General features: G+C 74.5%; 34 protein-coding genes. 20 read left to right on the plus strand and 14 right to left on the minus strand.

Annotation, left to right across the window (positions count from 1 at the left end):
* Positions 1-132: 132 nt before the first annotated feature.
* Both ACZ58X_RS27640 and ACZ58X_RS27645 read right to left on the minus strand, forming a co-directional pair.
* The gene (locus ACZ58X_RS27640; protein WP_470336287.1) at positions 133-1,977 is read right to left on the minus strand and encodes a peptidoglycan recognition protein family protein; all 1,845 of its coding nucleotides are present in this window, start codon (positions 1,975-1,977) and stop codon (positions 133-135) included.
* A gap of 71 nt (positions 1,978-2,048) precedes the next feature.
* A complete protein-coding gene (locus ACZ58X_RS27645; protein WP_470336288.1) occupies positions 2,049-4,001 on the minus strand; it encodes a PhoX family protein in 1,953 nt (650 codons plus the stop codon).
* Positions 4,002-4,328: 327 nt separating this feature from the next.
* Here ACZ58X_RS27645 and ACZ58X_RS27650 point away from each other — a divergent pair, with 327 nt between their 5' ends.
* A complete protein-coding gene (locus ACZ58X_RS27650; RefSeq protein ID WP_470336289.1) occupies positions 4,329-4,712 on the plus strand; it encodes a hypothetical protein in 384 nt (127 codons plus the stop codon).
* Positions 4,713-4,876: 164 nt separating this feature from the next.
* On the opposite strand, the gene ACZ58X_RS27655 is transcribed toward ACZ58X_RS27650, so the two are convergent.
* The 7 genes from ACZ58X_RS27655 to ACZ58X_RS27685 all read right to left on the minus strand — a co-directional run bounded on the left by ACZ58X_RS27655 (position 4,877) and on the right by ACZ58X_RS27685 (position 9,694).
* Complete coding sequence (locus ACZ58X_RS27655; RefSeq protein WP_470336290.1) at positions 4,877-5,245, minus strand: peptidoglycan-binding domain-containing protein; 369 nt, start codon at positions 5,243-5,245, stop codon at positions 4,877-4,879.
* A 46-nt stretch (positions 5,246-5,291) separates the two neighbouring features.
* On the minus strand, positions 5,292-5,663 hold the full coding sequence (locus ACZ58X_RS27660) for a peptidoglycan-binding domain-containing protein (protein WP_470336291.1): 372 nt from the start codon (positions 5,661-5,663) through the stop codon (positions 5,292-5,294).
* 146 nt (positions 5,664-5,809) lie between these two features.
* On the minus strand, positions 5,810-6,886 hold the full coding sequence (locus tag ACZ58X_RS27665) for a C40 family peptidase (protein WP_470336292.1): 1,077 nt from the start codon (positions 6,884-6,886) through the stop codon (positions 5,810-5,812).
* Between the two features lie 86 nt (positions 6,887-6,972).
* Positions 6,973-7,365: a peptidoglycan-binding domain-containing protein gene (locus ACZ58X_RS27670; RefSeq protein WP_470336293.1), complete on the minus strand. Its 393-nt coding sequence runs from the start codon at positions 7,363-7,365 to the stop codon at positions 6,973-6,975.
* Positions 7,366-7,390: 25 nt separating this feature from the next.
* Positions 7,391-7,807, minus strand: coding sequence for a peptidoglycan-binding domain-containing protein (locus ACZ58X_RS27675; protein WP_470336294.1), 417 nt, complete (start codon positions 7,805-7,807; stop codon positions 7,391-7,393).
* 504 nt (positions 7,808-8,311) lie between these two features.
* Positions 8,312-9,298 (minus strand): hypothetical protein, encoded by a 987-nt coding sequence (locus ACZ58X_RS27680; RefSeq protein WP_470336295.1) that lies wholly within the window; start codon positions 9,296-9,298, stop codon positions 8,312-8,314.
* A gap of 114 nt (positions 9,299-9,412) precedes the next feature.
* Entirely contained in the window at positions 9,413-9,694 is a 282-nt protein-coding gene (locus ACZ58X_RS27685) for a metal-sensitive transcriptional regulator (protein ID WP_470336296.1), read from the minus strand.
* Between the two features lie 243 nt (positions 9,695-9,937).
* Here ACZ58X_RS27685 and ACZ58X_RS27690 point away from each other — a divergent pair, with 243 nt between their 5' ends.
* From ACZ58X_RS27690 to ACZ58X_RS27705, 4 genes are all read left to right on the plus strand, one after another.
* Entirely contained in the window at positions 9,938-12,184 is a 2,247-nt protein-coding gene (locus tag ACZ58X_RS27690; protein WP_470336297.1) for a heavy metal translocating P-type ATPase, read from the plus strand.
* Between the two features lie 428 nt (positions 12,185-12,612).
* A complete protein-coding gene (locus tag ACZ58X_RS27695) occupies positions 12,613-13,665 on the plus strand; it encodes an iron ABC transporter substrate-binding protein (protein WP_470336298.1) in 1,053 nt (350 codons plus the stop codon).
* A complete protein-coding gene (locus tag ACZ58X_RS27700; RefSeq protein WP_470336299.1) occupies positions 13,662-15,200 on the plus strand; it encodes an ABC transporter permease in 1,539 nt (512 codons plus the stop codon). The genes ACZ58X_RS27695 and ACZ58X_RS27700 overlap by 4 nt, the downstream gene beginning before the upstream one ends.
* On the plus strand, positions 15,197-16,231 hold the full coding sequence (locus ACZ58X_RS27705) for an ABC transporter ATP-binding protein (protein ID WP_470336300.1): 1,035 nt from the start codon (positions 15,197-15,199) through the stop codon (positions 16,229-16,231). The genes ACZ58X_RS27700 and ACZ58X_RS27705 overlap by 4 nt, the downstream gene beginning before the upstream one ends.
* A gap of 39 nt (positions 16,232-16,270) precedes the next feature.
* Here the strand turns inward: ACZ58X_RS27705 and ACZ58X_RS27710 are convergent, their stop codons facing one another.
* Entirely contained in the window at positions 16,271-17,203 is a 933-nt protein-coding gene (locus tag ACZ58X_RS27710) for an alpha/beta hydrolase family protein (protein WP_470336301.1), read from the minus strand.
* A gap of 102 nt (positions 17,204-17,305) precedes the next feature.
* Between ACZ58X_RS27710 and ACZ58X_RS27715 the strand changes: the two genes are divergently transcribed.
* A complete protein-coding gene (locus ACZ58X_RS27715) occupies positions 17,306-17,875 on the plus strand; it encodes a TetR/AcrR family transcriptional regulator (RefSeq protein WP_470336302.1) in 570 nt (189 codons plus the stop codon).
* A gap of 25 nt (positions 17,876-17,900) precedes the next feature.
* On the opposite strand, the gene ACZ58X_RS27720 is transcribed toward ACZ58X_RS27715, so the two are convergent.
* Positions 17,901-19,691, minus strand: a complete 1,791-nt coding sequence (locus tag ACZ58X_RS27720; RefSeq protein WP_470336303.1) for a serine/threonine protein kinase — start codon at positions 19,689-19,691, stop codon at positions 17,901-17,903.
* A gap of 211 nt (positions 19,692-19,902) precedes the next feature.
* Here ACZ58X_RS27720 and ACZ58X_RS27725 point away from each other — a divergent pair, with 211 nt between their 5' ends.
* The 8 genes from ACZ58X_RS27725 to ACZ58X_RS27760 all read left to right on the plus strand — a co-directional run bounded on the left by ACZ58X_RS27725 (position 19,903) and on the right by ACZ58X_RS27760 (position 31,075).
* Positions 19,903-24,081, plus strand: coding sequence for a CHAT domain-containing protein (locus tag ACZ58X_RS27725; RefSeq protein WP_470336304.1), 4,179 nt, complete (start codon positions 19,903-19,905; stop codon positions 24,079-24,081).
* A gap of 173 nt (positions 24,082-24,254) precedes the next feature.
* Complete coding sequence (locus tag ACZ58X_RS27730) at positions 24,255-24,680, plus strand: hypothetical protein (RefSeq protein ID WP_470336305.1); 426 nt, start codon at positions 24,255-24,257, stop codon at positions 24,678-24,680.
* On the plus strand, positions 24,677-25,465 hold the full coding sequence (locus ACZ58X_RS27735; protein WP_470336306.1) for a nucleotide exchange factor GrpE: 789 nt from the start codon (positions 24,677-24,679) through the stop codon (positions 25,463-25,465). Before ACZ58X_RS27730 ends, ACZ58X_RS27735 begins: the two co-directional genes overlap by 4 nt.
* 31 nt (positions 25,466-25,496) lie before the next feature.
* Positions 25,497-28,097 carry an Hsp70 family protein gene (locus ACZ58X_RS27740; RefSeq protein WP_470336307.1) on the plus strand — a complete coding sequence of 867 codons (2,601 nt, stop codon included), beginning with the start codon at positions 25,497-25,499 and terminating at the stop codon, positions 28,095-28,097.
* Positions 28,094-28,504 (plus strand): hypothetical protein, encoded by a 411-nt coding sequence (locus ACZ58X_RS27745; protein WP_470336308.1) that lies wholly within the window; start codon positions 28,094-28,096, stop codon positions 28,502-28,504. The genes ACZ58X_RS27740 and ACZ58X_RS27745 overlap by 4 nt, the downstream gene beginning before the upstream one ends.
* A 92-nt stretch (positions 28,505-28,596) precedes the next feature.
* On the plus strand, positions 28,597-28,836 hold the full coding sequence (locus tag ACZ58X_RS27750) for a chaplin (protein ID WP_470336309.1): 240 nt from the start codon (positions 28,597-28,599) through the stop codon (positions 28,834-28,836).
* Between the two features lie 139 nt (positions 28,837-28,975).
* Positions 28,976-30,607: an AMP-binding protein gene (locus tag ACZ58X_RS27755; RefSeq protein WP_470336310.1), complete on the plus strand. Its 1,632-nt coding sequence runs from the start codon at positions 28,976-28,978 to the stop codon at positions 30,605-30,607.
* 228 nt (positions 30,608-30,835) lie between these two features.
* On the plus strand, positions 30,836-31,075 hold the full coding sequence (locus ACZ58X_RS27760; protein ID WP_470336311.1) for a DUF6059 family protein: 240 nt from the start codon (positions 30,836-30,838) through the stop codon (positions 31,073-31,075).
* A gap of 26 nt (positions 31,076-31,101) precedes the next feature.
* Here ACZ58X_RS27760 and ACZ58X_RS27765 read toward each other — a convergent pair whose 3' ends face one another.
* Together ACZ58X_RS27765 and ACZ58X_RS27770 are read right to left on the minus strand one after the other, a co-directional pair.
* The gene (locus tag ACZ58X_RS27765) at positions 31,102-32,442 is read right to left on the minus strand and encodes a cation:proton antiporter (RefSeq protein ID WP_470336312.1); all 1,341 of its coding nucleotides are present in this window, start codon (positions 32,440-32,442) and stop codon (positions 31,102-31,104) included.
* Between the two features lie 76 nt (positions 32,443-32,518).
* Positions 32,519-33,763 (minus strand): FAD-dependent oxidoreductase, encoded by a 1,245-nt coding sequence (locus tag ACZ58X_RS27770; protein WP_470336313.1) that lies wholly within the window; start codon positions 33,761-33,763, stop codon positions 32,519-32,521.
* Between the two features lie 255 nt (positions 33,764-34,018).
* On the opposite strand from ACZ58X_RS27770, the gene ACZ58X_RS27775 reads away from it, so the two are divergent.
* Genes ACZ58X_RS27775 through asnB form a run of 4 tightly spaced genes read left to right on the plus strand, consistent with a single transcriptional unit; the run spans position 34,019 to position 38,631 of the window.
* Positions 34,019-35,299 (plus strand): beta-ketoacyl-[acyl-carrier-protein] synthase family protein, encoded by a 1,281-nt coding sequence (locus ACZ58X_RS27775; protein ID WP_470336314.1) that lies wholly within the window; start codon positions 34,019-34,021, stop codon positions 35,297-35,299.
* A complete protein-coding gene (locus ACZ58X_RS27780) occupies positions 35,296-36,501 on the plus strand; it encodes a ketosynthase chain-length factor (RefSeq protein ID WP_470336315.1) in 1,206 nt (401 codons plus the stop codon). The genes ACZ58X_RS27775 and ACZ58X_RS27780 overlap by 4 nt, the downstream gene beginning before the upstream one ends.
* A gap of 43 nt (positions 36,502-36,544) precedes the next feature.
* The gene (locus tag ACZ58X_RS27785; RefSeq protein ID WP_470336316.1) at positions 36,545-36,799 is read left to right on the plus strand and encodes an acyl carrier protein; all 255 of its coding nucleotides are present in this window, start codon (positions 36,545-36,547) and stop codon (positions 36,797-36,799) included.
* 2 nt (positions 36,800-36,801) lie between these two features.
* Entirely contained in the window at positions 36,802-38,631 is a 1,830-nt protein-coding gene (gene asnB / locus ACZ58X_RS27790) for an asparagine synthase (glutamine-hydrolyzing) (RefSeq protein WP_470336317.1), read from the plus strand.
* Here asnB and ACZ58X_RS27795 read toward each other — a convergent pair.
* Entirely contained in the window at positions 38,615-39,112 is a 498-nt protein-coding gene (locus ACZ58X_RS27795) for a MarR family winged helix-turn-helix transcriptional regulator (protein ID WP_470336318.1), read from the minus strand. The genes asnB and ACZ58X_RS27795 overlap by 17 nt on opposite strands.
* Before the next feature lie 170 nt (positions 39,113-39,282).
* On the opposite strand from ACZ58X_RS27795, the gene tcr3 reads away from it, so the two are divergent.
* Both tcr3 and ctcQ read left to right on the plus strand, forming a co-directional pair.
* Positions 39,283-40,818: a tetracycline efflux MFS transporter Tcr3 gene (tcr3, locus tag ACZ58X_RS27800; RefSeq protein WP_470336319.1), complete on the plus strand. Its 1,536-nt coding sequence runs from the start codon at positions 39,283-39,285 to the stop codon at positions 40,816-40,818.
* Positions 40,819-41,008: 190 nt separating this feature from the next.
* Positions 41,009-41,584 carry a flavin reductase CtcQ gene (gene ctcQ, locus ACZ58X_RS27805; RefSeq protein WP_470336320.1) on the plus strand — a complete coding sequence of 192 codons (576 nt, stop codon included), beginning with the start codon at positions 41,009-41,011 and terminating at the stop codon, positions 41,582-41,584.
* Positions 41,585-41,693: the final 109 nt, after the last annotated feature.

Here is a 41,693-nt window from a genome sequence, read left to right on the forward strand (position 1 = left end):
CAGGCCGCCGACCCGGGCGCCGTGCCCTCGGCCCCCCCCCCCACCCCCCCCCCCCCCCCCTTCGCACACACCCCCCCCCCCCCCCCCCCCCCCCCCCCCCCCCCCCCCCCCCCCTCCGGTACGGGCCGAGGGTCAGAACCGTCCCTGGTTCAGGGCGTTCTGCAGGGCCGAGATGGTGGCCGGCCCGAACTGGCCGTCGACGGTGAGGCCGGCACCGCTGGCGTTGAGGAAGGTCTGCAGCGCCTTGTAGGTGGCGGGGCCGGGGTCGCCGTCCTCGACGAGTCCGGCGTTGCCCCACACGTTGAGGTGGTGCTGCAGCGACCGCTTGGAGTCGGGCCCCCACTGGCCGTCCGGGGTGGATCCGCACACCCGCTGGACGGCCATGATGGTCAGGGTGCCGAACTGGCCGTCGACGGTGAGGCCGGCGCCGTCGTCGATGTAGGCGAAGTACGCGGACTCGGTGGCCGGGCCCCACTGGCCGTCGGCGCTGGTGCCGACCTTGCCCTGCAGCCAGCGCACGCCGGCGGCGGTCTTCGGCCCCCAGGCGCCGTCGACGTCCAGTGCCGGGCTGTAGCCCAGGTCGTTGACCGCCTGCTGCTGGCGCGCTATCGACCGCACGGACGTCATGGGGCCGCCGGACGACGAGCCGCCGCCGAAGGCCTTGAACGCCGACTCGGTGCCGGGCCCCCACAGGCCGTCGGCCGTGACGCCGACCTTGCCCTGGAGCCAGCGCACACCGGCGGCGGTCTTCGGCCCCCAGGCGCCGTCGACGTCCAGCGCCGGGCTGTAGCCCAGGCTGTTGACCGCCTGCTGCTGGGCGGAGACCGACCGCACCTGGGTCATGCCGCCGCCGCTCGCGCCGCTGGAGTCGGAGGGCGGCGGGGTGTAGTCCGAGCCGGCCCAGTCGATCGGGCGGACCTGCGCCGGCATGCCGTTCTGGACCCAGGCGCGCAGCTGCGCCCCCGGGCAGTCGGTGGAGTTGCCGGGCAGCATGCCGTGATACGTCTTGGTGAGGACGTGGCCGGCCATGTCGCAGGCCTTCTCGTACATCGACCGGATCGCGGACAGCGCGATGTCGGTGGCGTCCCCGCTCTCCCCGATGAAGCAGACGCCGATGTGGGTGGTGTTGGCCCCGTAGGCGTGCGCGCCCTGGAGGTACCAGCCGCGGCCCTCGAAGATCCGGCCGCTGGTGTCGACCAGGAAGTTGTAGCCGATGTCGGACCACCCGTTGGAGTCCATGTGGTAGTTCTGGATCGACCGCAGCGTCTGCGTGGTCGGCCCGTCCGAGTAGTGCACGGTGAAGCCGGTGCGGGCGCCGATGGCCACCGGCGTGATGTCCTTCGCCGGGCGGGCACCCCACTGGGCGCGGGTGTAGATGTGCAGCGTGTCGGAGTCGGGGCCGCCGCCGGTGCCCGAGCCCCGCTGGATGAAGGAGCCGTCCTTGACGTACGGGTAGAGCTTCCCGGGGCAGTCCGTGTGGGTCACCGTGCGGACGTCCGTGTGCCCGAGGATCCGGAGGCCCGCGTCCTTCTCGTTCTGCAGGTAACCGCAGAGCGCCCTGATGCCCGCGACCATCTCCGGGGTCACGTCGTCGTCGGCGCCCATCAGGCCCATCACGGCGTAGTAGTTGGCGTTGGCCCCGGGCGACTCGGTGCCGTTCGCGCCGGACCGCTGGCCGACTCCCCGCCCTTCGTAGATGGCACCGTGCTTGCAGACCAGGAAGTTGTACGGGATGTCGTCGTACTCGGGCTCCCCGAAGCCGGTCCACTCCCTGACGTCCTGGCCGAGGTCGTGGTGCATCGACTCGTCCTGGATCTTCCTGACCAGTGCGGCGCACTGGCTGTGGGGATCGACGGACTTGTGCCCGCCGCCCTCGTGGTGGATGACGATGCCGCCGAGCCACGGGGAGAAGGGATCGGTGTCGGGCTTCTTGGGCGGCTGGGCGCCCCATTCACTGCGCGAGATGATGGTGACCATCTGGTTCTCCGGAAGTCGTGCTGAGCTTGCTGACGGACGGGTGGGGTCGGGCGGGTCGGGCGTCGGGCGCGCTACGCGGCTCCGATGACGCCCCCGTCCGTCCGCCGGATCACGAGCACGGCCGAGCGCGGCCGACCGGCGGGGTCGTGGTCGGGCCAGTTGCTGACCGCGCGGGGATCGTCCTGGGTGGGCGTGCCCCAGGCGAGGGTGTGCTCGCCGGGGTGCTGGACGTTGACGAACATGGTGCGGCGGTCGGGCGTGGTGACGACGCCGGTGATCTCGGCACCGCGCGGGCCGGTCAGGAAGCGGCGGATCTCGCCGGTGGCCGGGTCGGCGGCCAGCAGCGCGTTGTTGCCCAGGTGTTCGTGGCCGGTCTCGGCCCGGTTCTGGTCGTAGGCCGGGATGCCGGTCCCGATCCACAGCCGGCCGTCGGCGTCGGACCACAGGTTCTTCGGCGAGGCGAACATGCCGGCGGCGTCCAGGTGGACCTGGCTGTCGTGGGCCGGGTCGCCGGCGAGCACGAAGACGTCCCAGTGGAAGCCGGTCGCCCGGCCCTCGCCCTGGTCGGCGTGGTCGTCCTCCCGCCAGCGGACGATGTGGCCGTACGGGTTGTCGGCGCGGGGGCTGACCTTGGCCCGGTGGGAGTTCGGGCCGGCGGTGCAGTGGCCGAGGCCCGGGCTGTGCGCGAGCGCGCAGAAGGCCGTCCCGTCGGGGCGGACCGAGGTCTGCTGGGGCCGGTCCAGCGGGGTGGCCCCGAGCGAGTCCGCCGCCTGCCGGGCCCGCAGCAGCACGTCGGCCTGGTCGGCCCAGCCGTTGGCGACGGTCAGCGGGCCCTGGCCGTGGGTCAGCGGCAGCCAGCGGCCGGTGCCGTCGTCCTCGAACCGGGCGACGTACAGGGTGCCGTGGTCCAGCGGGCTGCGGCCCTGGGAGCGCAGCCGCCACCAGCTGTCCGAACCGACGAACTTGTAGAGGTAGCCGCCGTTCTCGTCGTCGCCGCTGTAGACGACGACCCGGCCGGCGGACTCGGTCACGCTCGCCCCGACGTGCTGGAAGCGGCCCAGCGCGGTGCGCTTCACGGGCGGCGCCTGCGGGTTGCCCGGGTCGATCTCCACCACCCAGCCGTACCGGTTGGCCTCGTTGCCGTTCGCCGCGAGGTCGAAGCGTGCGTCGGCGCGGTGCCAGCCGTAGCCGTCGCCGCGGGCGCTGATGCCGGCCCGCTTCTGGGCGCGGGTCGGCCGCCAGGTCTTGTCGTCGGTGCCGAAGTAGCCGGCGGTGTCGCGCTCGCCGGCCAGGAACGTCCCCCACGGGGTCACCCCGTGCGCGCCGGTGCCGAGCGTGCCCGTGGCGGGCGTGCCCGTGCGCAGGGCCGGGTGGTCGGCGTCCACCGGTCCGGAGAAGGCGACGGGCGTGGCACCGGTGACGCGCACGTTGCGCGGCGAGTCGACGAGCTGCCAGGTGCCGCCGGTACGGCGCACCTCCAGCACGCTGACGCCGTGCGCGGCGAGCGCCTTGGCGACCTGCTCCTTGCTCACCCGTCCGTTCGTGGCCGCCGGGCCGGTGCGGCCGTACAGCAGGGCGGCGTCGGTGGACTCGTGGGTGAGCACCAGGGTGCCGTGGGAGTCGTCGGTGCCCGGGAAGAAGCTCAGCCCGGCGTGGTGGGAACCGACCTGCTCGGCCTGCTCCGCCGCGGTGTTGCCGCCGTCGGCACGCCACTTCGGGCCGCTCTCGCGCACGGCCTGCCCCCACGGTGCGAGCACCTGCACGGAGTACCCGGCGGGCACGGCGACGGCGTCGGCACTGCTCGCCGGTACGGCGGTGAAGCTGAGCGGGTGCGCCGCGGCACCGGCCGCGCCCGGCTGCCCGGCGGAGGCGGCGGAGGCGGGGGACGCGGACAGGCCGAGGAACGCGGCGAGGGCGATGGTGCCGCCGGTCAGGGCCTGACGGCGCGACAGGCCGGCGGCCACCACGTCGTCGGACGTGCGTCGGGGTGCTGCCTCCGGTTGCGGAGTGTCGTGATCTGGCATGGTCGCCACCCAAGGGAAGTCGGCCCGCCGGAGCGGGGTGCAGAGCTGAGGAGGGCCGGCCCCGTGCGCCGCCTCGCGGCGGTCAGGAGGTGCGCGGCGACGGCCGGCCGCGCCGGAACGCAGGATCGCCGGCGGGATTCGCGGACCTGAACCTAGATCGATTCCGGCCCCGCAGTCATCCTCGGCCCGTCCCCAATGCGCCGTCCCCCGTCCCCGAGACACCTTGGGACGGCAGGGACGGGAACCGGCTCCGAGCCGACGGGCATCGTGGAACCGGAATCCGGGGATCTGCGTTCCCGGAAGGACAGAAGAGCACGTGGAGGCGGTATGCGGTCAGCGCGGGAGCGGCGGAGCGGCTGGGTAGGGGTGGCGGCCGCCCTGGTCCTGGCCACGGGCGGCACGCTGTTCGGGAACAGCCGCATCCTCGCGGCCTGGCGGTCCTGCCTGGGCGAGGACCACGAGCCGAACCCGAACCTGGGGACGGCCACGGTGTCCTGGTGGGCCGTCATGCTCGTCGCGCTCCTGGCGCTCGGCGCACTGCTGGGCCGAGGACCGCGGAGCCGCCGGTACCGCCTGCCCGCCATGCTCGTCGTCGCCGCCGTGCTGACCTGGCTCTACGTCACCGGGATGGGAACCCCCGCACCGCTGCGGCCCGGGCAGCCGCCGGAGTCCGTCTGCGGGATCCTGCCGCCCTTCCCCTTCACGGGCTGAGCACCCCGGGGGCCGCGTACCGGCCCCGGCCGTGGTCGCTGCCCGGCGGTGGGGTCGCTGCCCGGCGGTGGGTCGCCGCCGCCCGGCTCGACGGGCCGTACGCGAGAACGCCCGGCCGGGAGACTCCGGCCGAGCGTTCCGTCGGTCCCCTGCACGACGGGTCGTCAGCAGGTCGTCGTGTTCCACGGGGTGGCGTAGTGGTTCAGCTTGGACCAGGTCAGCGGGCCCACGATGCCGTCGGGGTCGAGACCGGTGCAGGACTGGAACTTCCGCACCGCGGCGAGGGTGTTCTTGCCGAACTGCCCGTCGATGTCCAGGTTGAAGGGGGTGGGATAGAGGTAGGAGGCGGCGTTCAGTTCGCACTGCATGGCCTTGACCTCGTTACCGGAGTCGCCGTAGCTCAGCTCCGGCTCGCTCCAGCTGTAAGAGCCGCAGTCCGAGGTCCCAGCAGCCGAGGCGCTGCCGGCGGTGGCCACCCCGAAACCGGCGGCCAGGAGGGTGGCGACCGCAACGGCCGCGAGCTTGTTGCGCATGGTTCTTCCTTCGGTACGGGTGATGGGCGGACCTGGTCGGGCCGGATCAGCAGAGGTAGTTCGCCGCGGTGTCGATGTCGCTCTGGTAGTCCAGCTTGGACCAGGTCAACGGGCCGACGATGCCGTCGGGGTCGAGACGGGCGCACCCCTGGAACTTCTTCACGACGGCGAGGGTGTTCTTGCCGAAGATCCCGTCCACCTGGAGACCGGCGCCGCGCACGCTGTAGTTGAGCTCGCACTGCAGCGCCTTGATCTCCGGGCCGCTGTCGCCGAGGCTCACCTCCGCCTCGTTGTCGCTGCTGTAGCCGTAGGACGAGCACACGGCGGGGGTGCTGGCGGATGCGGTGGTGGCGGTGCCGATGCCGAGGCCGGTCAGCAGCACGGCTCCGGCGGCGATGGCGACGAGCTTGGTACGCATGGTGGTTCTCCTTGCAAAAGGTCAAGTCGAGGGTCGGGGGCGGACGGTGAGGTCCCCGCCGGCACGGCTGGGCGAACGGCCCCGGGTGGGTGGTGTCGGGGGTCGCGCGGGTGGCGGCTGCCGTCACCCGCGCGGTGTCCGGGCGGTCAGGCCGTGACGTGGTACCAGTAGCCGCCGGTGCGCAGGCCGACGTAGTGCACGTCGGTGCCCGTCTCCTTGGCCTCGTACATCATGTCCGCTCCGGTGGCCGGGTCGGTGCCGGCGTAGAGCACCACGTGATGGGTGTTGTGGGCGTCGGTGCCGAAGTACTCGACGTCGCCCGGCTGCCGCTGGGCCTCGGTGATCGGGGTGAGGTGCTTGTCCAGGGTCTGCTCGGTGGTGTCGCCGCCGTTGGCGAGGTCGATGCCGGCGCCGAACCAGAAGGCGGCCCGGACCAGGCCCGAGCAGTCCAGGCCGGCCGTGGTGTTGGCCGGGCAGGGCTGGATCGAGCCGGTGTAGCCGTCGCAGGTGCCGAGCGACGGGCCGGGGCCCTCGCCGCGCAGCGAGTGGCCGCCGCCCCACACGTACGGGACGCCCAGGTAGGACTTGGCCGCGTCCAGGACCTTGGTGGAGTCGATCGGGCCGCTGGGCAGCGGGGCGGGGGTGCCGGTGTAGAGGGCGTCCTTGAGGCCGGTGCCGACGATCCCGTCGATGGCCAGGCCCTGTGCGGCCTGGAAGTTGCGCACCGCGGTGTCGGTGGCCGGCCCGAACTGCCCGTCCACGACGAGGCGGCCGGCGTTGAAGGTGTTCAGCATCGTCTGCAGGGTCGAGACGCACTGCCCGCTCGCCCCGGTCCGGAGGTCCCCGCACTGGGTGCGCAGGTCGACGGTGCCGGAGACGGCGGTGGCCGCCGTGTCGAGCGCCGACTTGGTGGCCGGGCCGACGATGCCGTCCGCGGTGAGGCTGTGCGCGCCCTGGAAGGTGCGCACGGCGGCGTCGGTGGCGGGCCCGAACTGGCCGTCCACGGTGAGGTGGGCGCCCGTCAGGTTGAGCTCCGCCTGGAGCTGGGTGACGCAGCCGTCGGCCTCGCCCTGCTGGAGGTTGGCCGGACAGGCCGGGGAGGTGATCGGGATCGGGGCCGGCGCGGTCGCGGCGGAGGCGGTGTAGGCGCCGAAGCCGGTCAGCGCGGCCGCGAGGGCCAGGCCCAGCGACAACCGGCGCCGGGTGGGGAGGGGGGTCTTCACAGCAGGTCTCCGGATCCGTGGTGGTGCGTCAAGAAGGGTGGGGGTGCTCCGCGCCCCTGACGCCCGATCGTCTCGACGGGCGGGTGCTACCCGAACAGCCCCGAGTCGCTGGGCACGTAGGCGAAGCAGGAGCCGTACCTCCCGCCGTACTTCTGGTCACCGCGGTAGAGGATGTTGTCGCCGGTGAAGGGGCCGACGATGCCGTCCGGCTGCACGTGGACGAAGCCCTGGAACCACACGACCTGGTCCTTGGTCTGCGGGCCCCAGATGCTGTCCTCGTCGATGGTCGCCCGGTTGTTGTTCTGGGCGACTTCGTTGATCAGGTGCTGGACGCACCACACCGCCTGGCTGTTGTTGGCGTAGCCGTCGCCGATGTACGGCGCGCTCTGGCTCGCCCCGGCGGTGCCGGACAGGCCCAGCAGCGCGGTTCCGGCCACGGCCACGGCCAGCACGGCGCGGCCGAAGGACTTCGCGGTCATGTGTCGCTCCTCGCGGTACGGGTGCTCAGGGGCCGTAGGTGGTGGGGATGTACTGCCAGCAGTAGGCGTCGTAGCTGCCGACGTAGTACGGGTCGCCGTCACTGATGATCGCGTTCCCGGTGAGCTGGCCCACGTAGCCGTCGGGCAGGAGCGACCGGCCGCCGAGGATGGTGTGGGACTGCAGCCACTGGACGGCGGACTTGGTCTGCGAGCCCCAGAGGCCGTCCTCCGCCAGCGGCGCGGGGCGGTCGCTCAGCGTGGTCTTGTTGATGAAGTAGTTGAGGTTGTGCTGGACGCACCACACGGCGTGGGTGTTGTTGGCGTAGCCGTCGCCGAGGGTCGGGGCGCTGGGGCTGGCACTGGCGGGTCCGGCCAGGGTGAGTAGGGCGGCACCGGCCAGGGCCAGTGCCGCCGCAGCGCGGCCGAAGGTCTTCCTGATCATGTGTCTCTCCTGGTGGGACGGTGATCGGGGGCGTTGTGCCGCCGGGACGTACGGCTCCCGGTGGTACGGGACGTGAGGCCCGATCGGGCTTCGCCGCGTCGGGCTCCGCAATGCGGGACCCGGTTCGGGCGACAGCCGGGAGGTGCCGCCGGTACGCGTCGGCCGGGTGGGCGCCGTTGGGCACGTGGCCGCCCTGGTGCGGCGGGGGCGCTGCCGTACTCTGCCGGACTCCGTGGTCCGTCCGGTAGGTCTTCCGACGTCCCATCAGTCCCAGGGACGTGTCCCACGGTGCGGACCCGCTCCATGGGACACGTTTCCCTCCGAGGGCGAGCGCGAGGGCGAGCGCGAGGTGGGGCGCGACGTGGGGCGCGAGGTGGGGCGCGGGCCAGGGTTCCGAGGAGACGCGGAGGTGGGGGGGGGGGGGGGGGGGGGGGGGGGGGGGAGAGGGGGAGTTGGAGGTCCCGCTGGGGGTGCGCCCCCCCCCCACCTCCGGACGCGGGCTGTTCAGTGCTGGTGGCCGGCGGTCGGCTCCGTAGTGCTGCCGCTCGTGCTGCTGTCCGCGGCGACGGTGAAGGCGGCGGTGCGCACGGTGCCCTGGTGCTGGAAGTCCAGGAAGAGCAGGTAGCTGCCGCTGCTCGGGGCGGTGGTGGTGAAGCCGATGCCGGGGCCCGGGGTGGTGGTGTCCGGGTGGACATGGAGGTAGGCGAGGTCGCCGGCGCGCAGGGCGACCAGGTGGCCGTAGGCGCCGAGGTAGGGCTGGAGGTCGGTGACCGGGGCGCCGTCCTTGCTGATGTTCAGGGTGAGGTGGCTGCTGCGGCCGGGGGTGAGGTCGCCGCCGAGGGTGACGGTGTAGCCGTCGACGGTGACGGTCCGGCCGGTGTCGGGCAGCGGGGCGGGGCGCAGGTCGCCGGCGGCGTGGAGGTCGGCGCCGAGGGTGAGGCCCTCGCTCGCCCCGGCCGGGGTGAAGTCGGCGAAGACCCGGTACTCGCCGGCGGCGGGGACGGCGGTGGGGGCGCTCCAGGTGCCGTCGGCGGCGCGGGTGGGGTGCAGGTGCTGGAAGGTGGAGAGGTCGCGCGGGGCGACGATCAGGTGGAGTTCCTTCTCGTGCTGCTGCTGGTAGGCGGTGACGGGCTTGCCGTCGGCGCCGAGGATGCGGAAGCGCAGGTCGGTGGGGGAGCCGGCGGTGACGAAGGGGTGGTCGACGCTGAGGGTGTAGCCGCGTTCGGAGATCTGGAGCCCGCCGGGGTGGAGTTCGGCAGCTGCCTCGCCGCCCCCTGAGCCGCCCCCTGGGCCGCCCCCTGAGCCGGGTCCGGCATCGGGTTCGGCGTGTCCGGCGGCGTGTCCGGCGGCGTGTCCGGCGTGGGCGGCGTGTTCGGCGGCGGGCCTGGGCTCGGCGGTGCCGGTGCCGGTCGCGTGGCCGACGCCGAGGGCGAGGCCGAAGGCGGCGGCGAGGCCGGCGGTGAAGGCGGTGATGCGCAGGGCGGTGTTCACGGCGGTCTCCTGGGATGTTCGGGGTGGACGGGGGCGACAGGGCGGACAGGGCGGACGGGGTGGACGGGGCGGACGGGGCGGACGGGGTGGACGGGGTGGACCGGCTGGAGGGGTTCAGGCCCGCATCAGCCGGGCGATGGCCTGGGAGGCCTCGGCGATCTTGGCGTCGGCCTCGGCGCCGCCGCCCGCGATGGCGTCCTGGACGCAGTGGGCGAGGTGGCCGTCGAGGAGGTGCAGGGCCACGGACTGGAGGGCCTTGGTGGCGGCCGAGACCTGGGTCAGGGTGTCGATGCAGTAGGTGTCGGTGTCGACCATCCGCTGGAGGCCGCGGACCTGGCCCTCGATGCGGCGCAGTCTGCGCAGGAGTTGGTCCTTCTCGGTGCTGTAGCCGGCCATGCGGCCCTCCTCTGGGTTCCGGCGGGGAGTGCCACGAGTGAATACCCCATGGGGGTATCAAGTCAAGCGGGTCGCCGCTCCGGAAAAGTACCTGCCGGGGGTATCGACCGCCCCTTGCGGACCGTACCCCCCAGGGGTATAAATGAACCCGGCACCGCCCGATACCCCCCAAGGGTATAAAGGCCCGGCCCGCACACGTACCTCGCCCGTACCTCGAAGCAGCGACAGTCACGAGGAGCAACGATGACCACCCAGGCACCCGCCTCCACGGAGGTGGAACTCTCGATCGGCGGAATGACGTGCGCCTCGTGCGCCGCCCGGATCGAGAAGAAGCTCAACCGGATGGACGGCGTCTCGGCCAGCGTCAACTACGCCACCGAGAAGGCGAAGGTCACCTTCGAGGGCGAGGTCGAGGTGGCCGACCTGATCTCCACCGTCGAGGCCACCGGCTACACCGCCGCGCTGCCCAGGCCCCCGGCCGCCGCCGGCGGCGAGGGCGCCGAGCCGGGCGAGCCCGCCGACGAACTGGCGCCGCTGCGCCAGCGGTTGTTCACCGCCGTCGCCCTGGCCGTGCCGGTGATCGCGATGGCGATGGTGCCGGCCCTGCAGTTCGACAACTGGCAGTGGCTCTCGCTCACCCTCACCGCCCCGGTCGTCACCTACGCCGCCTGGCCGTTCCACCGGGCGGCCTGGACCAACGCCCGGCACGGCGCCGCGACCATGGACACCCTGGTCTCGCTCGGTACGGGCGCCGCGTTCCTGTGGTCGCTGTGGGCGCTGTTCTTCGGCGACGCGGGGATGCCGGGCATGCGGCACGGCTTCGAGTTCACCATCGCCCGCAGCGACGGCGCCTCGAACATCTACCTGGAGGCGGCGGCCGGCGTCACCGCCTTCATCCTGGCCGGGCGCTACTTCGAGGCCCGCTCCAAGCGCACCGCCGGAGCGGCGCTCAAGGCGCTGCTGGAACTGGGCGCCAAGGACGTGACGGTGCTGCGCGGCGGCAACGAGGTGCGGATCCCGATCGCCGAACTCGCGGTGGCGGACCGGTTCGTGGTGCGCCCCGGCGAGAAGATCGCCACCGACGGCACCGTGGTCGAGGGCGCCTCCGCGGTGGACGCCTCGATGCTCACCGGCGAGTCCGTCCCGGTCGAGGTCGGGGTCGGGGACGCCGTCACGGGCGCCACCGTCAACGCGGGCGGCCGGCTGGTGGTCGAGGCCACCAGGGTCGGCGCGGACACCCAGCTCGCCCGGATGGCCAAGCTGGTCGAGGAGGCCCAGAACGGCAAGGCCGCCGCCCAGCGCCTGGCCGACCGGATCTCCGCGGTCTTCGTGCCGATCGTGATCACCCTGGCGGTGGCCACCCTCGGCTACTGGCTGGGGACCGGCGAGGGCTGGACCGCCGCCTTCACCGCCGCCGTGGCCGTGCTGATCATCGCCTGCCCGTGCGCCCTGGGCCTGGCCACCCCGACCGCCCTGCTGGTCGGCACCGGCCGCGGCGCCCAGCTGGGCGTACTGATCAAGGGCCCGGAGGTGCTGGAGTCCACCCGCAAGGTCGACACCATCGTCCTGGACAAGACCGGCACCGTCACCACCGGGCAGATGACCCTGCTCGCCGTGCACACCGCCGAGGGCGTCACCGAGGCCGAGGTGCTCCGCCTGGCGGGCGCCCTGGAGCACGCCTCCGAGCACCCGATCGCCCGGGCGATCGCCACCGCCGCCGCCAAGGCCGGCGAACTGCCCGCCGTCGAGGGCTTCGAGAACGTGCCCGGCCTGGGCGTCCAGGGCGTGGTGGACGGCCACGCGGTGCTGGCCGGCCGGGAGGCGCTGCTCAACGAGTGGTCGCAGTACCTGCCGCAGGCCCTCGCCGAGGCCAAGCGCACGGCCGAGTCGGCCGGCCGCACCGCGATCGCGGTCGGCTGGGACGGCGAGGCCCGGGCCGTCCTGGAGGTGGCGGACGCGGTCAAGCCGACCAGCGCCGAGGCCATCGCCGCACTGCGGGCCCTGGGCCTGACCCCGGTGCTGCTGACCGGCGACAACAGGCTGGTCGCCGAGGCGGTCGCCGCCGAGGTCGGCATCGCACCGGAGCACGTGATCGCCGAGGTCATGCCGCAGGACAAGGTCGACACCGTCAAGCGGCTGCAGGCCGAGGGCCGGGTCGTGGCGATGGTCGGGGACGGCGTCAACGACGCGGCCGCGCTCGCCCAGGCCGACCTCGGCCTGGCGATGGGCACCGGCACCGACGCCGCGATCGAGGCCGGCGACCTCACCCTGGTCCGCGGCGACCTGCTGGCCGCCGCCGACGCCATCCGGCTCAGCCGCCGCACCCTCGGCACCATCAAGAGCAACCTGTTCTGGGCCTTCGGCTACAACGTCGCCGCCCTGCCGCTCGCGGCCGCGGGCCTGCTCAACCCGATGATCGCGGGGGCCGCGATGGCCTTCTCCTCGGTCTTCGTGGTCGGCAACAGCCTCCGGCTGCGCCGCTTCCGCTGAGCTCCCGCCGTCGGCCCGAGGGCCCCGGAACCGCAGCCCGGTTCCGGGGCCCTCGCCCGTCCGGACCGCTCCGCCCGTCCGGACCGCTCCGCCCGTCCGGACCGCTCCGCCCGTCCGGACCGCTCCGCCCGTCCGGACCGCTCCGCCCTTCCGGACGGGCGCTACTCACCGTGATGGCGGGCCCGGGGGCGCCGGGGATCCGGTTCAGCCGTACGTGCCGGTGGTGACCAGTGCTTGGCGGTCGTTTTGCCCGTACTTGGGAGTCCGCTCACCGAAGTCCTACCCGGCCGCGACCGGGCCGAGATGTGACGCTCCGACACTTGTTAGGCAAGCCTTTCCTGCCTTAGGTTCTCGTGCCGTCAGGCCGCCGACCCTCGCATTCCGAGGGCTCCGGCGGCCGTTCCCTGCCCTTCCGGAGGACCCTCACCATGCCCGGTACCGTGCGGCCCCTGGCCGGCCTGTCCCTCGTCGCCGTCTGCGCCCTCGCCCTCACCGCCTGCGGCAGCTCCGGCGGGACGGGAGGCACGGACAGCGCCACCGCGGCGGCAGGCCAGACCATCACCGTCTACAGCGGCCAGCACGAACAGACCGTCAAGGCCCTCACCGAGGACTTCACCAAGCGCACCGGCATCAAGGTCGAACTGCGCTCCGGCGACGAGGCCGAACTCGCCAACCAGATCCTCCAGGAGGGCGACGCCTCCCCGGCCGACGTCTTCTACGCCGAGAACCCGCCCGCGCTCACCGTCCTCGACGACAAGGGCCTGCTCGCCAAGGTCGCCCCCGACACCCTCAAGTCCGTTCCCGCCGCCGACAGTTCCGGCAACGGCGACTGGGTCGGCGTCTCCGCCCGCAGCTCCGCCTTCCTGGCCGGCGCCGGCAAGGGCGCCGACATCGCGCCGCCCGCCTCCGTGCTCGACCTCGCCAAGCCCGAGTGGAAGGGCCGCCTCGGCATCGCCCCGAGCGAGACCGACTTCGCCCCGGTCGTCACCCAGGTCCTCAAGGCCGACGGCGAGGCCGCGACCAAGCAGTGGCTCAAGGGCCTCAAGGACAACGCCAAGGTCTACGACAGCAACGAGACCCTCTCCGCCGCCGTCAACAGCGGCGAGGTCGAGGGCGGCGTCATCGACCACTACTACTTCTACCGGATGCGCGACGAGAAGGGCGCGGCCGCGACCCACGCGACCCTGCACTACTTCCCCAAGGGCGACCCGGGCGCGCTGATCGACGTCTCCGGCGCCGGCGTCCTCCAGCACGGCAAGCACCAGGCCGCCGCCCAGGCCTTCCTCGGCTACCTCGCCTCCGCCCCCGCCCAGACCGTCATCGCCGACTCCGCCAGCTACGAGTACCCGCTGGTCCCCGGCGTCCAGGGCAAGCCCGAACTGCCCGCCCTGGCCGGCCTCGGCACCGTCGCCGACCCGGCCGCGCTCGGCGACGGCAAGCAGGCCCTGGCCCTGCTCCAGGACGCCGGACTGCTCCAGTGACGACCCCCCTGCCCGGGCGGCGGTGGCGGGCCGGCGGCCTGCTCGCCCCCGTCGCCGTCGCCGTCGTCGCGGTGGTCGCCTCGCCGCTCGGCTTCGTCACCGCCCAAGCCGCCCAGGCCGGTTGGGACCGGACCCGGCGGCTGCTCGGCCGCCCGCTGATCGCCACCCTGCTCTGGCACACCCTCGGCCTGGCCGCCGCCGTCACCCTCGCCACCGCCGTCCTCGGCTTCGGCGCTGCCTACCTGGTCGAGCGCACCACCCTGCCCGGCCGCCGGGCCTGGACCGTCGCACTCGCCCTGCCGCTCGCCGTACCGGAGTTCGTCCGCGGCTACTCCTGGGTCTCGCTGTTCCGCTCCGTCCACGGCTACTGGGGCGCCGTCCTGGTGATGACCTGCTCGCTCTACCCCCTGGTGTTCCTGCCGGTCGCGGCCGCGCTGCGGCACGGCGACGCCGCCGCCGAGGAGGTGTCCCGCTCGCTCGGCCGCGGCCGGCTCGCCACCCTGTGGCGGGTCACCCTGCCGCTCACCCGGCCCGCCCTGGCCGGCGGCGTCCTGCTGGTCTCGCTCTACCTGCTCGGCGAGTACGGCGCCTTCGCGATGCTGCGCTACACCACCTTCGCCACCGCCGTGTTCACCCAGTACAAGCTCGGCTTCGACGCGGCCTCCGCCTCGCTGCTCACCCTGGTGCTGGTCGGTCTCGCCCTGCTGCTGGTCGCCCTGGAGGCCTGGGCCGGCCGCCGGGCGCGCACCACCCGGCACGGCGCCCTGGCCCGCCCCGCCGTGCCGGTGCGGCTCGGCGGCTGGACCGCCCCCGCGCTCGGCGCGCTGGCCGCGCTGGTCGGCGTCTCGCTCGGGGTGCCGCTCTACGCGCTGGCGTACTGGCTGATCAAGGGCAGCTCCACCACCCTGCCCTCCGCCTCCGTGCTCGGCGCGACCCTGGCCACCCTCGGGTACGCGCTCGGCGCGGCCGTCGTCGCCACGGCCGCCGCGCTCCCCGTCGCCCTGTACGGCTGGCGGCGCGGCACCCGGCCCGCCCGCACCGTCGAGCGGATCGCCTACCTCACCCGGGCGCTGCCCGGCATCGCCGTCGCCCTCGCGGTGGTCTTCTTCGCCGTCCGCTGGGCCCGGCCCCTGTACCAGCAGCCGCCGATGCTGGTCCTCGGGTACGTCCTGCTGTTCTTCCCGCTGGCCCTCACCGCCGTCCGCGCCGCCCTCGCCCAGGTGCCGCCCGGCGTCGAGGAGGCCGCCCGCTCGCTCGGCACCCGGCCGCTCGCCGTCCTCGGCCGGGTCACCCTGCCGCTGGTGCTGCCCGGCCTCGGCGCCGCCGTCGCCATGGTCGGCCTCACCGCCTCCACCGAACTCACCGCCACCCTGCTGCTGCGCCCCACCGGCACCCAGACCCTGGCCACCCAGTTCTGGGTCTACACCAGCGGCCTCGCCTACGGGGCGGCGGCGCCGTACGCGGCCCTGATGGTGGCGCTGTCCGTCCCCTCCGTCCTGCTGCTCACCCGCCGTAGCCCAGGGAGCCCCCGATGACCGGACTCTCCGTCGTCGACCTGCACGCCGCCCACGGACGCAGCCCCGTCCTGCACGGCATCGACCTGACCGTGCCGGACGGCGCGCTCGCCTGCGTCCTCGGCCCCTCCGGCTGCGGCAAGTCCACCCTGCTGCGGGTGCTGGCCGGCTTCCACCCGGCCGCCGCCGGGCAGGTCGTGCTGCACGGCCGCGTCCTCGACGACGGCCGCAGCAGGCTCCCCGCCGAACGGCGGGGCGTCGGCCTCGTCCCGCAGGACGGCGCGCTCTTCCCGCACCTCAGCGTCGCCGCCAACATCGGCTTCGGACTGCCCCGTTCGCAGCGCCGGGCCCGGGTCGCGGAACTGCTCGACCTGGTCGGCCTGCCCGGCCTGGGGGAGCGCCGACCGCACCAGCTCTCCGGCGGCCAGCAGCAACGCGTGGCCCTGGCAAGGGCGTTGGCGCCCCGCCCGCGTCTGCTGCTGCTCGACGAACCGTTCGCCGCCCTGGACGCGGCCCTGCGGGCCGACCTGCGCCGTGAAGTCGCCGCCGCCCTGCGGCAGTCCGGCACCACGGCGGTGCTGGTCACCCACGACCAGGACGAGGCGCTCTCCTTCGCCGACACCGTCGCCGTCCTGCGCGACGGCCGGATCGCCCAGGCGGGCAGCCCCGAGGAGCTGTACCACCGCCCGGCCGACGCCGCCGTCGCGGGCGTGCTGGGCGAGGCGAACCTGATTCCCGCCGAGGCCAGGGGCGTCGAGGCGCTGACCGCCCTGGGCGCCCTCCCGCTGGCCGGCCCCGCGGTCGACTCGGGCGGTGCGCTCGCGCTGCTGCGGCCGGGCCAACTGCGGCTCACCGCCGGGCCGGTGGCGGGCGCCGTCCCGGCGAAGGTGCTCGGCAGCGACTTCCGGGGCCACGACCACCGGGTCGAACTCCGGCCCGGGGCGGCGGGGTTGCCCGAGGTGCTGATCGTCTCCGCCGACCGTCCGTGGCCGGTGGGCGGTGAGGCCTACCTGGCCGCCGCGGGGCCGGTGCACCTGCTGCCGGGGGCGTGAGCCCGGTTCGTACGGCGGGCGCCCGCGGTTCGTACGGGGTCACTTGCCGGTGAGCGTCCACGCGCCGTCGGCGGCCGGGGCGGCCTCGTTGAGCGCGGCCCAGGGGGCGTGGTCGCGCTCGAAGGCGTCGAGGAGGTAGGCCGAGACGGCGTCGGCGACCAGGGCGACGCGGGCCGGGTCCTCGTCGGTGGTCTCGGCGACCGCCTCACCGGCGACGCCGCCCAGGGTGTGCTCGCCCTCGGTGACGGTGAGCAGGCTCTTCGGGGACGGGCTGAGCCGATAGGCGTCGGTGAACCACTCCGGCCCCCGGGTGGAGAGCTGGGAGTGGTCCTTGCCGCCCGCGACGACCAGGGCGGGGGTGGTCATGGTGGCGTAGTCCGGCCGCATGAACGGGAGGTGCTCGGCGGCGAACGGGGTGAGGGAGTCGCCGGTTCCGGTCACGGCGATCAGTGCGCCGGCCGAGACCGCGGGGTGGGAGTGGTCCTCGCCGACGGCGCCGTCGGCGTCGAGCACGCGCGCGCCGAGGACGGCGCCCGCGGTCTGGGCGCCCCAGGAGTGGCCGACGACCGCGATGCGCCGCCGGTCGGCGCGGTCCGCCAGGTCGCCGGCCTGGCGGAGGGTGTCGTCGAGGTGGTCGAGGACGGCGTGGAGGTCGGCGATCCGGACGCGCCAGACGGTGGCGAAGCGCGGGTCGTCCCAGCCGATGCCGTTGCGGCGGGAGTCCAGGTGGGTGGGCTGCACCACGACGAACCCGGCGGCGGCCCACCGGTCGACGAGGGGCTCGTACCCGTCGAGGGACCACGCGTTGCCGTGGGAGAACACGATCACGGGCAGGCCCCGGCCCGACACCGGGGCGGTGACCTTCACCTGGAGGTCGATGCCGCGGCCGGGTGCGGGGACGGTGAGGGGCTTGACCGCGACGATCCGTCGGTCGAGAGGGCGAGTGGGCTGGTCGAGAGGGCGGGTGGGCATGGGAGACCTGCGCTTTCGCTCGCGGAGGGCTCTGCCATAATTTGGCGGAGCAGCGTTCCGCCAACTTAGCGGAACATTGTTCCGCGAGTAAAGGAGAAGCCCGTGCCGGAACCGGTCGGAGTGCGCCGAGCGCAGGCCCAGCGCACCCGCGAAGGCGTACTGGCCGCCGCGGCGGCGGTCTTCGTGGAGCAGGGTGTCCAGGCCCCCGTCCGGGACATCGCCGAACGGGCCGGCGTCGGCGTCGGCACGCTCTACCGGAACTTCCCGACCCGGGCGGACCTCGTCACCGCCGTCTACCGGCACCAGGTCGACACCTGCGCCGCCCTCGCGCCCCGGCTGCTGGAAGAGGAGGCCTGCCCGTTCGCCGCGCTGACCCGCTGGGCGGAGGCGTTCGTCGAGTTCCTCGTCACCAAGCACGGCCTCGGCGCCGCACTGGGATCCGGCGACCCGGGGCTGGAGAACCTCCACGCCCTGATGCTCGACACCCTGGTCCCCGCCTGCGCGGCGCTGCTGGAGGCGTGCGCGGCCGCCGGTGAACTCCGCCCCGGCATCACCGCCTACCCGCTCATGCGGGCCATCGGGAACCTCTGCATCACCGGCCCCGACTACGGCCGCGCCGAGGCCGGGCGCATGGTCGCCCTCCTGCTCGCGGGCTGCCGGGGCGAGGCGTAGCGCCGGACCGCGCGGCGCGCCGTCGCTACGCCCCCTCGGGCAGCTCCACCGCCTGCCAGCGGTAGGCCGCGTCCTCCTGCCAGACCTGCAACTCGCCCTCCACCACGGCCGCCAGGCACAGTCGCCAGTCGTCCCCCATGGCGAGGGCGACCCGGGTGGCGGGGCGCAGGGTCGGCCGCCACCAGCGCGGACGCCGGGAGGCCCCGCCGGCCGGCAGGCGCAGCCGTACGCCGCCCGCGCCGGCCAGGGCGACGGTCGGGCCGCCGCGGTGGCCGACCATGGCGATGCCGAGCGAGGGCTCCCCGTCGCCGATCTCGGTGGCGGCCGCCGACGCGCCCAGGGTGTGCAGCTGGGCGGAGCCGTCCGTCCGCAGGGTGGCGGCCTGCGGTCCGGCGGAGGCGCGGGCCAGCGCCCCGGCACGCAGGGTGCCGGGCGGGCCGAGCGGGACGGGCGGTTCGCCGGAGCCCGGCCGCCAGCTGAGCACGCGGTCGCGGTGCTCGACCAGGACCAGCCAGGCGCCGGGCCGTTCCTCCTCGGCGGCGAGCACCCGGTCGGCGGGGCAGCCGGGGTGTTCCTGTCCGGTGAGGGTGAGACCGGGGGCCCAGCGGTAGGAGCGCAGGGCGCCGGCCGCGGCGGTCCACACGGTCAGCTCCCCGGCCGCGCCCACCGCCCCGGCCAGGCCGCTGACGCCGCGGGCGGCCTCCCACCAGCCGGCCGCGGTGCCGACCCAGAGGGTGCCGGAGCGGTCCTCGGCGCAGACCACCAGCTCGCCCTGGCGCCCGGCCCAGCCTGCCGCCAACTCCCGCACCGCGCCGGGCCCCTGGCCGGCGGGCGGCCGCCGGCCGGTGCGTCCGGGGCCGGCCAGCGCGGTGCCGTCGGCGCCGGCCGTGACCACCAGTGGCCGGCCGGCCCGGTCCGGCAGTACGGCCAGGCCCGCGGTGCGTGCCACCGGGCGGTGGGCGCGCAGCAGTTCGCGGCCGCGGGCGGCCCAGGGGCCGAGCGGGGCGGGGCGCCGGTCGGGCTCGCGGGCGAGCGGTTCGCAGGCCCAGCGGGCCAGTTCCTCGCTGTAGCCGGCGGCGAGCAGTTCGGCGCGGGCCTGCTCGGCGGCGAGCCGGTGGTCGAGCCGGCCGTGGTCGGGCAGCAGCAGGGTGCGGGCGAGGGTGCCGACCGCGAAGAGGTCCTTGGCGGTGGTGGGGAAGCCGCCGACCTGCTCGGCCTCCGGAGGTACGTGCCCGGGGGTGAACACGGCGACGGTCAGGGTGTGGTCGAGCGGGGCGAGGAAGGTCAGGTCGATCAGCTTGACCAGGCCCTGGCCGTCCACGAGGACGTTGGCGGGGGAGATGTCGCGGTGCACCCAGCGCTTGCGGTGCAGCTCGTCGACGATCCGGCACAGCCGGGCCAGCACCTCGGCCACCGCGGCCGGGCCGCCGCGCTGGCCGCGGGCCCAGGTGTGCAGCGGCACGCCGTCCACCCAGGGCGAGATCTGGTAGCCGAGCAGCGAGCCGGAGGGCGCCGCGCCGGGCCGGTGCGGGGAGGGGCCGAGCAGGAAGCTGGGCACCACCAGGTCGGTGACGCCGAGCCGGTGGGCGTTGTGCGAGACGTCGTCCCAGCGGCCGAGCCAGCGCCGTACCTCGGACGGGTCGCGCTCCAGCATGATCTTCGCGGCGACGAGTTCCTTGATCCCGTTGTGCCCGGTGCGCACCGCCCGCCACACCTCGGCCTCGCCGCCCCGGTGGTGGAACTCCAGCAGCTCGTACTGTTCGGGGTCGAACTCGGGCCCGAAGCGGAGCCCGGGCACCCAACGAGACTCGGACACGCAACCCCCGACGCTTCCTCACCGCTGCGGACGCGCGACTGCCGTACGGCCTGCGCGCAGCCCAGGATAGTGCTCATTTCTGTTCGTCTGCCCGGAGGAGGGCCTATTCTGATGGGCACCCGAGCAACATCACGAAACAACGTCAACTCATGATCGTACGGGGAATGTTGATCATGAAGTGGGACGACCTCAAGGCACAGGGGGACGGTGCATGCTGCAGCTTGCGGTGCTGCTGATCGTGGTGGCACTGGCCGGGGCGGCCGCCGTCGTGCTCGCCCGTAGGCGAACCACCCTGGACCCGGCCGGAGTTGCCAAGGCCCTGGCCGCGGCCGCCGGACAGCTCGCCGCCGGGAAGGCCCCACAGGCCCGCCGCCGCTACGCCCGGCTGGCCCGCCGACTCGCCGCCGGACCCGCCGAGTTGAGCACTCAACGCGGCCTCGCCCTGCTCGGCCAGGCCGAGGCCACCATCCCCACCGGCGACCAGCAGGCCACCCTCGCCCTGCACCGCGAGGCCTTCCCGCTGCTCGCCGACCCGGCCCGGCAACTGCCCCGGTGGAGCCTGCGCCGGCTCGCCGAGGAGCGGACCCAGGCCCCGGACGGCGACCTCGGCCCCGTCCTCGCCTACCTCCGGGCCACCGCCACCGGCACCGAACCCGGCGAGGACACCGACACCGCCGCCCGCACCGTGCGGTGGCTCCAGCACCTCTGCCGCGAAGGCAGCCCCGAGCAGCGCGACCACGCCACCGACCGGGCCCTCGCCGCCCTGCCCGGCCAGGACTGGCCGGTCCTCGCCCGGGCCGCCCTGCTGAACGCCACCGGCCGCGCCGAGCAGGCCGAACCGCTGCTCGCCGCCACGGCCCCCGGCGGCGGCGCGGAACTCTGGTTCCGCTGGGGCGCCCAGCTGTTCACCGCGCACCGGGACGAACCCGCCGTCGCCGCCTTCGACGAGGCGCTGCGCCGAGGCCCCGGCGACCCCGGCCCCTGGGGCCGCGGCCCGCTCCTGCGCACCGACAGCCTGCTCTTCCGCGGCCTCGCCCGGCAGCGCCTCGGCACCACCGACGCCGCCTGGGCCGACCTCGCGGCCGCCGCCACCGAGACCCCCGGCGACCCGCGCCCGCGCTACGCCCTCGGCCGGCTCGCCCTGCTGCTCGGCGCCGACGACCAGGCCCGGGAGCAGTTCACCGCCGCACTCACCGTCCAACCCTCCTTCGCCCCGGCCCGGTTCGGCCTCGCCCTGGTCCACGAACGGGCCCAGCGGCACGCCGAGGCCGCCGCCGACTACCGCACCGGCCTCGACCAGGCCCCCGACTGGCGCCCCGCCAGGGTCCGGCTCGGCGCCGCCCTGACCGCCGCCGACCGGGCCGCCGAGGCCGAGCCGCTGCTGCGCGCCGAGGCCGACACCGAACCCGACTCCCGCTGGAGCCGGATCGCCGCCTACCACCACGGCCTCGCCCTCGCCCGCACCGGCGACCCGGCCGGGGCCCTCGCCCGCTGGGAACCCCTGGACGACCCCGAACTGCACGTCCGCCAGGCCCTGGCCCGCGACCGGCTCGCCCGCACCCGGCTGGCCACCGACCCGGCCGCCGCCCGCGAACTGTGGCAGCGGGCCGCCGCCGAACACCCCGGCGCCCCCGGCTACCGGTCCGCGCTGCGCGAGGCCGCCCTGCGCGAGGCCGCCCACCTGCTGGTCACCGGCCGCGACCACGCCGCGACGCGGGAGGCCGCCACCGCCGCCCTCGCCCTGGCCGACGCCCTGCCCGGCGCGCTCACCCACCGGCAGTCCCGGCTGCGCGCCGCGCTCGCCCTCGCCGAGGGCGCCACCGAGCCGGTCACCGCGCTGCTCGACCCCACCGCCGGGCTCCGCGACCGCTACCACCTGGCCGCCGCCGCCCTGCTGGCGGGCCGCCCGGTGCAGACCATCGCCCTGCTCGGCCCGCTCGACCCCGACCCGGCCGGCGACCCGGCGCTCGCCCGGCTGCGCGCCCTGCTCGCCGAACGGGCCGGCAACTGGGCCGCCGCACTGGACTGGTACCGGCACTTCCTCACCGCCCCCGCGGCCGGTTCCGACTCTGGCCCCGACCCCGCAGCCGGTCCCGGCGCCGGCCCGGTCGGCGACTGCGCGGCCTGCACCCGCCCCGCCACCGGCGCCTGCGGCGGCTGCGGCCGGGAGGCCTGCGCCGAGCACCTGCACGCCCCGGCCGGTTCCGGCTCGCCCCGCTGCACCCGCTGCACCGGCCCCGCCCTGCGCGCCGTCCTGGACTGCGCCCGCCGGGCCGGCACCCCCGACCAGGCCGAACCCGTCCTGGCCGCCTGGGCCGAGGCGCTCGGCGACGGCGCCGCCGCCGCACCCGTACGGCTCGACCTCGCCCTGCTGCGCGCCGAACTCGGCCGCCTCGACGAGGCCCTGGCCGACCTGCCGGAGGAGGCCGGCGCGGCCCGGGCGGCCGTCCTGGTCCGCCGGGCCGGCGCCGCGCTCGCCGCCGAACAGCCCGGCCGGGCGGCCGGCGACCTGCGCCGGGCCCTCGCACTCGCGCCCGGCCACCCGCAGGCGGCCGCCGCACTGGTGCTGCTCGGCGAGCACGAGGCCCACCAGCACGCCGTCGAGGGCCGCCACGGCGAGGCCTACCGGGCCTACCGCGCGCTGCTGCTCGACGACCCGGCCCACCCCCGGCTGCTGCACGCCCTCGGGCTGGCCGGCTACCGTTTCGCGGCCTCCACCGGGGCGGCGGCCACTGCCGAGGGCGGCACCGCAACCCCGGCCGAGGCCGCCGACGAGCAGGTGTGGGCCTGGACGCTCGGCTGCCTGGTCGCCGCCCTGCACCGCGAGGAGCTCTGGGCCGAGACCGCCCGGATCACCGGCCGCGAGGCCGACCCCCAGCGGACCACCGCCGCCCGCACCGCGCTCACCGACCGCCTCCGCGAGGACCTGCGCGCCCTCGACCGGGCCGCCGGCCGCAGCGGCGACGAGACCACCGCGTGGACGCTGCGCCTGGGCATGGAGTCCCACGCCGCGGACGCCTTCGCCCAGGAGGACGTCCGGATATCCCTGCCCGGCCGCCCCGCCCGCCGGCTGGTCCTCGGCCCGGGCCTGGACCGGCTGCTCCGCGCCGAACTGGCCGACTGGGGCGAGGCCTACCAGCAGGCCGTCGGCGCCTGGCGGCGCGGCCCCGGGGCCACCTCCGGGCCCGCGCTCGGCCGCGCCCTCAGCCTGTTCGGCGCGCTCGGCCCTCAGCAGTACCTGCACCTCCAGGGCCGTCAGGCGGCCGCCGTCGCCGCGCTGGACGCGGTCGCCGAGGGCGAGCGCGGCGCCGCCTGGCAGTCGCTGCTCGGCGCGGCCCTGGTCAGCCAGGCCCGGGAGCACCACCGCAACCAGGACTGGCGGGAGGCGCTGGACTGCCTCACCCGGGCCCGGACCGTCCCCGACCTGGTGCTGCCCGCCGACGTGGCCCGGGTCGCCGCCGAGTCCGGGGTCCGGGCCGCCCGCGCCCTGTTGAAGAGCAGCGTGGACGACCAGGAGGGCGCGGCCGTCCTGCTGGAGAAGGCCCTCGCGCTGGCCCCGGACGACCCGGAGGTGCGCGGCGACCTCGGCGCGACCTACGCCCAGTGGGCCCGCAAGATCAACAACGAGGAGAAGGACTACCTGCGCGCCCTCGAACTGCTGGCCAAGAGCGCCGAGCTCGCCCCCGGCGACCCGACCGCCCGGCACTTCCTGCGCGCCGCCCTCGGCAACCGGGCCGGCCAGCTGAGCCGGGCGGACGCCACCGACGCGGAACTCGAGGAGGCCGTCGGGACGTGGAAGCGGCTGATCGAACTCGACGACGACCCCGAGAACCGCCGGGGCCTCGCCTTCGTGCTGCGCCAACTGGCCCGCTCCGCCGCCTTCGCCGACGACAGCGCCCGCGCCCTCGCCCGGATGCTGGAGGCCCTGGTCTGGGACCCGGACTGGGAGGGCGACGCCGGGCGCGAGGCGGGCCGCCGGATCTCGGTGCTGCTCGCCAACCACGTCATCGACCACATGCAGAACAGCACCTTCCAGGCCCAGGCCGCGATGCTCCAGAAGGCCAGGTCCTACGACGACTCGCCCGACATCCGCGGCCTGATGGTCAGCGTCTGGCGCGGCCGGGCGATCTCGTTCTACGAGGAGCGTCTCTACGTCGAGTCGATCAACCTGCTGCGCGAGGCGCTCGAACTCGCCGTCTCGCGGGAGGACACCGCCAAGCTCAAGAGCGAACTCGGCATCGTCCTCAGCTCGTTCGCCGTCGCCCGGGCCAACGCCGGCAACCATCTGGAGGCCCAGGGGGCGATGGAACTGGCCCTCCAGCACAATCCCCACGACCTCGAACTGCGCGCCCTGGCGAACCGGATCGACAAGCTCGGCCGCCGCTACTGACCGGACCCGGCAACCGCCGGGCGGCTCGCGCCGTCGTAGCCCGTGCACCTGTTCGCCGCCGCCGTCCCGGCCACCGTCCGCACCGTCCGCACCGGCCCCCCGAGACCCACCGCCCAGCCCGCCACCCCCCAACCCCCCTTTCCCGTCCGGACCGTGAGGAGAGACCGCCCGCCATGCCACTGCACGAACCGTCGCCGTACGAGGTCCTGGGCATCCCGCCCACGGCCGGGGTGCGCGAGATCAACCTCTCGGTCGGGAAGGCGCTCAAGGCGGGCCGGTACAACCGCCAGCAGATCCAGGACGCCGCCGCCCTGCTGCGCAACCCGGACCGGCGCCTGGAGGTGGACCTCCAGCAGCCGCTCCCGCCCGAACCGGTCGACCAGGCCGCCGAGTTGCTCGCCCCCGCGCTGGCCGAACCGCTGCTGGTGATCGAGCGCCCCGGCCTCCCGCCGGCCTCGGACCTGCTCGCCCTGCACCGGGCCGAGGCCGTCGCCGACTTCGCCGAGCCCGCCCCCGGCGGCGCCGACCCCGAACCGCCCGTCCCCGCCCGCTACGCGGCCGACCTGTCCGTGCTGCCCCAGATCGAGGTCCCTGAATGACCGACGCACCGACCGCACCGACTGCACCGACCGTGCCGGCCGCACCGACCGCAGTCGCGCTCGACGGCCACCGGCCGCTGGAGGTCCCGCCGGGTGCGGAGGCCGTCGACCTGGAGGCGAAGTTCACCCAACTGCTGTTCCGGTCCTCCCTGTTGGGCAGCAAGCTGACCGAGCAGAAGCAGCAGGCCCGGGCCGAGCAGCGGGACCTGCTGGGCGTCCTGATCGAGGTGGACGACGCGCTGACCGCCCTCGGGCTGGACCGCGAGCTGGTGGCGCTCGGCCGCGGCGCCGGGCTGGAGGCGACCCGGCGGCGGTTGCTCGGCCGGCTCGCCAAGGCGGGCGTCCGGCCGATGCGGCTGGAGGGGCTGGCGGCCGACCCGGCGCTGACCGAGATCGTCGGCACCGAGGTGCGGCCGGGGGTGGCGCCGGAGACGGTGCTGCAGACGGTGGTGACCGGCTTCTTCTGGGAGCAGGAGGTGCTGCGCCGGGCCCAGGTGGTGGTCGCCGCAGCGGAGTCGGCGCCGACGTCACCGCCCGTTCCGGTGTCGGTACCGGTACCGACACCGGAACCGGCGCCGGTCGAGGATCCGCGGAGTGCGCAGATCCGGCCCGAGGAGCCCGGGACGCCGACGGACTCGCAGGTGCCGGAGGAGCCGGAGGAGCCGGAGGTCGTCGAGCCGACGGCCGCCGCGCCCGACCCCGCCGCCAGGCCGGTTCCGCCCCGGGCTCGTCGGCACGCCAAGGCGACGGGCCGGCCGGCCAAGCGCGCCAAGCGCAAGAAGTAGCCAGGACCACGAGGGGCAAGAGGGGAACGACATGTACCGCACACTCGGCATCGACCTGGGCACCACCAACTCCGTGGTGGCCCACCTGCGCCGGGGCGCGCCGGAGATCATCTTCAACCGGCAGAACCAGGAGGCCACGCCCTCCGTGGTCGGCAGCGGCCGCAAGGGCGAGCTGCTGGTCGGTTCGACCGCGCGCAGCCGGATCGCCATCGACGGCGCCAACGTGATCCGCTCGGTCAAGCGCTTCATGGGCCGCAAGTTCAAGGACCCGCAGGTCCAGGCGGCGCTCAAGGAGGTGGACTACAAGGTCACCGCGGGCACCGACGGCGACGTCAACGTCTGGTTCAACGGCCGCTCCTACACCCCGATCGAGATCTCCGCGATCATCCTGCACCGGCTCAAGCAGGACGCCGAGCAGCGCCTCGGGGAGCCCTTCCACCGGGCAGTGATCACCGTCCCCGCGTACTTCGGCGAGCGACAGGTGGCCGCCACCCAGGAGGCGGGCCGGATGGCCGGTCTGCACGTGCTGCGGATCATCAACGAGCCGACCGCCGCCGCGCTCGCGTACGGCCTGGCGAGCGACGCCGGGGACGAGGGCCGCACCGTCCTGGTGTACGACCTCGGCGGCGGCACCTTCGACATCTCCATCCTGCTGCTGGTGCCCGGTTCGGTCTCGGTGCTCGGCATCGAGGGCGACAACCTGCTCGGCGGGGACGACTTCGACCGGGCGATCACCACCGCGCTGCTGGAGGACATCCGCGAGGAGTACGGCTCGGACTACCAGCCGGACCTGCGGGACCGCCCGAAGATCGCCTCCACGGCCGAGACGGTCAAGATCGAGCTGTCCAACCAGCAGTCCTCCGAGGTGATCCTGCCCGGCCTGGGCGCCGGACAGCTGGTGCTGGAGACGGAGTTCGAGCGCGCCCGCTTCGAGGAGCTGATCGAGGCCCAGATCGAGCGGACCATCGAGCTGACCCACAAGGCGATCATGCAGGCCAACCTGACCGTCGGGGACATCGACGAGGTGGTGCTGGTCGGCGGTTCGACCGCGATCCCGCTGGTCGAGCGGCGCCTCGGCGAGGTGTTCGGCACCCGCCGGATCAAGCGCGGCGTCAACCCGATGCAGTGCGTGGCGCTCGGCGCGGCCGTCCAGTCCGCCCTGGTCGGCGAGGTGGAATGCCCGGAGTGCCGGGCCCCCGGGGACCTCTCGGCCTCCAACTGCGCCAACTGCGCGACCTCCCTGCTCGGCGGCGACCGGGTCTCCTGCCCGACCTGCCACGTCCCGGTCGGGACCGGGGCGTCGGCCTGCCCCAAGTGCGCTCAGGAGTTGGACGGTTCGGCCGTCGGCGGGTCGGCCGGGTCCGGTTCGGCCGGCTCCGGGGCGACGATCCCGCAGCAGTCCCAGGCCACCACCGTGCTGCGCGCCGACAACTGCCCGCAGTGCGGCACCCCGGCCGCCCCCGGCGTCACCGCCTGCGAACTGTGCGGTGAGCCGCTCAACTCGGCCGCCCCGGGCCACACCAGGGTGTCCTCCACGGCCGCCGAGGACGTCGGCCTGCGCTGCGCCTCCTGCGCCACCGTCAACCCACCGGGCAGTGAAGTATGTTCCGGCTGCGGCGAGTTGATGCAGGTCACCAACCCCTTCGACATCACCCCGAAGAACCTCGGCATCGAGCTCAACGACGGCCGGCTGGCCGTCATGATCCCCAAGAACACCAGCTACCCGACCAGTTCGCCGGTCGGCCGGGAGTTCGTGGTCTCCGGCAGCGGCCGCCAGCGGCTGGAGATCGCCGTCTACGAGGGCGAGCACGAGATCGCCCAGCAGAACGAGCTGATCGGCCACCTCACCCTCCGGCTGCCCGAGGGCCTCGGCGGACGCACCCCGGTGGAGGTCTCCTTCGGCCTGGACCGCGACCGCACCATCACCCTGTCGGTGCGGATCCAGGGCGGTGCCGAGAAGACCGTCAAGCTGGAGCGGGTCACCCTCGACCCCGAGTTGAAGGTGCAGGTCGAGGAGCAGCAGCGGCAGATCGAGTCCTTCACCGACCGCTGGGGCGGCGAGCTCACCGAGGCCGAGATGCGCGAGGCGCAGCGGCTGATGGACGCCCTGGACGACCTGGCGGCCGGGCAGACCCGGGGCCAGTCGGTGGACGAGGCGCTGGAGCGGGCGCAGCGCCAGCTCAAGGCGCAGCGCTGGGCGCGCGGCTCGGAGGCGTATCTGAGCCTGTTCATCCACTACTGCGAGAAGCACCTGGACCCGAGCGACCTGGACCGGCTGCGCTCGGTGGCCGCCGAGCTGCGGCTGCGCCGGGAGGCGGCCGACTGGGAGGGCGCGATGCGCGCGGCCCAGAAGGCGGACGAGCTGTGCGACTCGCTCGGCCACACCTTCCGGATGCTCACCATGTGCAACGTCTACGTCAACCAGAACATGGTCTCGCCGGCCCTCGGGCAGCGGATCATGGCGGAGCTGCGCGGCCTGGACGAGGCGGTGGAGGCGCCCAACATGGAGGCGGTCAACACCCACATGTCGAACCTGCTGGCGCTGTACGCGCAGGCGCAGCGCGAGCTGGGCAGCGAGCCGGCCGCCGAGTCGCTCGGCCCGGTGCGCCCGGAGGAGGCCGGTCCGCGATGACCACTCCTGACGTGCCCGATGCGGTGGACGTGCCCGGCGGGCCCGGCCCGGCCGACGTACCCGGCGCGCCCGACGCGCCCGGTGTGCCCGACGCGCCGGAGGTCCGCTGCCCGCTGTGCAAGGTCCCGGCGGACCGGCGGTCGCTGGGCTGCCCGTCCTGCCGGGAGGACCTGGGCGTGCTGTTCCGGCTGCGTTACGCCGGTCGGATCGACTACAACCGGGCGCTGGCGGCGCTGGGGGCGGGGGAGGAGGCGCTCGCGCTCGGCCTGCTGCACCGCGCCCTGGAGGCCGAGCCGGGGCTGGAACCGGCCCGGGAGCTGCTGGGATCACTGAGCGTGTCCGGGGCCGGCGGGCCGGGCGCGGAGCGGCGGGAGGGCCGGCGGGAGGGCGACACGCCCTCTGAGTGACCAATTCGGACGCTTCCGGCCTGCCGTCGAGTTCGATCGGTGCGAGTGTGATCGTCACACGGAGTTCCGCCACCCTCTCAAGGAGTGACGCAATGCGTATTCGCACCACCCTCGCCGCCACCGCGCTCGCCGCGGTGGCCGTCCTCGCCGGTGCCGGCACCGCCGCCGCCAGCGGCGCGACCGCGAACGGTGTCGCCTTCGGTTCGCCCGGTGTGCTCTCCGGCAACCAGATCCAGATCCCGATCAACCTCGAGGCCAACGTCTGCGGCAACTCGATCGGCGTCATCAGCATCCTCAACCCGGCCTTCGGCAACACCTGCATCAACGCCTGACCCGCGCACCGGGGCCGTCCGTCGAAGCCGACGGGCGGCCCCGACGCCGTGCCGGTACCCCCGTTCGGGGGTGGCGGCGCGGGGCCGGGACCGCGAGCATGGTCCCCTGTCCCGCACCGCCGCACCCAGGAGCCCGCCCGTGCCGACACCGCCCGCCCAGCGCAGCTACGCCTCCGGGACCTCGGACGTCCCGCTGCTCGGCGACACCATCGGGGAGAACCTCGACCGCGCGGTGCGCGCCTTCCCCGACCGCGACGCCCTGGTCGACCGCCCCACCGGCCGCCGCTGGACGTACGCCCAACTCGCCGCCGACGTCGACGCGCTGGCCCTCGGCCTGCTGGAGCTCGGCATCGCCAAGGGCGACCGGGTCGGCATCTGGGCCCCCAACTGCGCGGAGTGGATGCTCACCCAGTACGCCACCGCCAAGCTCGGCGCGGTCCTGGTCACCGTCAACCCCGCCTACCGGGCGCACGAGTTGGAGTACGTGCTGAACCAGGCCGGGATCCGGCTGCTGGTCGCCGCCGAGCGCTTCAAGTCCTCGGACTACGCCGGGATGATCGGTGAAGTCCGGCCCCGCTGCGCCGCGTTGGAGCGGGTGCTGCTGCTCGGCAGCCCCGCCTGGGACGAGGTGCTGGCCGCCGGCCGCGCCGCCGACCCGGCCGCGCTGGCCGCCCGCCAGGGCGAGCTGGCCCCCGACGACCCGATCAACATCCAGTACACCTCGGGCACCACCGGCTTCCCCAAGGGCGCCACCCTCTCGCACCACAACATCCTCAACAACGGTTACTTCGTGGGCGAGTTGCTCGACTACACCGAGCAGGACCGGATCTGCGTCCCGGTGCCCTTCTACCACTGCTTCGGCATGGTCATGGGCAACCTGGCCGCCACCTCGCACGGCGCCTGCGTGGTCATCCCGGCCCCCTCCTTCGAGCCCGGCGCCACCCTGGCCGCCGTCGCCGCCGAGCGCTGCACCTCGCTGTACGGCGTGCCGACCATGTTCATCGCCGAACTCGCCGACCCGGACTTCGCCCGCTACGACCTGGGCAGCCTGCGCACCGGCATCATGGCCGGCTCGCCCTGCCCGGCCGAGGTGATGAAGGAGGTCATCGAGCGGATGGGCATGGCGGAGGTGTCCATCTGCTACGGCATGACCGAGACCTCGCCGGTCTCCACCCAGACCCGCACTGACGACCCGGTGGAGCGCCGGGTCTCCACCGTCGGCCGGGTCGGCCCCCACCTGGAGGTCAAGGTCGTCGACCCGGCCACCGGCCGTACCGTTCCGCGCGGCGAGCCCGGCGAGCTGTGCACCCGTGGCTACTCCGTCATGCTCGGCTACTGGGACGAGCCCGAGCGCACCGCCGAGGCCGTGGACGCGGCCCGCTGGATGCACACCGGGGACCTCGCGGTGATGGACGCGGACGGCTACCTCGCCATCACCGGCCGGATCAAGGACATGGTCATCCGCGGCGGGGAGAACCTCTACCCGCGCGAGATCGAGGAGTTCCTCTACACCCACCCCGACGTCCTCGACGTCCAGGTGATCGGCGTCCCCGACCCCAAGTACGGCGAGGAGCTGATGGCCTGGATCCGGATGCGCGAGGGCGCCGAGCCGCTCACCGCCGAGGCCGTGGCCGGCTACTGCGCCGGCCGGCTGGCCCACTTCAAGGTCCCCCGCTACGTGCACGTGGTCGAGGAGTTCCCGATGACGGTCACCGGCAAGATCCGCAAGGTCGAGATGCGCGAACAGGCCGTCCGGATCCTCGGCCTCTGATCCCCTGATCCCCTGATCCCCTGATCCCCTGATCCCCGGAACGCCCGAGGCCCGCCCCGATCGGGGCGGGCCGTCCTGGTGCCGCCGTCAGTACCGCGCGCACCGCTCGCGGTCGGTGGAGACGATCCCGCGGCCCGACCGACCTCGGCGGTCGACCCGCCCGCCGACCGACCGGTCCGGGGCGGCCGGCTCGAACGGCGCTTCACGACCGGCCGCCATGCTCGGCGGATGCGTGAAGCGATCGGAGGGTGCCGTCGGCTGCTGGGCCTCCTCCTGCGGGGGCTGGCGGTGCTGGGCCGGACGGCGGGTTTCGTGGTGCCGGTGGTGGTGCCGGTGGTGGTGCCGCCCCGGCACGGGCCGGCACCGGGGCATCCGGAGCGGCTCCGGCCCGACGTGCCGCTCAGCCCGGTGGAGCGGGAGCTGCGGCGGCAGCTGCGCGGGGTCGGCGGGTGGACGGAAGCGCCCTGAGCGGGCACGCCCGGGCGCCGGGCCGTTCAGGACGGTGGGCGCGCCGCTCCGGTGGGCTGCGCCGACGGGGTTGGCAGCGCGGTGGACGGCAGGCCGGGTACGGCGGTGCGGGCCAGCAGCGGCCCGGTCATCAGGGTGGTGACCAGGGCCATCACCACCATCGCGCTGAACATCCGGGTGTCGATCACCCCGAGTCGGTGGCCCACGTTCAGGATGACCAGTTCGGTGAGGCCCCGGGCGTTGAGCAGGATGCCGAGCACGGCCGCCTCGCGCCGCGTCGAGCCGGTGAGCCGGGCTCCGGCGACGGCGCCGGCAAACTTGCCGGCGCAGGCCGTCAGCAGCACCGCCGCCACGATGACCAGGCCGCGCAGTCCGAGGCCGGTGAGGTCGACGGCCAGGCCGGTCACGGCGAAGAAGGCCGGCAGCAGCAGTAGGCCCGCGTGCTCGATGCGCTCCGGGACCTCGGGCGCGACCGCCTCGATCCGGCCCCGGGGCACCGCCGCACCGAACATGAACGCCCCGAAGACGGCGTCCAGCCCGATCCGGCTGGTGACCCAGGCGGTGATCAGAGTGCCGGTGACCAGCACCGCATGGATCCACGGTTCGCCGAGGGGGCGACGGCGCCCCGGGTCGAGCAGCCGGGCGAGCGCCGGGCGGACGACAACGGCGAGCGCCAGCACCACCACCGCCGTACTGAGCGCCAGCCGTCCGAGCGACCACAGGCTCCGCGCCTGCACCACGGCCACCACCACGGCCAGCGCGCACCAGGCGAGGAAGTCCTGGAAGGCGGCGCAGGCCAGCGACAGGCTGCCGAGCGGGTCGTGCTGCATCCGTCGCTCGGCGATGATCCGGGCGAGGACGGGGAAGGCGGTGATGGACATCGCCGCGCCCAGGAACAACGCCGGTCCGAGCCGGCCGTCCGTGGCCAACTGGGCGGTGTCGAACCACGGGTAGAGCACCAGCGCCAGCCCGACGCCGAGCGCGAACGGCAGCGCCACCGAGCTGAGCGACACCGCCGTCACCCGGCGCCCGACCCCGCGCAGATGGCCGACGTCGAACCGCAGGCCGACGGTGAACATGAAGAGGACCAGGCCCAGTTGGGAGAGCACCCGCAGGTACGACTGGACCTCGGCGGGGAACAGCTCGGCGTCCAACCGCCCCGGCAGCAGCCCGAGCAGGCTCGGCCCGAGGGCGACCCCGCCGACGATCTCGCCCATGACGACCGGCTGGCGCAGCCGTTGGGCGATCCGTCCGCAGACGAAGGCGGTGCCGAGGATGACGGCGAGGGCCAGAAGCACCCCGCCGGCCGTCGCCGAATCGCCCGAGGAGGCTGTCAACGCGGCTGAGTGGTGCCGGAGTTCGGTCATCGGTTGCACAGTGCTCGGGCCTTTCGCGAGGCGCGCCGACGCGCGCGGGGTCCGGTCGGGTACGGGGCGGTGCCGGTTACCGCTCGGCGGCGGTGAGCAGGTCGGTGCGCAGCCGGACGGGGGCGGTGCCGAAGGCGATCCGGCGCAGCAGGGCGCCGTAGAGCGGCGTCCTGGACATCAGCGCCGCCGCCCGCGGGCGCAGCGTCGAGGAGAACCGGCCGGTGGAGAGCATCATGCGGCTCTGGATCCGCTGGATGTTGGTGATCCGCTCCACCTCGGGCCGGCGCAGCTCGGCGTAGCGGCTCAGCCGGGCCGCGCCCGTGTCGCCGCTGCGGACCGCCTCGACCAGGACGGGGTGGGCCGCCACGGCGTCGCGGATGGCGAGGTTGATGCCCTGGGCGCCGATCGGGCTGTGGGTGTGGGCGGCGTCGCCGATCAGCAGCAGGCCGTCGCGCACCCACTGCTCGGCGCTGCCGGAGAAGACGTCCAGCAGGGACAGGTCGGCGAAGCCGGTGATCTCGGCCCGGATCCGCTCGGCGTACTCCGGTGCGGCGCGGCAGAGTTGCTCGACGATGTGGTGGATGCCGCGGTCGGCCAGCGGACGGAATCCGCCGTGCGGGAGGGTCCAGCCGAGCTGGAGCGCGTCCGGCACCGAGCGGTAGCTCAGCACCGGGTTGCCGCCGGCCCGGAAGACCCGGACGTCGCACGGGCGCCGGGTGTCCGGGCGCGGCGGTGCGGTCAGCCGGAACCAGAGGACGTCCTGGCTGAACAGCTCCTGGCGCCGGTAGCCGATCCCGGCGAGGGCGCGGACCTTGGAGAACCGGCCGTCCGCGGCGACCACGCAGCGCGCCCGGACCACCTGCGCGGGCGCGCCGGCGGCCCCGCCCGCGACGACGCCGTGGACGGTGCCGCCCTCCTCGACCAGGGCGGTCGCCTTGGTGCCCGCCAACTGGCGGAATCCGTCGTGGCGTTCGCAGGCGGCCAGCAGTTCGGTGAGCAGGTGTCGCTGCGGCAGGCTGAGCAGGCAGTTGTACGGCCCCCGCAGCCGGCGGTAGTCGCCGTCGATGAGGATCCGCCCGTGCTCCTCCAGCAGGAACCGGTCGTGTTCGACGGCGCCGCGCTCCCGCGCCGGTGCGAGTACGCCCAGTTCGTCCAGCAGTGCCTGGCCGCCGGGTTGGAGGATCTCGCCGCGGTACGTCCGGTCCAGCGAGCGGCTGCGCTCCAGCACGGTGACCCGCAGGCCGGAGCGCACCAGCAGCAGGGCGAGGGTCAGGCCGGCCGGCCCGCCGCCGACCACGCAGATGTCGGTGTCGATGTCCATGCGGCCAGACGCTAGGCGGCGCGCTTCGACCCCGGTTCGCGTCGTCTTCCCGCAACGGCGGGCGCGGTGACCGGTGCGGTGCCGGTCGTGCGGGGTGGACGGCGGCTCGAAGCCGCCGCGAACGCCTGCCAGGAAGATCTGATCCGGCTCAAGTCCCTGACCCGCCGCAGCGCGCAGGCAGGGCGCACGGACCGGACAGGAGGGCATCGGGCATGTCGTCGGAGACGAGCAGGGAGACGAACAGGGGGCGCGGCGGTGGCAGTTGACAACGGGCGGCGGCGCGTGGTGGTGACCGGAATCGGCGTGGTGGCCCCCGGCGAGGTGGGCACCAAGGCGTTCTGGGACCTCCTGACGGCGGGCCGGACCGCGACCCGGACGATCTCGACCTTCGACCCGGCGCCGTTCCGGTCCCGGGTCGCCGCCGAGTGCGACTTCGACCCGAAGGCCTGCGGTCTGACGCAGCGTCAGATCCGTCAGTGGGACCGCACCGCGCAGTTCGCGGTGGTGGCGGCCCGCGAGGCGCTGGCCGACTCGGGCGTGTCGGGGGTCAACGACCCGGTCCGGACCGGGGTGATGGCCGGCACGGCGTGCGGGATGACGATCAGCCTGGACCGCGAGTTCGCCGTGGTCAGCGACGAGGGCCGCAAGCGCCTGGTCGACGACGCGCACGGCGTGCCCTACCTCTACGACTACTTCGTGCCGTCGTCCATGGCCACCGAACTGGCCTGGCTGGCGGAGGCCGAGGGCCCGGTGGGCGTGGTCTCGACCGGGTGCACCTCCGGGATCGACGTGATCGCGCACGCCTGCGACCTGATCCTCGACGACACGGCCGACGTGATGCTGGCCGGCGCCTCGGACGCGGCGATCTCCCCGATCACGGTGGCCTGCTTCGACGCGATCAAGGCGACCACTCCCCGCAACGACGAACCGGAGAGCGCCTCGCGCCCGTTCGACCTGACCCGCAACGGCTTCGCCCTCGGCGAGGGCGCGGCGATGTTCGTCCTGGAGGAGCGGGAGCACGCGCGGCGGCGCGGTGCGCACATCTACGCCGAGGTCACCGGCTACGCCGGGCGCTGCAACTCCTACAGCATGACCGGGCTGCGAGTGGACGGGAACGAGATGGCGGAGGCGATCCGGGTCGCGCTCGACCGCAGCCGGATGAACCCCGAGGACATCGGCTACGTCAACGCGCACGGCTCGGCGACCAAGCAGAACGACCGGCACGAGACGGCCGCGTTCAAGAAGAGCCTCGGCGACCACGCCTACCGGGTGCCGGTCAGCTCGATCAAGTCGATGATCGGGCACTCGCTGGGCGCGGTGTGCGCGCTGGAGTTCGCCGCCAGCGTGCTGGCGATCGAGCACTCGGTGGTGCCGCCCACGGCCAACCTGCACGTGCCCGACCCCGAGTGCGATCTGGACTACGTGCCGTTGACGGCCCGGGAGCAGCGGGTGCCCACGGTGCTCAGCGTGGCCAGCGGATTCGGCGGTTTCCAGAGCGCGATCGTGCTCGCCGAGCCGGAGTGGAGCAGGGCATGACCGACGTGGTGGTGACCGGGATCGGCGTGGTGGCGCCGAACGGCTGGGGTGTGGCGGAGTACTGGGAGGCCACGCTGGCCGGCCGCTCCGGCCTCGGGCCGCTCACCCGCTTCGACTCCGGCGGGTACCGGGCGCACGTGGCCGGGGAGGTGAACTTCACGCCGGAGGACCACCTGCCGGGCCGGCTGCTGCCGCAGACCGACCACATGACCCGGCTGGCCCTGGTGGCCGCGCAGGAGGCACTCGCCGACGCCGGGGCGGATCCGGCCGCGATGCCGGACTTCTCCGCCGGAGTGGTCACGGCGGCCTCGGCGGGCGGCTTCGAGTTCGGCCAGAAGGAACTCCAGGCGCTGTGGAGCAAGGGCCCGGCCTACGTCAGCGCCTACCAGTCCTTCGCGTGGTTCTACCCGGTCAACACCGGGCAGATCTCGATCCGGCACGGCATGCGCGGCCCCGGTTCGGCGCTGGTGGCCGAGCAGGCGGGCGGCCTGGACGCACTGGCCAAGGCGCGCCGGCACGTCCGCGAGGGCACCGCGCTGATGCTGGCCGGCGCGGTGGACGGCTCGCTCTGCCCGTGGTCGTGGCTCTGCCTCACCCGCAGCGGCACGGTGAGCCCGCGCCGGGACCCGCACCGGGCCTTCCTGCCGTTCGACGCCGACGCCTCCGGCGGCGTGCCGGGCGAGGGCGGGGCGCTGCTCGTCCTGGAGACCCCGGAGCGGGCGGCCGAGCGCGGGCAGCACCGCCACTACGGGCGGATCGCCGGCTACGCGGCCACCTTCGATCCCCGGCCGGGCTCCGGCCGTCCGCCCGGCCTGCGGCGGGCGATCGAGACGGCGCTCGCGGACGCCGGGCTCGGCCCGTCCGACATCGACGTGGTCTTCGCCGACGCCAGCGGGGTGGCCGAGCGGGACCGGGCGGAGGCCGAGGTGCTGAGCTCGGTGTTCGGCCCTCGCGGGGTGCCGGTGACGGCCCCCAAGACGATGACGGGCCGACTGCTGGCCGGCGGCGCCCCGCTGGACGTGGCCGCGGCGCTGCTGGCCCTGCGCGACGCGGTGATCCCGCCGTCCGTCCACATCGGCCGGCCGGCCCACCCGGACCTCGACCTGGTGCGGGACCGCCCCCGGCCGGCCCGGCTGGCCACCGCGCTGGTCCTCGCCCGCGGCCACGGCGGCTTCAACAGCGCGCTTGTGCTGACCAGTTGATCGACCCTGTGCGCGCCCCAACCAACCGACGTGAGGAATTCCCATGGCAGAGTTCACCCTTGACGAGCTGGTCACCGTACTGAAGGAGGCCGCCGGCGCCGACGAGGGCATCGACCTCGACGACATCCTGGACGTGCCCTTCACCGACCTGGGCTACGACTCGCTGGCCCTGTTCAACACCGTCAACACCATCGAGCGGGACCGCGGTATCGCGCTCCCGGACGAGACCGTGGTCGAGGCCACCACGCCGCGCCTGCTGCTGGAGGCGGTCAACGTCGTTCTCGCCAAGGCCGCCTGATCATGTGCGGAGTCGTGGGGGTGGTCGACTACGACACACCGCCCGAGCACCGCCGGGAGCTGCTCCAGCTGATGACGGACACCATGGCCTGCCGCGGGCCGGACGCCGAGGGGCTCTGGTTCGGCCCGTCGGTCGGCCTTGGCCACCGGCGGCTGTCGGTGATCGACCCGGAGCACGGGCAGCAGCCGATGACCGCCCGCCACCAGGGCCGCGGCGCGGCCGTCACGTTCAGCGGGGAGATCTACAACTTCCGCGAGCTGCGCGCCGAACTCGCCGCGCACGGGCACGGGTTCCGGACCGCCTGCGACACCGAGGTGGTCCTGCGCGGCTACCTCCAGTGGGGCGCCGCGCTGGTCGAGCGGCTGAACGGGATGTTCGCCTTCGCCGTCTGGGACGAGCAGACCGAGGAGCTGCTGCTGGTCCGCGACCGGATGGGCGTCAAGCCGCTCTACTACTGGCCCACCGCGGCCGGCGTGCGGTTCGGCTCGGAGCCGAAGGCCGTCCTGGCCGACCGCACGCTGCCCCGAAGGGTCGGCGCGGAGGGCCTGTGCGAGGTGCTGGACATGGTGAAGACGCCCGAGGCGGCCGTCTTCACGGGGCTGTCCGAGGTCCGCCCGGGCCAGCTGGTCCGGGTCGGGCGCGGCGGGGTGCGCCGACAGACGTACTGGCGGCTGGAGGCCCGGGAGCACACCGACGACCTCCCGACGACCATCGGCACCGTCCGCGAGCTGCTCGCTGACACCGTCACCCGCCAACTGGTCTCGGACGTGCCGCTCGGCACGCTGCTCTCCGGCGGCCTGGACTCCTCCGCGGTGACCGCGCTGGCCGCCCTCGGCGGGCCGGTGCGCTCGTTCTCGGTGGACTTCCGGGGCGCCGCCGACGGCTTCGCCTCCGACGCCGTCCGGCGGGAGGCGGACGCGCCGTACGTGCGCGAGCTCGCCCGGCACGTGGGCGCGGACCACCTGGAGGTGCTGCTGGACAGCCCCGGGCTGACCGATCCCGCGGTGCGCGCCGCCGTGCTGCGCGCCACCGACCTGCCGCCCGCGTACTGGGGCGACATGTGGCCCTCGCTGTACCTGTTCTTCCGCGCGGTGCGGGAACAGGTGACGGTGGCCCTGTCCGGCGAGGCCGCGGACGAACTGTTCGGCGGCTACCGGTGGTTCCGCAACCCGGCGGCCCTGCGCGCCGCCACCTTCCCGTGGCTCACCTCCGGTTCGGCGCGCTACTTCGGCGGCAGCTCGCTGTTCCAGCCGGGCCTGCTGGACAAGCTCGACCCGGACGGCTACCGGGCCGCCCGGTACGCCGAGGCGATCGCCGAAGTCCCGGTGCTGCCGGGGGAGTCGGACACCGACCGGCGGATGCGCGAGATCGGCTACCTCAACCTGACCCGGTTCGTGCAGACGCTGCTCGACCGGAAGGACCGGATGAGCATGGCGGTCGGCCTGGAGGTGCGGGTGCCGTTCTGCGACCACCGGCTGGTCGAGTACGTCTTCAACGTGCCGTGGGAGATGAAGAGTTTCGACGGCCGGGAGAAGAGCCTGCTGCGCGCGGCTGTGGCCGACCTGCTGCCGCGCTCGGTGGTCGAGCGGGTGAAGACCCCGTACCCGGCCACCCAGGACCCGGGCTACGAGGGCGTGCTGCGGGCCGAGCTCACGCGGGTGCTGGGCGATCCCGACGCTCCGGTGCTGCCGCTGCTGGACCTCGACCGGGCGCGGGCCGCGGCCGGCCGTCCGACCGGCGCGGTGAGCCGGCCCTACGACCGGGGCAGCCTGGAGCTGGTGCTGTGGCTCAACTCCTGGCTCACCGAGTTCGAGGTCACGCTGGATCTGTGACCTCGGCGGCGTCCGCGCCGCCAACGGCCGACGGGGGCAGCCCCTCGGCCAGGACCGACCGGAGGCCACGCAGCAGCCGCAGCGTGGCCTCCAGGTCGTCCGGGTCCAGACTGCCGGCGAGGTGTTCCATCCAGTGGCGTTCGGCGGGCTCGATCCGGGCGAGGGCGTCGGCCCCCTTGGCGGTCAGGGCGACCAGCGGGGCCCGCCGGTCGGCCGGGTTGGGGGAGGTGCCGACCAGGCCCTCCTCGACCAGCTTGACCACGGTCTGCTGGACGGCCTGCCGGCGCAGTCCGCGCTCGCGCGCGAGGTGGGCGGCGCTCTGCGGTCCGTCGTGCAGCAGGCCGAGGACCTGCCAGCGCGCGGAGGTGAGCCCGAAGCGGGCGGACAGCGCGTCGCCCGCGCGCAGCAGGGCACCGTTGACGGCGAACAGTTCAGTCGTGATGTCACTCAAGGTCTCGGCCGTGGGGGAGAGGTCGGTCATGGGGGCAGCCTAACCGCAGCCCGCCCGGGAATTCGGCAAGAACTTGTCATTCTGCTCCGGCACCCACTACTGTCAATTCGACAAGACCTTGTCGATTCGGCGCACCGCGTCGAACGCGCGCCGCCGGCCGGACCCCGGCCGGACGATCGGAACCTCCGGGAGAAACAGGAATGGCAAACGCCGCCTCGCAGACCGACGAGGCCGCCCCCGACCAGGCCGGCGGCCCCGCCGGCTTCACGCACCGCCAGATCATCACGGCGCTGTCCGGCCTGCTGCTGGCCGTGCTGCTCGCCGCACTCGACCAGACCATCGTCTCCACCGCGCTGCGCACGATCGGCGACCAGCTGCACGGGCAGACCGTCCAGGCCTGGGTGATCACCGGGTACCTGGTCAGCTCCACGATCGCGATGCCGTTCTACGGCAAGCTGTCCGACATCTACGGCCGCAAGCCGCTCTACCTCGCGGCGATCGTGGTCTTCGTCGTCGGCTCGGCGGCCTGCGCGCTGGCGAACTCGATGGAGGCGCTGGCCGTCGCCCGGGTCGTCCAGGGATTCGGCGGCGCCGGGCTGATGTCGCTGCCCACGGCCGTCATCGCCGACCTCGCCCCGGTGCGCGAACGCGGCCGCTACTTCTCGTACCTGATGATGGCCTGGGTCGCGGCCAGTGTGCTCGGCCCGCTGGTCGGCGGCCTGTTCGCGGGCGCCGGCGAGATCCTCGGCGTGACCGGCTGGCGCTGGGCGTTCCTGATCAACGTGCCGCTGGGCCTGGTGGCCCTGCTCAGCGTGCGCAAGGCGCTCAACCTGCCGCACCAGCGGGTGGACCACCCGATCGACTACCGGGGCGCGATCACGCTGGCGGTCGGCCTGGTGCCGCTGCTGATCGTCGCCGAGGAGGGCCTCGACTGGGGCTGGGGATCGGCGCGCTCGCTGGCGCTGTTCGCGGTCTCGTTGCTCGGCCTGGTGCTGTTCGTGCTGGCCGAGCGGGCCCGCGGGCTGGAGGCGATGGTCCCGCTGCGGCTGTTCCGGCGCGGCGGGATCACCCTGGCCACCGGCGTCAACTTCACCATCGGCGTGGGCATCTTCGGCACGGTCTCCACGCTGCCGCTCTTCCTCCAGCTGGTGCAGGGCCGCAGCGCCACCGTCGCCGGGCTGGTGATCATCCCGGTGATGACCGGGGCGATCGTCTCGCAGACCGTCTGCGCGAAGATCATCAAGAAGCGGAACCGGTACAAGAAGCCCGCGATCGTCGGCCTCGGCTCCATGGCCGGCGCGCTGCTGGCGCTGTCCGCCACCGGCGCGGACACCCCGCTGGCGGTGATCGTGCTGATCGCCGCGTGGCTGGGCCTCGGCATCGGACTCTCGCAGACCGTCATCACCCTGGCCATCCAGAGCTCGGCGCCCAAGTCCGAGCTGGGCGTGGCCAACGCAGCCTCCGGCCTGTTCCGGCAGCTGGGCGGTACGACCGGTGCCGCGGTGTTCATGTCGGTGCTGTTCGGCGTCGCCGCCGGCCGGATCGACGGTGCGGCGGACGGCGACGAGGCCGTCCGGCAGGCGCTCTCCGACCCGGACTCCACCGGCCGGCTGACTGCCTCGGCGGTCGACGCCTTCGCCTCGGGTTTCAGCACGATGTTCCTGGTCGGCGGCCTGATCCTGGCGGTGGGTTTCGTGCTCACCTTCCCGCTGCGGGAGCTGCGCGACGAGGAGTGATCGCGCCCAGCCGCACCCCCTGATCCGCGCACCCCCGGTCACCCCCGTGCCGGGGGTACGCGCTTTCCGGCGGCGGTTCGGCGGCCTTCCACGGCAGTTCGGCCCGGTGGACCCACCCGACGGCGACCCGGCGGCGGCTCGAAGGGGCCCCGCGAGCATGGGGACACGACCCGCCGAGAGTGGAGGACCGATGCCCCCCGTACCCCTGCCCCTGCCGCTGGACCTGGCCCCAGGCCTGGTGGACGGCCCGACCTTCCTGTCCATCATGGGCGCACTGCCCACCGGGGTCACCGTGGTGACCACCCTGGGACCGGACGGCGAGCCGTACGGGATGACCTGCTCCGCCGCATGCAGCGTCTCCAAGACCCCGCCGCTGCTGCTGGTGTGCATCAACCGGGAGAGCCGGGTGCTGGAGGCCCTGCTGGAGCGCGGTGAGTTCGCCGTCAACGTGCTGCGCGGCGGCGGCGAGTCCACCTCCGCGCGGTTCGCCTCGCAGCAGGACGACCGCTTCCGGGACGTCCGGTGGGAGCCCGGCAGCGCCGGCGGGCTGCCGGTGATGCCGGCCGACGTGGTCGCGCACGCCGAGTGCCGGGTCGCCGCGGCCGTGGAGGCGGGCGACCACACCATCGTGATCGGCGCCGTGCTGGCCGGCGGCCTCCGGCCCGAGGTGCCCAGCCCGCTGATGTACTGGCGCCGCTCCTACGCCCGCTGGCCCGTCGAGGAGGACCCGAGGACCGCCGCCCTGACCCTGGCGGCCGAGGGCTGAGCGGGCCCGGGAAGCGGGGGGGGGGGGGGGGGGGGGGGGGGGGGGGGGGGGGGAGGGGAGGGGGGGGGAGGGGGTGGGGGGGGGGGGGGGGCGTATCTGGAGTTGCCTT

Source organism: Kitasatospora sp. NPDC040550 (assembly GCF_055594965.1).

Excerpts from the sequence above, each read along its gene's own strand:
- ACZ58X_RS27765 (WP_470336312.1), bottom strand. The coding sequence starts at position 32,442 with ATGACCGAACTCCGGCACCACTCAGCCGCGTTGACAGCCTCCTCGGGC.
- ACZ58X_RS27760 (WP_470336311.1), top strand. The coding sequence starts at position 30,836 with ATGCGTGAAGCGATCGGAGGGTGCCGTCGGCTGCTGGGCCTCCTCCTG.
- ACZ58X_RS27655 (WP_470336290.1), bottom strand. The coding sequence starts at position 5,245 with ATGCGCAACAAGCTCGCGGCCGTTGCGGTCGCCACCCTCCTGGCCGCC.
- ACZ58X_RS27660 (WP_470336291.1), bottom strand. The coding sequence starts at position 5,663 with ATGCGTACCAAGCTCGTCGCCATCGCCGCCGGAGCCGTGCTGCTGACC.
- ACZ58X_RS27645 (WP_470336288.1), bottom strand. The coding sequence starts at position 4,001 with ATGCCAGATCACGACACTCCGCAACCGGAGGCAGCACCCCGACGCACG.
- ACZ58X_RS27695 (WP_470336298.1), top strand. The coding sequence starts at position 12,613 with ATGCCCGGTACCGTGCGGCCCCTGGCCGGCCTGTCCCTCGTCGCCGTC.
- ACZ58X_RS27750 (WP_470336309.1), top strand. The coding sequence starts at position 28,597 with ATGCGTATTCGCACCACCCTCGCCGCCACCGCGCTCGCCGCGGTGGCC.
- ACZ58X_RS27675 (WP_470336294.1), bottom strand. The coding sequence starts at position 7,807 with ATGATCAGGAAGACCTTCGGCCGCGCTGCGGCGGCACTGGCCCTGGCC.
- ACZ58X_RS27730 (WP_470336305.1), top strand. The coding sequence starts at position 24,255 with ATGCCACTGCACGAACCGTCGCCGTACGAGGTCCTGGGCATCCCGCCC.
- asnB (WP_470336317.1), top strand. The coding sequence starts at position 36,802 with ATGTGCGGAGTCGTGGGGGTGGTCGACTACGACACACCGCCCGAGCAC.
- ACZ58X_RS27725 (WP_470336304.1), top strand. The coding sequence starts at position 19,903 with ATGCTGCAGCTTGCGGTGCTGCTGATCGTGGTGGCACTGGCCGGGGCG.
- ACZ58X_RS27710 (WP_470336301.1), bottom strand. The coding sequence starts at position 17,203 with ATGCCCACCCGCCCTCTCGACCAGCCCACTCGCCCTCTCGACCGACGG.
- tcr3 (WP_470336319.1), top strand. The coding sequence starts at position 39,283 with ATGGCAAACGCCGCCTCGCAGACCGACGAGGCCGCCCCCGACCAGGCC.
- ACZ58X_RS27795 (WP_470336318.1), bottom strand. The coding sequence starts at position 39,112 with ATGACCGACCTCTCCCCCACGGCCGAGACCTTGAGTGACATCACGACT.
- ACZ58X_RS27780 (WP_470336315.1), top strand. The coding sequence starts at position 35,296 with ATGACCGACGTGGTGGTGACCGGGATCGGCGTGGTGGCGCCGAACGGC.
- ACZ58X_RS27740 (WP_470336307.1), top strand. The coding sequence starts at position 25,497 with ATGTACCGCACACTCGGCATCGACCTGGGCACCACCAACTCCGTGGTG.
- ACZ58X_RS27735 (WP_470336306.1), top strand. The coding sequence starts at position 24,677 with ATGACCGACGCACCGACCGCACCGACTGCACCGACCGTGCCGGCCGCA.
- ACZ58X_RS27690 (WP_470336297.1), top strand. The coding sequence starts at position 9,938 with ATGACCACCCAGGCACCCGCCTCCACGGAGGTGGAACTCTCGATCGGC.
- ACZ58X_RS27785 (WP_470336316.1), top strand. The coding sequence starts at position 36,545 with ATGGCAGAGTTCACCCTTGACGAGCTGGTCACCGTACTGAAGGAGGCC.
- ACZ58X_RS27770 (WP_470336313.1), bottom strand. The coding sequence starts at position 33,763 with ATGGACATCGACACCGACATCTGCGTGGTCGGCGGCGGGCCGGCCGGC.
- ACZ58X_RS27685 (WP_470336296.1), bottom strand. The coding sequence starts at position 9,694 with ATGGCCGGCTACAGCACCGAGAAGGACCAACTCCTGCGCAGACTGCGC.
- ACZ58X_RS27650 (WP_470336289.1), top strand. The coding sequence starts at position 4,329 with ATGCGGTCAGCGCGGGAGCGGCGGAGCGGCTGGGTAGGGGTGGCGGCC.
- ACZ58X_RS27745 (WP_470336308.1), top strand. The coding sequence starts at position 28,094 with ATGACCACTCCTGACGTGCCCGATGCGGTGGACGTGCCCGGCGGGCCC.
- ACZ58X_RS27705 (WP_470336300.1), top strand. The coding sequence starts at position 15,197 with ATGACCGGACTCTCCGTCGTCGACCTGCACGCCGCCCACGGACGCAGC.
- ACZ58X_RS27670 (WP_470336293.1), bottom strand. The coding sequence starts at position 7,365 with ATGACCGCGAAGTCCTTCGGCCGCGCCGTGCTGGCCGTGGCCGTGGCC.
- ctcQ (WP_470336320.1), top strand. The coding sequence starts at position 41,009 with ATGCCCCCCGTACCCCTGCCCCTGCCGCTGGACCTGGCCCCAGGCCTG.
- ACZ58X_RS27640 (WP_470336287.1), bottom strand. The coding sequence starts at position 1,977 with ATGGTCACCATCATCTCGCGCAGTGAATGGGGCGCCCAGCCGCCCAAG.